The following is a 57,671-nucleotide window of genomic DNA, read 5'->3' as shown; positions in this document are numbered from 1 at the left end:
GAAGTGGCAATAGATTTCCTTGAAATGCACTTAGAGTCGCTGGAAGGGCGACAGTTCAAAGAAGGTTTTATATGACATCTATTGTCATATCCACGGAATCCAATTAATCACCAAAACAGAACAAGCCACTAAGCTATTTAGTGGTTTTTAATGGGTTAAATTAAATATTTTCATCATTCTTATAGATATAAAATAAATAGTTGATAATAGGTTATTAACTTTAAACCTATAATTGTGATTTTTATGCCTTTACTCGATTGGGTTAATCGTAACCAAGCCGAAGAAACAGCAAGCCAAGTTCCATTCCATTGTGATTTGACAACACAAACGTAAACTGGACATTAAAGTCCTAAACTTTAACAATATAGTTGTAAACAAAGAGAGATTAAAAAAAATGTCAAATTTTACATTTGATCCTGAAATTTTTGTGGTCATCCATTTTTACTTACCATAGACATATAAACTTACATGTTTTTATTGGAAAAAAATTAAACCAAATGGTATAAAAAATAAAAATCAAAAATAGGGTAATAAAATGAAAGTTAAAATTTTTCTTGGCTTAATAAGCTTTATTTCTGCCTCACCTTATGCTGCTACAGTTCCAGCAGAAGCATTCAGCCGTGCCAATTGTGAAGCATATATTCCAAGTTTTGGATATGGTTGGTATAACGAATCTATTTCTTATGATGCTTTAACAGGTGTACATAAAAATCTATATGCAAAAACAGATCAAAAAGCTACTAATGGTAACCAACGAACAGATAATTCAAGTAACCCAAGTGGGTATCGTGTTAGAGCAGGGTTTGTTGATCCTAAAAGTGATAAAAGATTTTGGAATGTATCCGGTACACACTATGAAACCCTAGATAATGGGCGAGCTGTTTCTCAATACACATCTGCAAAAGATTGCAATTTTAAATTTGGGCAGTTTTTATAAAATCTTATGAAAAAGAATAAAATTCTATTAATAGTTCTTGTGGTTGGTATTATTGTTTTAGGTATTGTAATTTTTATAAAATCTCAAGCAGTTACAGAAACAAAAAGATTGGGTAACGGTGAAAATACCAACCATAATGAAACGAGTTCATCTTCCGAACCATCTATTCAAAATACAAATCAAAATACAGAATTATCGAATACAAATCAAAGTTCGTTAGCTAAAAATCAAAATGATGAATCATTTATATTTAATTCTGATTTAAAAGCTTTAAGAGAAAAATATCCTGATGGTGTCATATATACTAAATTATCAGAAGCTAAGCTAAGCAAAGCTCAAAAAGACGATTTAGCAAAAAATTTCGACAATTTAAATCGTTATGGAAGCTTTAGTGGTGGAAAGATTACTAATGAATTTTCTAACTTAGATAAAAAAAGAGCTGCATTAAAAGAAGAAAAACCTTTAGATTTTAAACCAATAAATACAGATGGTTTAGTTCCAGATTTAAAACTATCAGGAAAGTGGTATTCTGGTGCAATAAATGAAGGAAAATACAACTCCCTTTATCGGTTATATGAAAACCAAGATGGTAGTACTAAATTTGAAATAACCGAAATGTATTTGAATCCAAATAACAGTGCTATTGTAGAAGTTTTCCAAGAAAGTTTAAATCATAATGTAAACAATGTTCCAATGACTATTGAAACATTGAGAAATGAAAATGGGCAAGACATTTATAATGTTCACTTCAATTATAATAATAGATATTATTCGTTATCTACGGAAAACATGAACCGTACACAAGTAGAAAATATCATTAATCAAATAACTAAATAAGTTAAAATCTAGGTGAAAAACTCCTATCATTTTTACGTTGTTGCCCCAGTTGCAACTCTCTACGTCTGTCCAACTCATCTAAAGCCTTGAAGATATTTGTTTGATCAAACCCTCGAATTTTTCGTGATACTGTTGCACTGAGTCTAGTTTCCTTTGAAGAAATTTTACCAATTTGGAAAGGCTAGGTTTACAACTATATTGTAAAAAACCGCTATTTTTCTAAACTGAAAAATCCATTGAGTTTAGAACTGTAATGTAGATTTATTCAATTAGATTTGATGTAAGTTGTTGATTTTACATTTTGCCAGTTTAAGACATTAATGTAAAAAGACATCCATCTCTCTGGTAAGGACTATTTTTATCCAGACTTTGTTGCTGAGTTGGATGATGGATCTATATTCGTTCTTGAGTATAAAGGTAGTCACTTAGATAGTGCCGATGATGCGAGAGTTAAAGATGCTATTGGTAGACAGTGGGCTAAAGATAGCCAGGGTAAGCGTATTTTTCTTATGGCGACAAAACTAGATAAAAACGGACGTAGTTTGGAAGATCAAATTAACCATGCTTTAGCAAGATAGATATATACCCACTAAAAAAGCCCCGATATTCGGGGCTTTTTCATATCTGCTTTTACATATCGAACGACTGTCCACGTTCGTTAGTTTTGTTTAAATTCTGCGGTTCTATACCATACAGCTTTAGACCATCACCTAGAACGAGATCATCTACACGCTTTTCAAAACGAGTAAAGAAATCGTTCAGTCTTTGGAAGACTGGTGGTTCATCTAATAGTTTGGCCATGTTGTTTAATGTTTTACTTAGACCGTTCACAAGATTGAACTTTTGTTGACGGTCCAAAGACAAGCTGTTCGATGTATCTAAAAGGGTGGTGAGGCTTTCTTGAACCTTTTGATAGTTTTGATCATTGGTTACATTACTGACAATCAAATGCACTACTTTGTTTTTGATCTTCAATGTATCCAGATTCAATTGATCAAATGCAATGGTCCTATCAGTAAGATTTTCTCTAAATGTTTTGAGATTCTGCCACTCTGGATGTGCAGCCTCTAAATCAGATAAAACTTTCATGATTGACGCACGGTATTCGCTATCAGACGCACTAATCACAAAAAGTTCAGGATACGACCGCTTCTTAGAAACTTCTTCCTGAGCTTTATTGAGCTTATCTTCAGCGACAGCAATTGAACCCTCAACATCGGCATTACTAATACCAGCTTCATGAATTAACTTTCTAGCTTTATACATTTCTGCTGAATGAAGCCAAAAAGCGGTAAAGATAGCTGACTTAGCGTAGCTTTGATGATCGATACCTTGCTGAAGGTTTTGTTCGGGAATGGTCGAACGATCCACACTCTGCAATTTAACTGTATCTTTGTTGATGTCCTTGGATACATCAATATGTACTTTGGTATTTTGCATGCTATCCATACTTGGGTTTGTGCTAGTGGTTGGTTCTTTGGCACCCATTTTCTCGAATTCAATATCACCGGCTTTAATCTTTTGATGGCCATCTGCAGTAGCGACAACTTTCAAAACATCATTTTGAACTTTGGTGACATCAATTTCAGAAAGGATCTCCATGTAAGACTTAATGCCCTCAAGAGTCATGACGGGCGAAGATACGGGTGCCGTAGCGGTTGGAGTTGATTTATCATCAAATGCTTTATCAAATGACGGCGGTTGGTACTTTGGTTTTGCATAGGATTTCGTGCTACCTGTACCAGCTGGTCCATCATAGTTAGCTTTTGATAGATCTTGTTTACGCTTTTCAATATTTGCGTTGTAATTTTCAATATTTGCTTGGTTTTTAGCTCGTATGTTCTGCAATTCCAGATATTTTTCATCTGATTGTGCAATCACAATGCCGTAATTCGGTTGGTATTCTTTATTAGGGAACTTGGCTGCATAAGCTTCGCGTTGACGGTTGTAGCGGTTAATTGCATACGCAACTTCAGGGATCTTGTTGTCTATACGTTTGACGGCGTTATTTAGTTCTTTTGCCAACTCTGCACCTAAACGTTCAACACCTAAATATTGACGAGCATCATCCCAATCAGAAACAGATAATTTATTTTGGAAAACTGGGGGCAGGGTGATACGTGTTTTTTCATGTTTGCTCACATCACCTAACACACCACTTAATGAAAAGTTGTGACAAGCTTCTTGTAAGCCAGGATTCAAACCAGACTCAAGCGTTTGGCCAGCATCGTTATCATAACCAACAAATATATTGGCTTCAGGATTGATGCTGCGGATAAGCTCAGCAACACTTGAGATATTGGATTTACTGTATGACGCTAAAACTTGTGTGTTTTCTGCAGTAAAACCCTCACCCAATAAACCAAGCTCTAAACCGGCATCCAACGCCTTACGTGCGCTGATCGCTGTTGCCCAACCCTCCTTGATCAAATAGTTCTTTGCATTCGGGTTAAAGACTTCATAGCCAACATCAGGATTTTTGCTAACAGGCAAGAATGCATCTTTCGTTTTGGCTTTATCAAAAAAGTACTTGCCCTTATGCAGTACTTCTTCAAGCTTGTTGGTTTCCTTGTTGCGCTTTTTTTGGCGATGGTGGGTGATACGCTGTAAATTGACGACTTTGTTATTAGTGTCAATTAACGGTGCAAGAATGACAGCTCTGCTTTTACGTAAATCAAAGCCTTTTTTCTTTTCGCCCTCAATCTCAGGTTCAAAGTTGATGAAATGCTTTTGATACGCTAATACATTCTCTACTGTTTCAACGAGAAGCTGTTGATTGGTAGCTGATTCAGGAAGTTCACGCTTTACTGCTTCAATGGCTTCATCACGGGTAAAGTTATCTTTACGCATGATTTTAGCGCCGTATGGCTCTAGGTTCTTTTCAACCATATACGGCATTTGTCGAATGTCGCGTTTAAAGGTCTGAATGCTTCCAGTTTTATTATTAAAAAATGAATCGTCAATAACTTTACCAGCACGTTGCCACTCAATACGGATAGCGATTTGTGCAGCTAAGAGCTCTTTTTCTTGTTGAAGTAGATGCTTCTTTTGAGCTTCTTCAAACTCACGTACACGGCGATCAACATCTTCTTTACTTGGTGGTTTGTAGTTAGGGTTTGAATCTCGTTGAGGCTTGATTACGTTCTTATAGTGGTCAGCAAAAGCAATTGAGATTTCAATGTCAGTTACACCAAAGCGGTGTCCTTTGAGCACTGGCCAGTATTCACCAGTATCACGGTTCATGTTTGGATAGATCCAATACATCCCTCGTGGTTTGACATTATTGCTACTTGATTTACTAGGGTTATCTGATTCGGTGAGGCAAGGCACTTTTTCATCAAATACGGTCACGAATTGATATTTACCAGATGACTTGAATACGAATCCGTAGTTTCGCTCCAGTTCTTCTTGGAAAAACTGAAACATCGTATTTAAATCACAATTATGTCGGGCGTTCGGTACTTTCTCAGCCATAACAATTCCAACTTCTAATATATATTCAGGTGCAATGTGCTACCCAGGTTGCATAGGACTATTAATCATATGCTTAAGAAAATTTATACTTTTAGTATATACCGATTCTAAAAACATTTCTGTTTAATCTTTAATATAAGCTATGTCTAATAAAGGTTTAAAGAAAAATTAAAAGTTTTAATTTATTATTTTAATAAAAAGGTCTAAGCCCTCAATGTTATAATTTACAGACAATAAATAGGTTATGAATGACCACTTATTTAGGGTTAAATTACTTTTATTAATTTGAGGTTTATATGTCAAAACAGTTTTTTTCGGGTTCTGTTGTAATCAATGGCAACGCCAATGTATACAGTTCAGGTTCAAACAAACAAATCGTTGGAAGTGGAAAACCAGTGACTAAGCAAGTACCTGTAAGCCCATTTAACGAAATCTGTATGAATGGTCCAATGAGTCTGAAGTTTTTTGCTTCAAGTGATTCTAAAATGGAAATTACTGCAGACGATAATATTGTGGATCTTATTAGTGCTACTTTTCAGGGTGGTGTATTGGTTTTAGCTATTCAGGACAATGTGAGTTTTAGTACTCGTTCACCGTTAGAAGTATCGATCACTTACCCAACTTTAAAAGCTATTGATTTAAAAGGTTCAGGCAATATCCAGATCTTAAATCTAAATGAAGATAAATTTACCGCAAGTATTAGTGGATCTGGAAATATGGATTTAGACGGTACCATTGAACACTGTGTCTTATCTTTGAAAGGATCAGGCAATTTTGATGCGTTACCACTGAAAAGCACCAATTTAGAAGTGGCGCTATCTGGTTCAGGCAATATCTTTTGTACAGCTATCAATTCAGCTCAAGTACAGCTTTCAGGCTCAGGCAACGTTAAAGTTTATGGAAACCCAATCCATAAGACACAAAACCGAACTGGCTCAGGACAAATTAGTTTTAAATAGGTCGATAAACCTAGTTCAATGAAAGTTTAGAGAAAAATAAACCCCAAAAGTTTGCTACCTTTGGGGGGCTATGTTTGACATTCAAATTATCGAAATAAAAATATTATTAATGAAGTTTTCGGACCATTCAGGATCGTTCGATTTACTCAAAATATCTTTGAGCCAAACCTTTAATGTTTCAATTGGATAATCTGCATTTTTGTATAAGTTAATCACGGTGATAATCTGTTGATTCAGTGCTGTTGTTGAATCATTACGTGCGATCATTTCTACAAGTTTTGTGTAGGCCTGAAGGAGTTCTGGTTCTTCAGCTCCAGTGACTTTACGGGGTTGCTTGCTAATCTGGCCAAGAATCTCAATAAATTGTTCTTTGACCAGCTCAATCGGGTGGATCTGACTAAATCCCTGTTGAGTCAGTAAGGCGTATGCGCGTAAAACCAAGCTAAACCAATTCTTTTTGGTCATGCTATCAGGATAGAGGCCTATATCATCCAACTGTTGTTTGATGCCAAAGAATAGGGCACTGATAGAGTAGTTCGGGTTAACCGTGCTTTGAATTGCAGTCGTCCACACGGCATTTTGCATTTTATGACGTATAACATCACGCGTGTAATCAACGCCGTATAAACATTTAAAATCGTTCCAGTCACTTAGATCTAACTGTTCTTCAGTAAATTCAGGTCCAATCATGGCTGCGTTTACAGCTCGGCATGCTTCTGTTGCGTAATAGATACCGGGATTGCGCTTTATTTTGCTTTCTAATGCTGTTTTATGGTCATTATCATTGAAGATATAGAAGCGTGAAAACGGGAATTCGGCACGGAAATCACGTACTACATTCATGATGTTGCCAGCCACGTACACGACAATGACTGGAATAGAGTATTGAATTGATTCTGCAATTGCTTCACCAGTGGCGTAGCCCTCACAAAAGATTATCCGATCTTGGTTCCATGCATCCAATGGATCTTTATATAAGATTTTGAAAGCGCCGTTTGCAAGTACACCACGTAATGTAAACTTATCTTCACCACGCTTGTTTTTGTGTTCAGCGATGGTCTGAAGGAAAATGATTTGATTTTTGATGTTTTGCCCCTCAACTAAAAGCTTGTTCTGACGTAGCGACTGTTGATCTAGATCTGGTTGCAGATCAATAATACGGTTCAGAATAATGGTGTTGTTCTTGTGTTGAGGGTAGTACTGGCTGACATAATCAATCAGCTCATTTTTAGTGAAGTTGCTTGGATTGTACAATCTAGCATGACTGAAGCTAATCTGCTTTTTCACATTGTAGTTGTGTGGACGGTTTGGCAAGGGTAGGCTTCTGGCCCATTCAAAACCCATATAGATTTGAGCCAATATCTCTTGGTCTTTTTTGTTTTTCTCAGCACTTTTGCATGAGTTTAAGAAGCGTTTAAGATCTTCTTCTTGCTGTTCCTTGGTATATACGGTGTCACCAGGTTGCAGATCCATTTCTTGAATGTATTCATACAAGCTGTAAGTGAAGTTTGCACCGCCAGCATGAAACCAACCATAAGACATACGTGCGTTATCTAGATCTACAAGATACCAGGCCGTTTTTTTCTTATTTTTTGTGGCGTCATTGTGGTGATTGGTTCTGAGGTAAATACGTTTAGAGCTTCGTTCAAGCTGAAAGTCACTCTCACGATCAAATACAATGCCCTCATTTTCAAGATGCGATCTAAATATTTTAGATAGCGTACCAATATCGATACCATACTTGATCATGAGGGGGTTCATAAATAAAGAAACTCACTTATAAATATTTTATAACCAGCGGTTGAGCGACTACATATTTTGATGGGTTGTTAGTTTGCAACGTGATTTCATGAGCGTAATGCCATGCCTTAGTGATACGGTTTAGGATGACACTTTCAAGGTCGTCTTCTAAGAATTCGTAAAGATTAAATCGCACGTTGTTTAAGATCAGTTTTTTATAACCTTTCACAAGGGTATTTAAAAAATTCTGGGATTGGTCCATAAAGGCGTTAACGTCAGCATCATAACTTATTGTTTTATTCACGACTGCATTATAAAAGTACTGCTCAGAATCAATTTTAATAATATGCATCTGCTCTAAGAATGACTCTAAATAAGCTGGATGCATATTTTTACTTAAAAACTTACAGATCCGCTTATTCTTGTTGTCGTTAAAATAGATGTATTTAGAGGTTAGCTCAGCATTAATCACTGTGACATATTCGCCGTCCACACGAAACTTCACGGTATTATTGTTGGTGAACTGCAGCATTAATTCTGTGAAGATATAGCTATCTAACGTTTTTTCATGCTTAAACGTCTGCTTGTCCAAGAAATTACTGTTGTACTGAAGATCTGCAACATTGGCATAGCTTTGAACGAATTGAGCGATGTCATTGTGCATGTTTTGGGTGTCTAGATCCGATACTTCAGTTGAAACCGATTGAAAGGCACTATTTTTATAAAGATGCCCCAATAATTCTGTTTGATTATAGTTTTTAGGTTTAACTTTCAAGCCAACAGTAAACTCGTCTTGCTCATAATTCCCTTTAATTAGATTGCTTAAATAACTTTCAGCTTCTTGAAAAGATACGTTTCCAAGGTTGTCTAAAAATGATTTTAAGGAAGTGCCATCTAATCGTACTGCAACATGAGATATAAATGATGGATCGAACTCGAAACGCATAATACTTCATTGATTGAAATGGGTATTAAAATTATATAACAGGTTTAAGGAAAAAAGAATGAAAACCTTTAAGTATTATTACCATAAAAGTAATTTTGAATTGATTTAATAAGTTTAGTTTCGGTTTCTTGAGTATATAAACTACCTGAAATTAGTTTTAAGCCAGTATCAGTTTTAAGCCAATGTAGTGTATTAAAATGGTCATTAGCGATATGGCTACTCTTGTGCATGCGCGACACAAAACCAGTGTTCAGACCAGTATCAAACAGGCGTGGACAACTTGGTGCGTGGACATGATAGAGGACTTCACGGCGTTGATTGCTAGAGGGTGATTTACCTACGCCACGGCGTACTGGCATACCTTTGTGCTTTCTATAACTATTGAGAAATGAATCAATCGTATCGTTATACGTGGGTTGCATCAGGTAGCCACGGTGATTGTAGATGTCAGTTTTAGGATGAATAGAGAAATTAAATAAGCTAAGCATTTTACCAAGTAAGATTAATAGCTCAGGACTACCTTTAAGGTTGGTACCAATCAAACTATCTTTAATGGTTTTAATAGTATCCGTGCGATACTCTAAAACCACATAGTCCCCCCAATTAGAGGTTAAGCTTAAAGGATCTTCATCAGATATGTTGGCTTCAGTATCTTCATAGCAAAACACGATGATCAGTACTTTAACGTTGTTTCCGTTAAACAAAACTTCGTTTTGATGCGCGAAAAAACCATATAAAGGTTTGTCGTTGTGTCCTAGACCTGGTGTATGAATAAAGTTGGTCCACTGAAAGTAGTAATTCAGCAAATGACCATCGACATAGCGACCGTTTTCATCATTCAATAGGGTGCGATATACATCATTTTCAAGCTTTAGCACGGGTTGGCTGTACCGCCAAGCGCTCAACGCTGCAGTCGTAAATGCAAAGTCATAAAAGTTAAACTCAGGGTTCATATTTTTATAGAACAATGCATAAGGCTGTAACACACTTTCCCATACCTGTAATGGGATAAAGATGTTGGAACCCCACTTAGGAATCTCCGCAAAATAACCAGTGCCATAGGTATGATTTACGTTATCCCAAAACAGGCGTTCTAGCTGTTTATAGTCTGGAATGTCTTCGCTTTTAACCAATGATGCTGTACATAATGCTAACTTTTTCTCCAGTGCCAATAATTGACTGACAGGAGGGTATAAGCGACCAGCTTTTTGCGTAAAAACTTCCGCATTCAACTTTGATATAACATCAGCAAAGATTGAATCTTTCACTATACTGGTCTTCCATAAAAGGTGTGTGAGGGTGGCTAATTAGTATAAGGCATTCTAACAAGTTGTATGTATTCTATAAGGCGTAAAACTCTAAAAAGTTGATTATATATATCAGTTTTTAAAGCATTCACATTTCATACATAATTCTAACCTTGCTCAAATATAACATCATATTGTTTGCGATTTCTAAACAACAGTTTAACTAATCTGCAATATATCAGGGTAGAGCTGAGTATAGGGCTTAATCATTACTTTTGTTCAGCATGAGATAATAGTTTGTGGAATTTCCGTGAATATGATTAAAAAAGCTTTAAAACTTATTAGAGATCGGTTATATTACGAATCAAGGGATATTACCCTATTTAATAAACTATTAGACTGAGATTGTTCTAATAGTTTTTTTTTGCCCTTTTTTTGACATTTCCTGTTTTTTCTTCTATAGCTTCTGCTATATTTCTCCATATTTTACTCTATTTTTCGTTATTTTGATTAATTTTTAATCAATGTTAAAAGCTTAAATAATCAGCAACTTAGCCATTTATACCCACTACTATCCACAAAAACCTGTGCATAAAAAAACCAAATATTAAATCCCAAAATGGAATTTCTTCAATTTTAAGCTATAATTATGCTCATAGTTTTAATCATTGTAGTGGACTTAGTTATGAGCCATGTAGACCAAATAGAAACGATTAAAATTACTAACCGCGAAATCGGAATATTGCCTAACAATGTGCCAGTAGTAGATCAGTTTTTGAATAACTACCGCACACATAAAGCATCAACGACTCATTCAGTGGCTAGTAATTCACCTTTAATGAACATTACCAATTCAATGCATGTGCATCGAGTAGAAGATTCCCCCTATACTCAACCTATTCGTAAACTTCATTAGAAATAAAAAAAGCAGCGATTTCGCTGCTTTTTTATTGCCTATTGGATTTCTTTAGTGCTGATCCATATAGCTTTGAGTGAGCTTCTTACGCACGTAATTCTCTTTGAGCTGTATGCCAATACCAATAATTATTATAGGTAAAATGGCTAGGGCAAAAAGAATGCAGATCGAATCAAAAATTGGCCTGGGCATATGAGCGCATTATTGCGGATTCGCATTGGTTAATTCCTCCAGTGTTGGTGGTTTTGTGGCGACTGGTTCATTTGCTGGTACTTCAGGTGATACTTCTGGTATTGAACTTGGTTCTTGTTGTGGATCTAACTTGTCTTCATAAGACTCTTGTGGAAGGCTATTGCTTGCAACAAAGTTATCTAGAATATCCTGAGCCTTATATGCCTTATTGCATTCGTCATTTGAGGCGTACATTTCTTTTTGTACGCTATCGTCTAAATACTTTTCTCGGCCATCACTAACATCATCGCTATAATAACCAGCTTTCTTAGCAGAATCTATGTAAATGGAATAACAAATATTTAAAACATTACTACGCTCGTAATCATGTTTGTAATACCAGTCAATACTACGTTCCTTTGCATCGGTTTTCGTATCTTCAAGGTATTGATCTAAGCGTTTTTCTTGTGGCGTAGACGAACACCCGATGATTAACAATGAGGTGCTTAAAACTATAAGTTTTTTAATCATGGTTTTAGCTTAAAACAAACGATACCTTTATAGTACAACATTAATTCGTTAAATAATATTTTTGGAATTTTAATTTGTGACGGTTAAACAGTGTATTTTCAAACAATTAAACCGTTTTTTCCCATAATTTTAGATAAATATTGTTGTCTTTTTGCGCGTAGATTATTGAAAACAGAAAGTAATCTAACCACTTGAAATGTTCATCCAACTAAAGATTAAGAAATAAGCCCTTAAAAGTGTTTGTTTATCAACCCTTAAACCTATTTAAACATTTTAAAATTGTATATACTAAAACCATTACTAGATTAACTTCAGTAATTATTACTAAAGAAAGTTAAAAATTGGATGAATTTTAATGAGTAGTTTGTTCATAGTAGAGTCACCCGGAAAGGTCGAAAAAATTCAACATATCTTGGATGACCTGTATCCGCACGAATTCGTTGTACGCGCTTCAGTTGGCCATGTATGTGATTTACCTAATCATGAGATCGGTTTTTCATATCCAGCCTTTGTTCCTAAATACGAAATATCTCAAAATAAAACACGCGTTGTTCAAGAATTAAGACAGGCTGCTAAAAATGCAGATACGGTTTTCCTCGCAACTGACTTGGACCGTGAAGGTGAAGCCATTGCATATCACTTAAAACGTATCCTGAACTTATCTGACGATCAGTATATTCGCGTCAAATATAACGCTATTGATAAAACTACGATCGCTAATGCACTTCAAAATGGTGAAGAGCTGGATCAAGGTATGGTGGCATCTCAAGAAACACGCCGTTTCCTTGACCGTATGATCGGTTTTTACTTGTATGAGCCAATTTCAAATATTTTAAAAGGCAAATTTCCTGTTGGCCGTGTTCAATCTGCCGTACTCGTTGTGCTTGGTGATTTAGAAGATCTACTGAAAAACTTCAAATCACATGAACATTACAACCTTGAAGTAACTCTAAAACAAGGTTGGGCTGCGAAATGGGATTTTTCTAAGTGGCTTAATCCTGAAATGAAGGATGTGCACAATAACCAGTGGTTAGATAAAGCTTCAATTACCCGTCTACAAAGCGAAATTGATAAAAAAGACTTAACCATTACCAGTGTTGAAACTAAGCCATCTTTCCGTAGTGCTCCAGCGCCGTTTATTACTGTTGATCTGCAAGCTGCAGCTGCAGCGCGTCTTGGTTTGGATCTAAAACAAACTATGGAAGCAGCGCAAAAGTTATATGAAGGTGGTTATATCACTTACCATCGTACTGATGCTGCCGTAATTTCGCCTGAGGGCATGCAAGCTCTAGAAGCTTTTGGTGAGAGAGAGGGCATTGCGATTATCGGCAATAAAGCCAAATCTCGCGATGGTGCTCAAGAAGCACATGAATGTATTCGTCCTAGTGACTTCTTTACCTTTGAAGCTGGTGAGGACAAAGTTCAAAAGGATCTATACCGTCTAATCTGGTTGCGTACTGTTGCATCGCAAATGGCTCCAGCTGAATACGAAGTTAAATCCGTTGTAGGTGTCTATAAAGATGTCACGCTCAATGTAGATGGTGAAAGCATTACTAAAGATGCTGAATTCAAGGCTTCTAGCCGTATCTTAAAAGAAGATGGCTGGTTGGGTTTATTGAAGACCTACAGTATTGATGAAAATGCACTTGAATACGTGGACGGTGAAGAAGATTCAGAAAAAGAACCTGAACATACGCTACCTATGGATATTGAGGTCGGTCAAAACCACAATGTTATTGCTGGTAAAGTTATCGCGACCAAAACCAAACCACGTTCACGCTACACCGTACCATCATTGGTCAAATTACTTGAGAAAAAAGGAATTGGTCGTCCTAGTACTTATCAATCAATCTTTGAGCGTTTAATCAAGCACGGCTATATCAAGGTTGTTAAAAAGAAAATTGAAGTTACACCGCATGGATTGACCTTGATTCAAAACATTAGAGGTAAGTTTAGTTTTGCAGATCCGCTTTACACCAAAGAAATTGAAGAAACACTGGATCTAATCGCTACTGGTGATGCCGATTACAAACAAGAACTCCAAAAGTTCCATTTAGGGATTGAAAGTGAATTAGGAGAGTTCTCAAAACATTGGCTTGATTCATTTCCTGTCTACAAATGTAATAACTGTGATGACGGACGCATGTTGCCGAAAATCGGTACCAATCGCGACAAAACAACATCGGTCTACTGGTCATGTAATTCATGCAAAAGTTCAGCGCCAAACAGAAATGTTGATGGTAAAGATGAACCGGGTAAGCCAACTGTACGTGAGCCAACTACTCATTTATGTTTATGTGGCAAAACACTGACTCAGGTTACAACTGATAAATCTGTATTTTTTGAGTGCTCTCAACGTGCGTTCGTAGATGGCACCTGTAAAGAAACATACCGTTCTACAAATGACGAAAGCGGTAACTTGGTTCCTGATTTTGACGAATATCGCCGTAACCATACATACAAATGTCAGCTTGAAGGGTGTGGCGGTTGGTTGCGTGAGTTAAAAGGTATTTCAACTTCTTCAGGTAAGCCGTATCACTTCTTTTCTTGTGAAAAATCCAATCCAAACCTGAAAGGCAAAAAATGTAAGTCGGGTCCATTAGAGGTGTTCCCTGATGGTAGTCCTAACTACGAGCCAAGATTCCAAGTGACCAAAACAGAGTATCCATGTATCTGTAAAAAGCCTCTTGTACATACCAAGTACCGCAAAGAACCTGGTGTTTACGAAGAGCGATACAGTTGTGAAGCTGCATCATGTAAACGTTATTTCGACATATTGCCAGATGGATCACCAGATACCCAACTTACAAAATCTCGCACTGGCAACGAAGCCAAGTGTTTTGAGTGTGGTCAGACCATGATTCAGTCTGCATTTAATTTACGTGGTGAACGTAAGTTTAAATGGGATTGCTTTAGCTGTGGTGCAAGTGGATACGACAACAACGGTGAGCCAGTTCAACGTGGCAAAAAGAAAGCCAAGTCTAAATCGACCTCTACAAAAGCTAAATCAAGTAAATAATTGAATAGGTGAATAAATGAGTAATCACGAACCAGATGATATGGACAACATCGGGAAGGAAGCTGAAGAAGCGCTCAAAACCCAACCCGATGATGAACATGTAAGTGAGCCTGAACAGCCAGCCAAAACAGCAAAGAAGGGCAAAAAAGTAGACATTGATGAAAACTTTTTTGCTAAGCATAAAAAGCTAATCTTGATTGGCGGTGGTGTTCTTTTCTTTTTGTTATTTGCTGTGGTTATTTTTGGCAATCAAAACATCGAGGTTGAACGTCCACAACAAAGCGATGTTGAACTTGAAGCTCGACTGCAGAGTGAAGTTGCAAGACGAGTAAAAGAAGAAAGTATGAAATTGGCTGCTCAGCGCAATGAAATTATCGACCGTATTAGTCGTAACTTTGACTGTAACGCACCACAAGTATTCTGTCATGCACAAGATACGTCAGAACCGTATTCAACTGTCGTTTCTAGTTTGCAGAACTTCCAATTTCAGCCAGATACGCCGTATGAAGTTTACATTGAAGTCTACCCCTTGAAAGTGGATGCCCAAAACCCACAATCAAGTCAGCGTAAAGGAAGTGTTTGTAGCCCGAACAACGTGCACCTTTTCTTATGCCAAAAAATCGTAATGAAAAATCCTGCGCTTATGGCCAATCAGATCCGCGAACTATATGCGCTGCTAACGCCGTCTATGACTTATCGCTTGCAGATCAGCAGTCGCCCAATTACGCCAAGCGACATCGATCTGACATTGATTTCTACCGAACTGGACAAAATGAATGCCGATTCTGCTACTGAACCTGAATTGGAGTGTGTACCGCCAGATCCTAAAAAAGATCCTGTTGCGTACAACTTATACGAAACAGGGGGCATGTCTTGTCAAGACATCATGAAGGACTTAGCTGCACGTAAGACAACTGCTCCAGCTGGTCAACCTGGTCAAGCTCAACAAAGCGGTGGTGAACAACCACAACTTCAACCGCAAAGTCCTGATGCATATGGTACGCCAGTAGCAACTCATTAAACATACTAATAAGAAACGGATTGATTTTGGTTAATCCGCTATTAATTGGCTTTTGGTTGAGAATACTAATTTAAGCATCTGTTTATCAAATAGATCTTAAAAAAAATGAAACAATAAAATGCAGATTTATTCTGCATTTTTTAATTTTCACATTACAATAGTTTAAATTCGCAACTTTTAAGCAACCGGGTACGCTATGAACAATCCAATCAAAATTCAAGATCTGCAAGTGGCAGATTTGCCGTCCACGTTTAAGCTGAAGAAAAAACATAAAGAAGAAGTTTTTCTGAAGTACAAAGAGTTGAATGAGGCACTATTCAAAGTAGGGTACATTCCAGTGACGTTCTCAGACTTTGTGCATGCACTTATAGAAACTGGTGTAAAGGGATTTTCTGTCGAAGAATATGTCAACGCTCAATTAAACTCTTAATTTTAGAAGTCTAATTATTTTTTTGATGTCAAAAAAAGTGGACCACATTCGTAATCCACTCCTTTATTTTTTTAACGATTAACTTTCTTTTTTGGTACCACACTGAGGGCAAAACAGCATATTGTCCTGAAGTGGTTCACCACATTTCACACAAAACATATTCTTTTTCGGTTTGATGATCACGGGTACTTGATCTGATAGATCCTGACTGTGTGTTTCAGGGTTATTCATCAATCCAAGATGTGTACCATGTGTTCTTGGTGAGCTTTTATTAATTGCGCTATTCATCTGGTTCATAGATGACATGCGGTTAATATCTGCTTCAGACGTTGGGGCAACCACAATGCTTTGGCTTTTGGCAAAGTCGGTTAAATGCTCTTTCAGTACAACAGCATCATCAGTACAAGCAGTCATGCTCAAGATCGCACGGTTTTGATATTTACCGAAGGTCGTTGTGCTAATTTCAGCGTACCAGACACGTAACGTCATGGTTTCAACATTGATGACTTCTTTTTGTGATTTCACGCTGTCGTCAAGGTAACGGCCAAAGTTAATTTGAGACAATTGATAGCTACCTTTAGCCTCAACCCATATTAGTTTTGATACAAAGTCAAAACGGCTCCATAGGTAATTACCGTGCTCAAAACAAAACTTCCCTAAGATCCACATCGATACACCAAAGAAACCATAAGTGAAGACGCTAAAATCCAGATAGCTTCCGTTATATAGACCTTTGGCAAAAATAGTCATTAAAACGACTGAAGCAATAAAACTTAACAATCCAAAACTATTGAGGATGGCTAACCAGCGATACTTTTCTTCTTTGAAGCATGAGCTCAATGTCATATCACGAAGGGTATTGATTGGCACTGGTTGAGTTTCTTCTAAGATCTCACCCTCAAAAGCACCGTTTTTACTGCTAGAGTTGATAACTGGCAACTGGCGTGAATAGATTCTGTTAGGAATAGCACTTTCCCAATTCTTTTGTAGATGGCGTTCAAGTTCATCAAACAATTGCATTGGTTGGCAATTCATACTCAAACTATCCTGAACGACTCCAGCACTGGCTTGTGGTGGCTGTTTTACCATTTGAGCAACCACGGCCAAGAAGAATATCGCAATCGCAATCAGCGCTGCAATTAACGTAAAAATGGCTTTATCCATGCTTGGCAACCAAATAGGCGCAACTGCATGTTGGGTAAGGATAGGTACCAATACAGGCCCAAGAATGGCAACTAAAACCAAACTAATGACCTTAGATAAACCAATTTCTTGTGCACCTGTGTTCGGATTAGCCATAGGACGCAATAAAACAATCAAAATAATGGCGTTGTAAACAATCCCAAGCCAAGCACCTGTATTGGGTGATGCACCCACATACGCGATTAGAGCACTCACTAAGGTAATCAGAAAAACAATCGCATTTTGAAATTGAGCTTCTGCAGCGTTACGGATGAATAATGGCGAAAAAATAAGATTAGGGAACAGTGAATATAGAATCCCGTTCACTGAGCCTTTTGGTTCTTCATAAATCAAAGCGCTTTGGCGTAGGATCTCTTTAATATCGGTTGCACCAGGATAAGCACCAGTTTCTTGAATGGATAACTCCTGTGCAAGTCCGGCTGGTTGATCACGACCAAAATAGAACTTTAGGTTTGATAAGCCTGTGGTCAGCAGTAGAGCGCCATAACTGAACATTGCTAGACCAACTATAAGCGGTGGTAGTGCAACAAATACACCGTTACTGAATAGACCTTTTGCACTGAAAATTAAGCTTAGGCCAGCCAGCATAAAAACGATGGCACCGATCACTTTAAAAATGTTTTCTATTCGGTAGGGATTGGGGAATTCAAACCGCTTATCTTGCGAGTTATATTCATATGCCATTTTTAATACTCCTTAACGCATTTATCTAATTACGTTTTAACTGGTTAATTATAACTAAGTCGTGGGGTATAATTTTTTTTTAGTTAAAATGAATCACTATTTAAGTTAAGTTTTAATAAGGGAATTTAAAAAGTATTTTAAAGGCGCATTAAAAAAGGGGATAACGAATCCCCTTTAAGATGTACCAAGCTTATGTGCTGTTATTTGTTTTGATCTGCTTGCTTTTGAGCATCTGCAGCTGCAGCGTTCAGCATAGAAGACATATCATTTTGCTCGTCCTCTTTTGGTGGATTTTGTTCTTCAGTTTTTTGATGTGCATCAAAATCGTAGCCCTCAACTTTTGAAGGTTTTTCATTATCGACATAAGCTTCACGCGCTGCTTGTAAGTCTGCAGATGGATCTACTTTGTCAATTTGTTCATCTGGTTGAATAGGTTTTGATTGAGATGTTGATTCTTCTTTTTTACTACAACCAACTAAAACCAAACCTACAGATAATAAGCCAGTTAATAATAGAGTTTTGAATGACATTTAATCGCCTCCAGCGAAACATAAGCAAAGGTATAGTCACATATACTTATAATGTATATACCAAAATTTAACTAAAACTAGTCCGTTGTATAACGTGACCTTTATAAAAACGGTTTAAGTATATACCAACTGCAAATTTTCTTGTTATCGGCTGAAAGCTAATAGAATAGGCTATCGCTTAACGACACTATGTAATGGCAAAAAAAACCACCTTTTCAGGTGGTTTCACTAGTTTAAAGATTAAATCTCTTTAAGATCTAGATTTTGTTCGCAATAACTACGTACTGCTTCTTTATCTGTAGGATCTAAACCCTTTTCAGTCATTTCTTCACGTAACCATTTGATTACTTGACCGCGACCAGCCCAACGTAAGCTGTTGTTTTCACGGTGAACCCATTCATGCGTAAGCTTACGTTTTTGACGTCTTACAGGTTCAACTTTTGTGGTTTCAATGTGGTTGTTTTTTAGATATTCGCTAAGTGTATGGATGTCCACAACACCATCGGCAGTAATTTTTTCTGAAATGATTGCATTAATGGCACTAACAGCATCGTGAAAAGCTTGGTTTTCTTTAACGACTAGTTGTTGTTGAAGCTCTTCAATATAAGTCTGAAGTTCAACAGGTGACATTTGAGCAACATTTTCTGGTTTTGATACATTTAACATGTCATTAGTTCCAGTATTGCGAGTTAAGTTGTTCATGATTAAACCTTTAGAAATATATTTGAAAATTAATTCAAAATATCTCTTACGACAAAACCATTTTTACACATTTACATTATTAAAATCAATTACAGTTAATCGTATTTATACCTAAATATACCTTGAAATGGTTTTTCTTATAACTTTTATGTCGGGAATTTCCTTAAACCTAATGACAGGAATGCCAGCACTCTTCAAAAGCAGGTCACGCCTTTTATCTTTATCCTGGGTATATTTATGATAATGCCCATCAAGCTCAATAGATAATATAGGATTGTAGTCTTCATCAACAATCAAATAGTCCACGTAAAGCCTAGAAAACTGATTTCGGGTACTTATGTTTTGCGTGGTCATAAAAGCACTCATGCTTACTTGCACCAAAATGTTGCGTGATGGAATGACCTGTTCTAGTGCATCAAGCATTATAATCTCGTCTTTTGTAAGGACTTTTTTAGATACAAGCTCCTGATTCTTTTGAGGCTTACGATAGCCTTTTTTTGAATTCTTTTTGGCTTTAGTTTTAGGTTTGCGTAATACGCCACATAAAGCAAAAACGAACTTATACACTATATAAAACAATAATGAATAAATTATGCATTTTAACAAAAAGGAATTTAAAATCGTTTCCATAAACCTAATACACAACAAATTTTAAAGGGTGCTTAAACTTCTTAAACATATTAGATAGTTTTAACGGTGATTGATACGAATTAACTAAAAATGTTTAAGGACTATTAGTGATGCAATGTTAAAAATAGTATAATCTTGTAAAGACAGCTTAGAGCCAGTTTAAGAAGTAAAACTGGTTCTCACAAATAACACCGACTATTTCACTGGAAAAGTTTAAAATGGTATTTAATAAACGTACTTTAGCTTTACTGATTGGTACAATCTCGCTATCAGCACACCTCTATGCCAATAACACAACCGTTAAAGTCTCACAAACTCCAATTGTATCATCTTCACCAATTCCATTAGTTAAAGCGAATGCAATTGAACAATACTATATCAATGTTAAACATCGCTTTAATGGTGCGGAATTTGAACAACCGCCTCGTAAAATTAAGAGCATTAAACTTAACTTGAATGTTATTAATAACGGGGAAGTGGTTTTAACGGCGCACGAAGCTGATAAATCCAAACTGGAAGACTATTTACAGCAAAACCCTAAAAACTCGGAACTATTGGCCAGTTACGTTGCTCGTATGATCAATTACAACCACGGCTATACGGTTCCTGAAAACAAGGGTAAATACAGTAAGTATGCAAGTACGACTGTATATGAAGCTCTTCTTGATGAATTGAACTATAACTTCGCAACTACGCCAGTAGTATCAGTAGATAGCTATGCAAGCCAACAACAGCTTGAAGCTGTTTATCTATACATCCTTTCTCGTTTAGATCCACAAGAAAAAGCGGTATTTTGGCAATTTGTGAACACATACAAAGTAGGGGATAAGATTGAGATCCCTGAAGGTACTGTAATAGCAGATGTCTTGAACACTTATAAAATCCAATTGAATTTTAAAGCGCCTTAATCACTAAACAGGTAAGGAATATTTACATCACTAAACAGGTATAAAAAAAGCCTACATTGTAGGCTTTAGTTCAGAATATTTTGTAATGTAGCAAAGCACCTAAGAAAGTAAGGAACGAGCCTACTATCAACAATTCATAACTTAAGTGTTTTTTTGCAAGACGTTTGCCTAATGGACCAATTTGGAATTTTGCCAGACCTATAAACAAAAAATGAGTTGCAATAAAAGGCATACCGATCAACAAAGTTTTTTTGCTCACCACAATCATATAGATTGAAAATAAGACTAGTAGAAGAAGTGCTGCACAAAAGATAAAATCCACTGATTTCTTGTTCATTACAGTATTCATTTATACTACCAACCTATTATTGGTAGTAATTTACAGATGTTATCTCTTTCTGTAAATTCCACTTTTTATTCATTCAACTCATCCTTAGATATACATAAACTTGCTCTACGAGTTTTTCTTAAAACTTAAGTTTTATTACTCATTCCGTATAGCCTTAAACTTTACTGAATTAAGTCGTCAACGGCTTCACCAAGGTAAATTGGATCGTATTGCTTATACAAATAGTTTTCCAGAATTGGTAAATCTGGTGCTAAAACCATTCGCGTAATTTTAGGACGATCTTCTTCAAGGTTAAGCTTCACATGTACGGCGAAGAAATCAATGTTGTTCGTGATGAAGTCATATTCTTTACGACCAGCACTTTTGAGTTGATCAACCATTTGCGAAAAGAAGCGGTTATTCGTAATAGAGCAATTCAAGAACTCTAACGCATCTTTTTCAGTAACATTAATTTCAATAATGTTATTGAGGAAGGCCAGCTCAGGTTTAATTAAGTTGCCGTTACGGTCTGCAGTTAGACATTTAGTAGAAAAGGTACCAATACCAGCCATACGACCATCATATTTCACAAAACCGTGCTCTTCAGATGCAACTAAGTTTGACGCATGAACGTATAGAGTAGGGTGGTGCCTTGTATTCCACTCTAAATCAATAACGTCAGTTTCATTTTCTGCATAGTGAGATTGTAAAAGGGATCTATTGAGGTTGGTATAGAGGACTTGATCAAGCTCTAATACTTTGCGGCGATATAGCTCAGCGAAGGCAATACCGTACTGAGATAAGATATTACATGTTGTATTGAAGCTATTGCAGTAAATCGCACGGTTATCGTTACCGCCGTCACGATCCTCACTGACCACAATTACATGGTTCCCTAAAACACCATTGATTTTATAAACCACAATTGAGCCTAATGCGAAGTTTTGGGTAAGTAGTTCTTCACCCTCAAATCGTACTGCCGTGCAGTTTTTAATATTTTCTGCGCTTAAAGGATAATTACCCGGTGTGATGGACCACAATGTTGAGACTGGTACAAATAGAGGCTCAATAGAACTACTTAAGTCAACTCGACCAATCGTGATGATGCTTGTGCCGTTAAAACTATCGCCCTTGTGTTCTGCAACGGCTGATGTTCCGATCGTACCTGGTATTTGTGCGTTCTCTGAAGCGCTATTATTTGGTACAACTGATTCTGTCATGAAACAACTCACTAAAAGTTTTGTCTTTGGTTAAAAATACCACATGATAAATAGTATTAAAACTTATACTAGTATTATAAGACGATCTTTAAGATTCATAAAGGTATATTTATGCTAAACCATAAAACCCAAGTTTGTTTTTTTAATAACCTGATTGGACGTTTTTATAAAAACTATTTGATCATAGGTGTTAAAACTTTAAACCTAGATTTTATTTTAGATGTTATTGAATTCCCGACATCAATTGAAGGCTTCAAAAAAGCACCTAAAGTATCAAAAATTAAAATACCTTTTACGCAACTTGCTCAGGATCTTCAACCACAAAATTACCTGGATTTAGTCCAATCTGATGCCAAAAATCTGTATCTGCAGATTGGGCAAGAAAGACGTTATATTCACGGCGAACAAACTAATTTTTCATATGCTACATCGGTGTTTCAGCAGATCGGTGATGATGAAGTGCGCCAGCTTGAGGCTTTGAACTTTGCACTGAAGCTCCAAAGCATTACTAATGGTATTCAGCAGCATACAACAGCGATTAAGACATATATCGAGCTAAAGCCTTTACGATATGCGTTTAGCTTAGATACGTTTATAAGTGCAACTGCAGATCTAGATCAACCTTTCGATACTCGTGAAGCGCTTTCTGGCCATATCGCTAACCATTGGGAAAAATGGGTTAAAGCAAATAATATCACCAGTGAAAGTTCTTATGATGCGGTGCTATTAAATGCCGATAAATTAATACTGATTCGAGTCGGTATTCACTCATTCTCAGTGAAGATTACAGACCTTGAAGTGGCTGACGGCATTATCTATGCTTCTCTTTGTGATTTAGAGCTCTTACAGGGGCTTCTACCAACGTTCTTTGATGGTATGCCTTGCCGTATTACTGCATATGCCGATATGAACATTCAATATGCTGTATCGCAATATAAGACTTGGCTATCAAGCCAAAACCTGAAGAAGATCCAGTACGTTCGCAAACAAGGTATTGAGAAGTACTTGCGTAAAAAATTAGAAGATGAAAGTGACTTAATCGGTAACGCGCAACTTGCCAAAACCCTAATGAATACCAGCTATACAGAACAAACAGTCTCATTTTTTTCTGACGCTTGGGGATTATCGTACGCAAACCATTTTGAGAAGAAAATTCGTCATGCTTTTGATCTGGTCATACAGGCTTTGGATCATGAAGGGATCTCATTAGAGCAGCTGCAGTTCATCAATAGCCTAACAAAAAGGGCAATTGAGAATGCTATTAACGAGATGCTGAGCAAGACTGGTTCGCCGTTAAACGTGGTACCAACACTCACTCAAGAATTACTGTTAATTTGCGATGAATTCAATGCCAAAAAACTCAACATATCAAGTGAGCTCTTGGATGCAATCACTCAGTTTGCAGAACAATATACAGTATCACCACTGTTGGCCATTAAGCGTGATAGCGCCGTGTATTTGCTGTATGAACCATTAGATGCCGATAATCAGTTAATTGATTATGAGTGGTTTTCTACTGCGGTATATACCAAAAATCAGTTTGTGCCTGAAGCCGATGAACAACATAAAACAAATGTAGCGGATCTTCTTAAATCGGTTGAAGTACTGCATGTATTCAAGCCGAATATCCTGTCGTGGACCAATGGCAAGGTATTTGAAACGCCAGAAGAAAAGAAAAATGCTTTTATGTTATGTCTCACACCTGAAGCATTTGAAAATCAAATAGAATTCTTACGCACTAAGAACGCAATACCAGGATATTTTAAAAACCTGATTACATCCTTAGGTGGTTTAAATACAGTGGCCACGGAACAAGATAAATACGGTGTATTTTTGATTGAGTCGATCGCTAAAAATTCGACTGGTTTTGCATATCAAGGACAACTCTTTCCTATCGATCAAAATGCCCAAATTGACTTAGATCAATGCTCAAATTTAACGCTTAATTCTAAACTACTACCAAAAAACTACCTGACCTTTAAAAGACTAATGAGATTAAGCGATAGTTTAACGAATGGCGTTAAATAGGTTTAAGGAATATTATTATTTTTACTTTAAGTTTAAATAGTGGTTTTTTAAATGCACAAAAATAAAGTATTATAGCTTCAAACTTAAAACCCTTTTTAAAGTTATACAGAGAATACTGAATGAAACTATTAAAAACTGCGATGGTGGGTATCCTTGGTACTGTATTAGCGCATACAGCTTTCGCATTTGAGGATGAAACTACCCCAACACCGAACTTTAAGGAAGCGTATGTAGGACTTTTAACGCCATCTAAAAGCTTTAATGTTGTTGCTGGTGGTCTTACACCTGAGATTAGCGAATACAAACTGTCTGATAGCTATTTTGAAAACAATTCAAATCAGCGTTATAAAGCGACAGCTCACCTTTACCAGCAAATGAATACTCAGCAACGTGCGATGTATATATTGCTTCAACATACAGCGTACTTAAACGATATTTTCTATCCTCAACGTAATCCGCTGACCAATCTGAACGTATCTGACGAACAATTAAATGTAGAGCCGGTACTTAAAAAGCTCCAGTCATTCCGTACTGATAATGGCCTGGTTGAAAAAGTTGTAGACCGTGAAACGATGCTCCAAGCATTAAAAGCACATTATGACTATTACATGCGTGACCAGTTCACCGTGCGTTTTTATGGCAAAAACCAAAATACCTTTACTTATGGCATAGATAACTTTTCAGGTTTAAAAATTCGTTCGGTAGAAGGGAATATTCGCATTGTCGATCGCAAAACAGGTACATTGTTGGGTGATTCAATGATTAAGTTAAACCACTGGATTCCATCTAACCGTGCCAGAGAGCGCCGTACTATTGATTTACCGTCTACCATGCCTGAATGGAAAGACGTAGACATTAAAGATCTTGCAATCAAATTCCAACCAACTGCAATCACAACCATGCAAGGTAAACGCATTGATATTAATAAGATCTATAAGTACAACACTGAAAAATTTAATTTCTAATGCATCAAGCGGTCTATCTCGACCGCTATTTTTTTTTGCTTCTGTACAATTATTAACCGTAGCCTAAGCAAAAGTTATAAGTTGCTTTTCCCACTAATCAAATTAAGGTTAAAACTATGAAAAAAGCTCTCCTATCAATTGCCACTGTAATCATGGTCGGGGGATGCTCAGAAGTGCCGAATGATATGTCGCATATCGATGTTTTTTCTTCCGATCGCTACCTATCAACTGCACATCAATTTAATAAGCTTGTTGATGATACGTTTAAGTATCCTTATTCAAAAATACCGTTTTTTCTAGTGACGAAAGGGTGGAGTGTTAGTGGTCCAAAAGAGCCAGTATCGCAAATTGTATATAGTTGCTTAACTTCTAATGAGGTGGAATTGGTGACAAAAATCAAGCCATTCATGCCCGAAGTGACCTACATCAAAACACCTGAAAACCAGGTGAAAAATTGCATCATTAAACATTCAAATGACTCAATTAATGCTGATGCGCTGAATGACCTTAAAGCGTTCCCTTTATTCCAAAAATATGCAGACAATCCATTTTTACGTAAGACCGTGGATGCTGCGAAAGCAGATGGCAAAATCTCAGTAAAAGAATATATGGATATTGTGCAGATTGTCATAAAATTAAGTGGAGCTGACAAACAGGTTCAGCTAGAGAAAACTATTCAAGAGCTTTAGGTATTCATATGTCGGAAAATCTATCCATGCATAGCATGTCGAATGAGGAATTGATTCAAGAATGGCTTGATAGCCTGAAGCTTGAAAATAAGTCCGACATGACGATTAATGAATACAAAAAGAGCTTACTTTTGATGTTAGAAATGCCTTTTTTTAAAGGTAAACATCTATTGGAACTAGACCGCGATTACATCACATCATTTCGGTTGCATCGAATCGATGTTGATATTGTTTCTGCAAGAACACTCAACAAAAATTTATCAGCTTTAAAAAACTTCCTGAACTATTGTCTGCGTAAGGAATATATACCTGAAAACTTCTTTTCTGACATTCGGGTTAAGTTCAAAAACCAAAGCTTACCGCGCCCGATCGCCGTGAATACGTTGAATGAGATCCTTGATAACAAGGCTCCATTAAATCCTAAATACAACAACCAAAAATTAAGAGATCTAGCAGCTGCAGAAATTGCATATTCTGGCGGTTTGCGTATTTCTGAATTACACGCCATCAAATTGAGTGACATTAGCCTCAGTACTTTGCAACTCAAAGTATTGGGTAAAGGGAACAGGGAACGTATTGTATTTTTAGGAAAGAAAGCATTAGAAGCACTTTCTACATGGCTTTTGATTCGTAATAAGTGGATCTCTAAAGCTGGAGTAGAAGACTGCGGATATTTGTTTATTGCACCATCTGGTAAGCACATTGCTAAAAACCATTTAGGCGCATGTATGACGGCGCTATTGAAAGCTCATGGCTCAGGTAATATCGGTAGTACACATGCCTTAAGACATAGCTTTGCATCGCATATGTATAACAAAACAAAAGACATTCGTTCTGTTCAGGAAATGTTAGGCCATAAGTCGCTTGCATCTACTCAAGTATATATTCTTGTCGATCACGAGACGTTGATTGAATCCTACAAAGATGCACACCCACGCGCCAGAGCGAACCAAGATTAATAATTGATTCGCTTCTTGTACTTATAAAGATATATCGTAAACTATCGAAATAATTAACTTTTGATGGTACCGGTAATGGCTAAGACTACAGATGTTAAAAAACAGAAACTTTCATATGTTGGCTTATCTGTAATTGAGTGTTTTGAAGAAGCTGGTTTAGATGATGTCTATATCAATGAAAAAATTGAAGAGTTTTCAGACCTAAAAAACTATGCTTCATTACATAAGGCATTAAGAATACTTGATGACGGCAACATGGCCCGTTTAGCAAAAAAATTAGAGGTTTCAGTCGATATGCTCAATGCGACATTGGCTGTGCTGAATAAAATATAAAAACGGATTGAACCAACCCATGAATGCAAATGAGCTTTATGAAAAGTTACAGCAAATTGGTAAGCCACTGGTCCACGTAGAAAGCCTCGTATCTACAATGCAGTTGGAAATTCCTGTTGAAGAGATTGAAAAACACATTGAACTTTTCGGGGTTAATTTTTTACTGGTAGAAGTTGTTCGATATACCTTTGACGGTTTTCTATCTCCAGAGTACCAACACTATATAGACAAATTCATTGCAGAAAATGAACTGGATGAAGATGTCATTTTGAATATCAGAAATAAAACATCATCAGATATAGGCCTGGTTAATGTTGGCTTTAATCTAAATGGTTGCATCCTTGGCTTAACCCATACGGATGAATGGATGGAACATTTATTCCACTTGGTTAAGTTCATTACTGACAGTGAAAAACGCGAGAAAAGTAGGAACTTTTGGTCTGAACAAGACAAAATCAAGGAACAAAAAGTTTTAGAAAAACAAGCCAAAGAAAAAGAAAGGGAAGTGATGATCCAACAGGTAGAGGATCTCACTAATACCGATGATTTTAAATTATGCAAAACGAAGGGTGAAATATTGTTGTTTTGGGAAAAGAACATTCCTGACCTATACAAAACTCTATCCAGAACTTTTATGGAAACAATGTCTAAGAAATATATCTCTATATTGCGTGGCTCATGAAGTGATGCTGACGATCGCTATTAAGGAAAACGCTTCACGATATGAGGAAGAACAACGAGTAGTGCATAAATCAGCGTTCTTGAACAACGCAAACAACAATAAAAATTAGTACTCAGCATTCACCAAAGTTTTGTATTGAGAATATTTCGTCAAATTTACTGTGTCACGTACTTGGCCATATTGAATACTGCCTAGATCTGAGTAGGTAAGGTTTTTCTTTTGAGATACTGCAACCAATAATTCATAGTTATTTCTTTGATTGAGTTCAATTGCTGAAGCGATATTTTTGTCATGGCTCACTTGAGAAATAATGCTTTGGATCTCCTTTCTATCTGAAGCAGATACATCCAATGTAGTTAAATAAAATCCGATCGATAGAAATATTGTGGCGGTTAAAGTGAATAGGGATGCACCAGTAAGATAAACGGCGCGTAGAGTTCTATACTTTGTATAAACCACAACTGAAGATATGCAGATTGCCAAACATAGCGCAAGAATAACGGCATGTTGGTCTAGATAATCTGAGAAAAGCATTGTAAAGCCTGAAGCACAAAAACATGTTATATCACTTAGCTACCAAGCCATTTGTAGTATTTGAGACTTATCGTATATATGAAATATAAATAGCAAACCTTTGGTATATACTGAATCGGTTTAAAGTGCTGAAACAATAGGCTTTAGAAATAAAATACTAGTCAAAATGTGAATAATCAGGGGGTACACATGGGGCAAGCTAAGCAAAGAGGTACAGCTCAAGAACGTGCTGAAAGTGCAATTCAAAGTACGATTGATGCAACCTTGGCAAAGATTAAGACCGTACTTGATGGATACTATCAAGACATGCCGAATAACTTCTCGCAAGCTGAAAATTACTTTACTGGATATGTCGCTGCATTTGATATTAAAGATGGGATGGAACTTGAAGGTAAAGAGTCTGAATGGGCTTATGATGGTTTACCTACGCCTACCGCTTTACTCAAACTCGTTGAAACTGAGTTAAACGAAGTGATACGTGAAGATAAAGAGTTTTTGGATGACTTTGATCCTGAAATGTATATTGAAGAACTAGGCGAAAACTTGATGTTCTTCCGCTATATAGGTGCTTCTAGTTTCGATACGCCAGATGATGTTTTGCATAATATTCAAACAGTGTCATTTTGGGCGCCACACTTGGTCATGATTAATGGCGTATGGCATAACACTTATGATGCTGGTGCGGTCAATGATGATGGTGAAACGGTCGGCATAAGATTCTAATTCTAGAGGGGTGCATATTGATTACTGCAGCATGCACCTTATTGGTTTAAACATTGCTGTATCGACTGAGCAATATTTTCAGATATTTTCCAGATTACTTTCTGATTAGATAAGCGATTTGCTTCTTCAGGATTGGCAATCACGCCGATCTCAATTAAAACCGCCGGCTTTTGTGATTTCTTCAGGACCACTAGATTGTCATATTGATATACGCCATTTGAGGTCAAAAGCTTTTTGTTTTCACCTGGTATATTCATGCCATGGTAAGTAGAAGGGCTTTCACCAATTGATTTTAGGTTCTGGCCAATGAGATTGGCGCATTTCAAACTTTTTCCGTATTCTGGATTTTTCTTTGATACAAAAATTGAAAAACCCTTGAGTTGATTCTTGTACTTGGTCAGCTCAGTAGGTATTGAGTCGTGGTGCACCGAAATAAAAAGATTAGCATTAGGGTATCTGGTCGCACGTTGAACCAGTGAGACTTTATCTTCATTCACTGAAGATCTGAGCACTTGGACATGACGCGATTTAAGAAAGTATTCAATAGAATTGACCATGCTTAGGTTGTAAGTGTATTCAGGATAGCCGTTAGCTGCAGTAGATCCAGCTTGTTTTGGTGAATGGCCAACATCAAGTACTACTGAATTTTCAGCAAAGATAGATTGTGTAATGATTGACATTGCTAATATCGATATACATTTTAGCTTTAGCACAATTAAAACCCTTTAAGCTATTATTAGGATTTTAAGTATATTAAATTTAAAAAAAATTAAAAGGTTTAAAGGGTTTTGTTGAAATGATTTAAGATGGTTTTAAGATGGTTTTAAGATGGTTTTAAGATGGTTTTAAAGTACTTATCATGAGGGATCTAAATACAATTTTGGATATAAAATTTATACATCGACTGTTCACTCAGTTTGTAGAACATCACCCACGACCATTGAGTATTCACTTCCTGAAAGGCACCTATATAGATGAATTAGAGGGGTATAAGTCTAAATGGCTCGTTCGGTCTATTCAGCGTCTTATTAAAAATTGGGTCCAATTAGGGATGATAGAGGATCTAGGGCGTTCTACTTGTCGTTCAGCTAAATATTATAGATTAAGTAAGTATGGTGAGCTGTTCCTTAAAATATATAGAACGAATGCTAATGTTAACTTTTATGACAATCCTAAGTTTAAGACATTAAAAAAAGATATTTCATATCGTTATTTTACATTTACATATTTTGCAATTTGCCAAAACAAATCCTTTAAATTGTCAGATCTGCAAAAACTTGGTGACTGCCTGAATTACCACATTCACGGACGTTCTTGGCAGCGTAATATTAATTTGTTCATTGAAGCTGGAATTATTTCATGTGAACGTCAATGTTCATCAGAAAGTTATAATTATCATGTAATCAAAGCATCCATCCATGCATTTGTGAAATCAGAACCCATTGAACGCATTGAGTTTGAAAAAAACTTGCTGAACTTAGGTATCGTGAACAATTATGAAAAATATATAGACTACAATAATTTGTTGTTTCACGTTTTGTTTAGCAAATGGGTTAACAGTCCACTTGAGTTTGGATATTTTGTCGATCAAAACTTTTACGGTGCCAGCTAAGCTCACTCAAAACATCTACGGTGTAATACACCGTAAAAAAGAATTGCACCTGGTACTTGCCACTAAAAAAATGACAGTGAATGACATTTTGAGAGAAAAAAATTGTGGGGTAGTGCCTTTTCTACTCCTTTGAGAATTTTAATTATGACAATTTTCGATACAAAATAAACAGGGTAGTCTCATTTTCATTAAACGACACATGAGTTGTCATTTCCGATTAAATAATATCAACGAGTTATAGCGTTTAGTGATAATCAGTGACATTAGTTAGAGACACATAAGTTGTCATTTTCACTACAGTTATAAATTTGCAAACTACGGTGTAATACACCGTAATATATAGACTTATTGTGCATGAACATTAAAGTTCCAAGTTTTCATATTACTAACTACTTTAAAGCTAATGTTTTAACTTGTTGTGAAGTTATCGTCTTATAGTCAGCAAATAAGGCATTCATTGACTTATAGGCTTTGTTGTGACCTCTATGAGTGATGATTGTTTTCTCACCTGTCTGTGCCATACAAACAACCAGGTATAAATCCCCTAAAAGGTAATCTGCTCTTAAAGCTTTAACATTCCCATTTTCAAATGTATTTTTAGCTTCGGCTACGGTTATACCCTGTTTGTTTTGCATCACTAAAACCCTTTCTATTTTAAAAACAAAACATCATTGTTTTAGTATAAGTACAAATATTGAAATTTGCACTACGCTTTTGGTGATTTGCACGAAGCATTTATTGTTATACTTCAACCATTCAAAGGCGTCTTAAAACAGGTTTTAAGTGTGCTTAATGATGGGGTTTAAAACCAAAAAAATAGCCCTTTTATTGGCCTATATTTTGATTGATTTGTTTTAGGAATGCCCTTGTTGCTTTCTTAATATTGTCGCTTGGTACTTTATTGCGGTATCCGTAATTTTGAAAAACTATATATTTTTGACCGACCATCTCTAAACCAAGTGTCGCCTGTTCTTCTAGATCGTTGTTTTGTTGAACATGGAATACGAGCACTGAACCCTCTTCTACTGAGTGTTTAAAGTTGTGATATACACAATGGCTCATTTTACTTCCCTCGATGTAGAGGTCATAAAAATTCAGGATCTCAGTAAAACGGTACCCGTTGTGCTCAACTGGTTCGGGTAAGACTCTTGCTGGCCAGTTGCGATCGATTAATTTTTGCTTTTTGTTTTCCATCTGCAGTCTATTTTTTTCATCTATCCAGTGTTGAATGCGGATCTTCATGCCTTGGATGCTTGACCGCTTATCAAACTGGTGAGCTCTAACCTGTTGCATGTAATCAAAGATCATATCTATATCTGATGAAAGCTGGTTTGTTTCTGACTGCTTCCCGATATAGGCGTTACGTGCCTTTGTGTCTTTATTGATATACATCAGCTTATAGAAAGCATGGTAAATGGTCTTAATGTTATTTTTGCACAACTGCCAGTTATTGCCACGCAACACATGGCGAACAGTCTTGTTCAGCAACCGATTTATAAAACGACTATTCGGTTTTTTTACACCTAGCTCCAGATGTAGTCCACTCAAATAAAGTAGGATCTCAACGCTTTGTTGTTCTCTGAAACGGTTTACATGTTCATCGTAGGTGCGATTTACCTTACCATACATCATGGCATTTTCTCTGCCGTACTCAAGATCAGTTCTGATTATTCCAAAAAAATGAGCCGTGATTGAGGTACCAATGTTTTTAAACCGGTTAAATGATTTTCTCGGTATTTTGAACAGATAATTCATACAACCATCAATATTCAAAAATACGCCGTCATTTAAAAGTTCGGCTGTGATTCTTTTCTCGCGGTCCAGCGGATCTAGGTAGACATATAGCGCGGTAAAATCTGGATTGTTTATGATGTACCTTTCAGCTGCAGCACAATCTAGACTTCTCTTTGCCAAGAAATCTACGATTTTGAGTGTTTGCAGATGCCGTGCTGTATAGTAGCCAACCTTAAAACCTGTTTTTACAATATGTGTGAAGTCGATCCCACTGGTTCTTTTAAACCATTCAACTATGACGTAATTTGAGTATGAGTGGTTTTTGTATAAGCCTCTTATGTAAGACATATACAGTATTTCCACAAGCGTAAGCTCTTTGCTCGTGAAGTTAGAACCTTTCTCGATTCTCTTTACATGAAGAAAGTCGGTTGCTACCTTGATAAAGATTTCTCCAAATGAGGTGTAATGACCGTAGCTGAAATACTTAATTCGGTAGATTGGGTTGTAGCGACCGCTTGAGGTCTTAACACGTACCCATTCTTTTTCGCTTCGGTCGTAACACCAAAACTCGTACCCTAAACGACAACGTTTATTCACGACATAGCGGTAGGTGTTGCAGATCGTGAGCATATTCTCAGTGGCGTTAACTTCCCAAGGTTTAAACGCAATAAGCTCTGTTATAGCTTCCCTGTAGAGCTGTGTTGCTTTGGGATTATTGAATAAGATCCGTTCTTTTTTTGAGGTCTTAGTGATTGCATTCATTTCGTCCACGACCTCACTAATGCTTTTAGCCAATCATCCATCAAATCAACTAAAATTGCCCGTTCTCTGCCTGTTGGATATGCGCTTAACTTCATATTCCAACTATTTGCCGACTCTTCTGTGCCGTGCACCAAAAACCCATTGTGTTGATCATTTTCAGCCAGCTTATCCGTCACCCAACATTCAAACAGTCTGGCAAAGATTTCTGTTGGCTGTGACCAATACATTGACCGTGATTGATCTAGGTGCATGGCGTTATTCATAAAGCCCGTACCGCCTTGTCTTTCTTCGTAATCAAGGTATTTGGTTGACTTAAAAGTAAGATAATTAACCAGCTTGATAAACTTATCTGCAGTCTGGCCATCTTTAAGATGTTTGTATGCTGACTCTTGATGATTCTGTACTGAGTAACGCCCTTTACTGGTGTAAAGAAAGTATTCGCTAAAAAAGTTATTATTGAGTCCGTTTCGTTTTGCCAAAACACAATCAAATCCGTGCGCGAACTCATGGGCTAGTGCTCCAACGCCTTGCGTCTTGGTCAAATGAATAAGCATATTACCTGGTTCAAAGTGAGCAGCTGCGCTATCAACGCCTGTGCCACGCGAACCGAATGCTATTCCTAGCTTACCGCCTAAAGATGCGAACGTAACGGGTAGACCTAGAAGTTCGACAAGATCCATTAGTGAGTCATACGTGCAATTCAGAAACCATGCACGTTCCTTTTGATTTACCCAATTGCCGAACTCGACTCCAGAAAATTTGAAATAGTCCATAAGCAACTGGCTATCGATGTTTTCACCCTTTCGATGGTCCTTACCCTCGCGCACTTCAACTCTGTCGTAGCGCGGTCTTTTGGGTGGTTTTGCGCGTCCTTTTTTGGGTTCTATGACTCGTTCATCTAAAATTGGCTGAAAAAATGTTTTTACTTTTTCTAGTGCTGCATTGAATGTGTCGTATTCCGTCCAATCATCTAGTGTTTGAAACCGCTTTGCTGAAATGGATTTAACGGCATACCACTTATGTTGACCAGTCTCAGTGTTTAATAATTTTTTGGCACCATAATTATCCGTATCAAGTACACGATCGTCTGGCCATCCTAAAGGGATTAAGTTTTTTAAGCGTAAACGTGTGTCTGAACTAAATGATAGTGGGTGTTTAACTCTGCGATTGGTATGTCGTCCAGCTGAGTAGCGTTCTAAAATATCTTTTTCACTTCGTCCAGCACCAAACTTAACGGTCATGTACGCATTAAAGTCGTCTGTCAGTTGTTCTAAACGTTCGTAGTGTGAGCTTTCATATTTGTTTTTTAAGAAGTGTAGCGTAGCAATGTAGGCATCATCCCATTGCTTTTGACCTATGCTAAACCAACCGCCCCCTAAAGGCTTGTTGGTTAAGTTTGCATAGACCAAAGAAAATAATAGTGCATGTTTTACAGGTTTATGGCCAGATTGGGCATCAGCTCTAAAATCAGGCTTTTGCCAATATTCCTTTTTAGTCACTAGGCTGTCAGACTTAATTCCATTCATGTTGCCTGAGAAGTCTGGTGATGGGTTGTCTTTACGTGCACCAGCAAACTTTTTACCTACATCCGTAATAGGACCATCTTTTTTTTCATTACTATTTATTTCTTCAGTCATAGCTAAACCACATAATTGTTAGTTGCGTATATCGTCCAAGATTTCTGACAGATCAAACAGATTAATATCTTTGAGTTTTGCTTCAGCATTGATGCACTCAAGTAAATTCATAAAACCAACAAAAATAATGTGTGGTATTGGTCTATTGTTGATATGCACGGGTGTTGACCAAGTGCGTACACGCGTTTCGCATATTTCAAGCCCTTGTTCTTCAAAAAGCTTGATCAATGTCGGGATGTCTTTGTCTAGTTGAGTAAGGGCTAATAACGACCGAAATACATCATTTAAGCTAATAGAGTGGTGACGATGGTTCGGATTGTGCTGTTTTCTATTGTCGCCCTGTTGTTGATTAAAGTAATGATGTTTTTCGCGATCTTGAGATGTTCTGTTTAAATATTTCATTTGGTATTAAGCTCCAAAGAGATAGCTGTAAATCAGGTACAAAATAAAAGTTATTGTTAATCCCGACACCAATAGAGAATTGATCGGGTAATTTTCTAAGTTAAAAGGTTTTCTGTGATAGCTCACTCCCCAATCTGAAACAGATCCTCGCTCTACGGCACTATAAAAGTTAGTTTGTGAGGCGTTTAAACGGTTGTTGTCTACTGATATGAATTCCAGTTTGCACAGCAATTCGTCACTCAGGTAGTTAAAGAAAGTCGTTGGTGTACCATTTGATAGGATGTGTATATAACCGACCTGTTTTTGGGTATAACCCATTCGCTCATACGCTTTTTGAAATTCGTGCGTTAAAGTCGCACTAAACTTATCCCCCTTATTTTTGGCAATCAGTTCAATTGGTGGCTCAGCTCCAGCCTGAATAAGCTTGGTGAATTTAGGACTACCACAACCCCAATTTTGAGAGATCCAAACACCGCGTTTTGTGTCGTGAATCAAACCATCAACAATGACCACGGCTGCATCACCGATGTCGCCGTTTTCTTTTTCTGTAAATTCGGTGTTATCAACGTCTTTTCTGAATTCTTCAGGCATTGGCCTTAAAACTTCTAAAAGATTGGTACTGTCACTTTGTACATGACCAGTAGCCAAAATCATCGACTCAATTTTTTTTAGGGCATGTTCAGGTACTATCAATACTGAATGTACACGCTGGTCATACGCATCAGATTGAATGTCTTGAGCTTCGGTATTCTTTTCAATAGTGCTTAATTCCATATTATTTCTCTGCCTGGGCTTTCTGGTATTCAACTGCAGTCTTCATTGAATATTCGGTATCATCTTCGTGCTCTGTACCAACCATGCTTTGCTGACCTTGGTATATACCTTTAACAGCATTGACGAATGCGTTATGCGCCGTAGCGTTGTAATACGTTAAGTTTCCAGCACTGGTCGAATCATTGAATGTCAAAGTATTAGGAACATGCCAAACTGCTGAATAAGCCTTGCCATCGATAACAACAATAGGTTCAAACTCGACCGCTTCACGGTGCTTGGTTTCATTCCATGGTGTATAGAAAACAGTATTGTTTTTGAGGTTGTAGACCTTGAATACGATCTGGCCAAGATTCCGTATTTTGGCCTCTTTGTTGTATGCCTCTAAAACCTTGTCTTTTTGGAAGTCTGTAATTTCAAGCTCAGGGTTCTTCGTAATCACCAGTGTTTCATCAGTCGTTTTAATCTCAGATGGAACGTAGATTTTTGAACCTTTAGGGAAACGTCCTGATTTCTCCAATGCGGATCTAAACTTGTTATTTGCATCCAAGAAGTTGCCAAACTCACTACTGAAGTAGCTGTAAAAATTTGATGCACTGGTGAACATGCCAAACTGATTCACCCGAACAATTTGCTCAGATACAGTGGATGCTAAACTTGCATATGGTTTGCCCGACACATCAATTTCGCGCCATTTGTAGTTACGTACACCTACTTCTTTGTCGCATGCATCATTAAACATAGATGTAGAAACAATATCGCCGTCCAAGCGCTTCACATAAGCAACCGGGTAACTGCGGATAGGTGCCATACGAACAGCTTTGTTTGAATTGGTGTAAAAGCCAGATGACGAAATGATATTTTGTTCAGATGATTTAATTTGATAACTTCGTAATGTATTTAACTGTCGATCAAAGCTATCAATTTCAGATTCATATAAAACATCACCCTCAACAGATGTCGCGATTGAATAAGGGGCATACATCACATCGCCCTGAACTTTATCCATGATCTGCTCAGCTTCAATACGATATAACGGCTGTGAGAACATGCCATTTGATGCCAAAGCTGGTAGATCTCCCCCTACACCAAAATTACACGCTACTTTGTGGCTGGTGGTAGAAAGGCTTGATTGAGGTAATTTGTAGTTAGATGGATTGTAAGTGGTAACACGTTCATCATATTTGCGAACTTGTTCCTCAACTTTCTTTTCAATGGGATCTATTTGTTCTTCTTGAGATGCAGTATCAGTATTTGAAGGCTTTAACTTATCACAACCAAATAGCAAAACTGACAATATCGCTATGGTAAGGGTTTTCTTATTCACTAATTAATGACCTAACTTAAAACTACTAATACCCCACATTATAATTAAAAATAAGTATTAATGAAGTGGTATTTAATAGTTTAAGGACTTTTAAGCGAAAAACCCAATATCATTAATTAGTTTTAACGAACATTCTTTTAATGCAACTTCATAACCGCCGTTATTATTAAATGTAAAAGCAAATGGTAGCATTTTATCAATCGCAAATATCTTCTCTAATAAGTCGTTGTTTTCTGCAGATGGCTTATCCTTTAAGGCATATTGCATGGAAAACTTAGCATTTATACCCGTGCTTTTATATAAAGCATTTATTTGTTCTTTAAGGCTTTTTTCCACTTCTTGCACAGTATTAAAAATAAAATTCTGATTAACAGTGAATTTATCAGTTTTCAAAGATCCAAAGGTCCACGCCAGACTCTCCGAAACCACATACCCTAGAACAGTCTGCAATTCTTCATCTTCAAATTTGTGATAATGAACGTATGATTTAGTTTTACCGTTAAAATATAAAATAGAAATGGAGAACAACACCTCTTTGTGAGCATATTTAAAAGGTACTTTAACAAGACTATAAAAGTTTAAGAGCTCAACGTTGGAGGCTTTAGACATATTTTTTAAAAAAATTTTAAAGACATTAAAGTGATTATACTAAAAATATCAAAGAAATGTTAAAGGGTTTTAAAGTGGATACAGTTGTTCTAAAAAATAGTTTAATTGCTAGTTTAGTTTTTGTATGTGTGTTCCTGGTGTTCCAAAACATCGACCATAGAGTTTCTGAACGTATACAGCTTGAGTCAACCAGTGCAGCATTCGAGTCGCTTGATAAAGACTTTTCTGCGATCAAAAGAAATGTGGATACTGAATTCAATAAGCTCCCGAAGTACGTGAAGCCAAGCAAAGAGCAATCGATCAATGATGCATTGGAATTCATTAAATTCTCGAAACAGACCTTTACTGACACAATGGCCCAAAATGAAGAACTTTTAGCAGAAGTTAAGGGTTTTGAGAAAAAGGCAAATGATGTTTTAGAAAAATAATAGTTATTTTAAAAAGAAAAATGGGAAGCTATAAGCCTCCCATTCTTTTAATGTCGTAAGAAACATTTAAATTTTGTTCTTAAAAGTATTATAGTAAAACTAATAATTTATGCAAATACTTTTAACAGAAATATCTAAAAGGTCTTTAACACTCAACGAATCCGAATAACTTAGACAGTGTGAATAAATTGTTAAAGTAGTCGAGTGTATATGTAAAACATTGGTATACCCATTAGAGATATGCGAATTATTATATATGTAAAACCTAACATACTTTTTAGTCGTATCTTGCGTAAAACTTACCAGATAATCTTTTGTGTTTTCATTTATGTTATCTTCGTATTGCTCTGTTATGCTCAGGATCTCTTTGCTGTTCAGCCAATAACTGCCTGTTTTATCTTGTTTAATCTGTTCCAAAATCAAATTATTTAATGACTGGTACTCTTTCGTTATTGCTTTGGCATATCGTTTTGATGACTGATGTTCTTTCCAGTCAATTTTTGCTTTCTTAAACAGTTTGAAAGCTGTAACCGCGCACAATATAGCTGAGATGGTACATAATATTATTCTACTACTATCACCTATAATGCCAATCATTCCTAAATGCACATCTTTTGAGAATAAACCGTTCAAAGATAGGTATACGCCAAAGATACAAAAACTTAACGCAAAAACCACAACTAAAATTAAAGTTGCTCTAATTAAAAGCTCATTAAAAGTAATTTTTCTTAAACTTTTGGTATAAAGCTTAATCTTATCTTTTTCAGATTTTAACATTTTAGCCAAGAACTTATGTTCTCTTTTTCCTCTGCTAAAAGGTGGTGTTACAGCATCTTTAAAAGTCATGTATAATCTAAAGTATTTTAACGTTCCATTAAATATACACTACACCTGGGCCTATTTAAAATGAAACATTATAGAATTATCGCTATTTTCATACCTTTAATATTTTCAGGTTGTGCAGCAAGCCACTCAGACAAAGAGCTTGTTGACTCTTATTACAATGACCAACAAAAAACAATAGAAAGCGATGTAGATCAACTCGTTAATTCCTACTCCGCTAAAGTCGTTACTCAGTACTACCCTGAACCATACTTCAATCCAACCAAGCCAATACCGCATTATTACGCTTTAAAGCTTGATGAAATGGGTATCCCTTACCCAAAAGAGCTTGTATACGACAATGCCGACTATAATTTTTATAAAGAGCAGGCTAAGTTTAATGCAAACAATAATGACGTAATTGATACAGATCACCACGATCACTAAAACTTTTTTATCGTAGGTGTTTTGTTGAGGGGCGTTTCTTGCCGAAACCTTTCTTAACCCCTTAGTGTATGAGGGTAAAAGATTCATACTATATTTTAGAAAATACACTTGATGGAGATAAAGACCAAAAAATCAAAGTGTTGAGAGTAAGCCAGTATGATACTTTTTATTACCCTCATACATTATCTTCTGAACTATCTTCACTCCTTTTTTGATTGGCTTCTTTGATAACATTTTCAATAAAACTGATAACTAAATTTAAAGCGATAAAAAATAATACGATATAGCCAATAGTTTTTAGAGTTAGTACAAAGTTATTGAATACATAAGTTTATGCTTTTCCTATTCCTATATAAACCACATAACATGCAAATATAACCAATGCTATTGCACTAATTGAAATTATTGCAAGTCCAGTATTTTTTAAAAATGAGCGCAATAAGTATTTATCGAATTTAGAATTATTCATAGCCATATACTATCCTTCATAAAAATTTCATTTTCTAACATTGAACGAAGCGCAACTATTGCTGCACCACCGCCAACAATAATTATGATAAAGCCGAATAAAAAATTGAGATTCATGTTTGCAGCTATGTTTAATTATTTAGATTTAAGCAACTTAATTAGTAGCATTACAATAGTTATTGTACGAGAGTACTTTACTCTCGTACACTTAGAAGATAAGCATCTGGATTCGTTTTTAATTCTTTATCTAACATTATTAGCTTATTCAACATATCTTGGTTTGTCGTCTTGGGAATGATCCAACCGCCAAAACTAATATTGTTTAATTTGATGTTAGGTAGTGGATCTTGTCTATTTTGTTCCAGTAACCAAAGATAGTTTTCACTACAAACAAATAAGACTTTTAATTCCTGATCAATGCGCCGTAAATCACAATATCTGAATAGGTTTACGTTACCTGGTGCTTCAGCATTGATAATTGGTTTTTTTCTTGTTTTTTCACCATGTAACTTAAAGTATTTAACACAACTTTCAATGTCACTTTTTAAATTGATTGGTGCAGTTTCTATTGGTGCCTCTGATAATTGTTCTTCAGCATATTCAAAATAGATCCAACATACATCTTGGTCTTTTAGCTTTTCAAAAAGCCAATCTGGAACGTCATGCAATTTTTGTTTTAGTACAAATGGTTTTCCTACATTCGTAATCTTGACGCTTCTTTTCTTGTACGTGTCCAGCTCCCCTATCTTCTTCACGCCACTTTTATATAAATAACGGTTTTTGAGAACTACTTTACTCTTTTTTACCTCTTTTTCAGGTTTAGGATCAGTACTGGATTTTTCAGGCTCAACATTCAAACAAAAGTAATCTATTCCTTTGGTAAACAATTGAAACTTCCCCTCCTTTTCAATTAAGGCAAAATTCCCTCTGATTTCAGCACCTACTATATCTTTAGATATTAGAAATCGATCATCAACGGTTTGTTCATTTAAGAGCAGTAAAGCCGATTTAAAATCTACTTTGTGTTCTGGTATTACAACATAACCGTGGTCAAACAACTTTTTGCTCACTCGGATAACTGTGTAAATATCCATAACCAGCTCCTTATATTATTTCCTGTAATTTTGGTTGATGTATTCTTGGATCGCTACAATTCTTTTTTCTGAAGTAGGATGCGTTGATAAGAAATCAATTTTAGTGCCCTGTTTTTCTTGGGCTACTACTTTATTCCAAAAGCTGACTGCGCCCTGTGGGTTGTAACCAGCACGAACCATAATATCAACACCTAGAAGATCCGCTTCACTTTCAAGTTTGCGCGAACCAGGTAAGTTAACCCCATAATCGCCTAGTAAACTTGTGCCAGATACAACCATGTCACCAAGACCAGCCGAACTAGCTGCAAGCACACCTAAACCAGTTAAAAGCTTTTTACTTACCTTTTCACGCCCATGATCACGTAAAGCATGTGCAATTTCGTGGCCGATCAGTGCAGCCAATTCATCATCAGTTGCATTAATTTTTGTGATAGAACCAGTCAACACACCGATCTTGCCTCCAGATAGACAAAACGCGTTGATTTCATTATCTCGGATTGTATTAACTTCCCAATTCCAATTTGCTGCGTCAGCTCGATAATGTGGAACTTGTGCGATAAGACGTTTTGCTACTCTATTTACTTGAGCGTTATTCACAATCAATCCACGCTGTTTAGCAGTCGTGATGATGTTGTTGTAAGACTGAGTACTTTGCTGAAGATATTCTTTTTCAGAATACAACATGATTTGTTTGCGTTTAGAACCCATTCCATCAATAGTACTAGATACGCAACCAGTTAAAAGAGATCCGGCAACAGCCAAAACACACAAAGATTTCATCTTAAAATCAAACATTTTGTTTTCCTTTATGTTTAAAAACATTTAACAAGTTAAAACTGCGCTTATTAAGCTTGTTTTTATCTTCCAAATCAGTAATACATTTAAACTCTTTTAAGATGTTTTTGTAATGCTCTTTTTGTTCATTTTCTGACTTATTAAAACCTTTCAAAGCTAACTGTTCAATAGTTTTAGGGCTGAATAATTTCAGAAGAACTATATTTAATATTAAAGTACCAGCCAGTAAGCCCAACGCATAAAGCTGAACAACTGAAGTACTGTATTTAGGTTCCATCGGACCAAGTGAACCAAAGCATATAAAGCTAAATACAGATAAAGTAACTGCAGCTATAAAACTAGATACCGTAACTTTAATCTTGAACTTATATCGTGCAATTAAAGCGACAATTAAAAAACCAAAAAGTATGGTACCAATTGCCGTAGCCATTATGACTAAAAAGAGCCCAGGGTTTGTGTTTGATGGATCTAACATTTCCATAGAATATCCTTAAATAAAACCCTTGCTTTCTAATAGGGTGAAACGATCTTTAAACAGTACAAAGAATGTTTTTTTAACGCTTTCGTACTGGTGTTTGATAATGTCTAAAGCACTATCATATGCACCTAGTTTCACGTAATTAACAAAATTGGCATGATCAAAACCTTTAAGTTTGTGACGTTTAATAAAGCCCTTAAAGTCTTGCTCTTTTTCTTTAAATTGATTCTCAAATTCAAAGAAAAGTTTGCCTAATTTCATGCTGTATAGTTTTAAATTGACAATAAATTCGACTAAAGGTGTTTCATTTCCTCTAATCGTAACCAGCATGTCTTTATCTTTTGTGATTTCGAGCGATGGTAAAAAATTAGAAAAATTAACCAGTAGATCACTTAATAAAACTTGTTTATTAAAGTATGTGACCAAAACAGGTGCGCTATCTGGCACATACGCTTTGATACGTTCAAATTTACTTAAAGCTTCTGGAGAAGCATGACCACTAAGGGCTAATTTCACTAACATATAATTCACTCGACATCTAATTCATTTTTTAAAACCAATTTGTATTTTGGATGAACCCCAAGTCTAAGTTGAAGTAATGTCCACGCTTGCTTTGTTATTAACTTTTCGCCACTTTCAAACTTTGACCACTGTATATTGTTGTACAATCCTGTGTGACTAGACATTTTGGTTTTACTTAAACCACTCCAGACTCTTAGTTGTTTTCCTAAGACTGGTATTGGAACCAGCATTAAACCATTGTCCTCTTGTTCCTTTAAAATCTTTAAAGCTGCCTTTTTACCTACTAATTGACCGCCATCTTCACAAATATAAGTAATACGAGCTGTATATTGTTCAGAGTTTAAGCACTCTTCTAACAATGCTAGAACTTCATCCTGAGGATTCGTTAAACCCCCTCCAACCGTATCGCCTGTATCAGTTTTAATCACGAGTTATACCTTTTAAGATAGATATTCTTATAGTATATACGAAAAACATTTAAAAGATTTTTTTAAAAAAACAAAATGTTCATTTTTTGTATTTTAGCTAAAACCACTTATAATATGATTATTGGTATTAACCAAAGTTTAAAACATATTGAAAGGTGTTTAAAATGACTAACTCTAAAACTAACGCTAAAACCAAAGAGAACCGCTTAAACCAAAATGGCTGTTTAAGCAAAACCAACCAACGCAAGCTTAAACCTATTTCTTTTTGCTTATTAGATACAGAACAAGTGACAATGCTGGAGAAAATTGAAAAGTTTCAATATGGCAATTTCTTTAAAAACATTATAGCTTCTATGACTGATGAAGAAGTTGAACAGATCGCGAATAGCAACAAGAAAAGCGATCCAATCATTCCTCAAAAATTACTAGATCTAAACATCACAAAAGGTTTCTTATCTTGTCGTTCAATTGCAAAGGTGCTTTTTAAACACAATAAAGTTGAATCTATGCTGCATGAGCTACGTAACTTTATCTCTGACGAATTCATTTTAAAGTTAGCTGAAGACCGCAACTTAACACTATCTATAAGCGACTCAGAAGTCGATTCTAATACCTCTTCAGGTATGTTTGATGATCGCTATGCGATGGCTGATACTGGCTATAAGAGCCGTACAACACCTGTTTTCAATAAGCAAAATATTGAATCTATAAAATCCATTGTTCGTGAACATGAGAAGCTTCCAAAACATGTCGAATTAGACAATGATTTCATTGAACAGTTTATGAATGACAATCCTGAAGTATTCGCAAAATTATAAAAACACAAACAAAAAAAACCATCTAATTTTTAGATGGTTTTTTTATGTCTTAATTATTTCTAGAATCAGCTATAAAGCTTCGCTGGCTCGTCTGCAACTGGTATCACTGGCTGTACTTCTTGCATAAGAATTTTAGTCACTTCATCCAGTGGTGCAATGTTGGAAGGTAAAAACTCTATTGCTTCAGGAAATTGTGATTTAAGGTAAGCATCTATGGCTTTGTGAATAGCTCGGTACCATTCTCGCGATTCGCTCTCTAAATTAAACATGCTTGAAATTGAAGCTTCTAGATCCGCAATATATTTACTTGGTAGTAAAGCTTTACGCTCCATATAAGCTTGATGTGCCATAGCAAGCCAGATAAAGCGATTTAATTCCTTACTACTTCCCTCTACGCTATTATCTTTAAAGTTCAACGTTCTAAATTTGCAAATGTGAAAATGTTGCTCACTAAAATATTTAAAGAAATCTTCATACTCAATTACAGAAATGGATTTTTGTAGCACCAATGGTATATCTAATGCGAGATCCACTTCGACTTTACGTGTACCAATGCCATTTTTAATAACAAATTTCATATTCACCTCAAAATAAATTAAATTGTTTAAAGGTGTCTTTATCATTAAAAGTAACCAGGTGATGCGATTCAATTAACGATTTAAGGTCCTTAGCCTGAGCAACTGGCTGTATTTCAATGCTGGCGATTTGTGCAGCTTCATGAATTAACCCTATGATTTGAGCACGGCTTTCTAAATATGCAGATAGATCGCGAGTTTCTTTGAATGAAGAAATGACAAAGTTAATATTCTTTTCTAAATTCTCACTCAAACTGCTTAGTGTTTGGTTAATTGGTGCATACTTTTCTATATGCTCTAAGACTGTTGCATGATCTAGAAAAAAACTAACTTCCAGCAATAATGAATTATAAAAATCAATAAAGTTCGTTTCTTTTTCAAAGATGAAAATTTCTTGGCCATCTTCGTCATTAGGTATCTCAATTGAACCTTTTGAGATCTCAAAACTTTCATCCCCCAACAATGTATGCAGAATTCGGCCTAAGTGTTCTGCATGTGGTTTGCTGTTAGTAAAGTTGATTTTCAAGTTTTCATTTGAATCAGCAATACGGACTAAAATATAGTTTGTTGTGTGAAATAATTCATCTGCATTGTCAGTAAAATTTAACATTGAAATCTGATTATCTGTTCCAGCATCAGAATCAAGTTGCTTATCTAAAAATTCATGGTTATCAATAAAAAGCTTAGCTACACCGTTTGTAATAATGCTTTCGTATTCACCAAAGTTTTGTGCAAGGTATTCGCTCATTAAATTTGGCAGAACTTCTAATAAACTTTTTTTAAGATCCGATAATTCAATAGCAGAATTGAATAACGAATCTGGCACAAGGTTCTCTACCTCTTCATCAAGTGCTTCATCGTTTGGTGACAACCCTTTTTGCTGTGCAATTGCATTACGGAAGGAAGCCATAATTGAGATTGTCAAAATTGAAAGTGTTACCGTTTTAACCCATTCACTTTTCACATCGTTAGGCACGTAAAAAGCGCAATTACTAACCCACTGGTGGTTATGATTAAGAATCCGCTTTAAAGGGGTTTTAGTGGCTGGAAAAATTTCAAAGACAGTATTTAAGATTGGGTTTTTACCCAATTTGATGCTTTTATTATTACCGTAAAAATAGATGCTGCGAATATCAGACATAATATACTTTCTTAAACTTAACGTTGGTTACATATTATCACTGATTTAGTTTTAAAAAATATTTTTTAAAACTATTAATTTTATTTTTTTGTGTTTTAATTCTGCCCTTGCTCACTGCTTTTAAAACCCAAAAAAACAGGTAACTTTTGCTTAGGCTACGGTGGGAACTTGGAATTACAGTGTTATTTGGTAGCTAAAAAAATAAACATTGATAAACTATTGATAGTAAAAGAGATAAGGAATAGATAGATTTCTTTGCGTGTAGGGATATACTTTTCATCAAACATTTTGTTTATCGCATACAGAAGTGAAGAAAAACATAAAATGAATATGATGATTTGCAATATATATGATGGAGTATTGAGGGTTTCTGGTAGATATTTAATCTTGTATATCGTTGTATTTAAAAACATTTCAAACACAAAGAATACAACTACAAAGATGTAGCAAATATTGAAAATGGCAACTAAGTTGTATGCCGATTTGAGTACCAGGCCTGTCATCGATTGTTCACTTGAATCAATCTCACCCGTTTTTGGAATTTTAAAAAGCACAACGCATTCCAGTTTTAAGAGTGTATCTATTATACTTTTAGAATACCTTTTATCAACTATAAAACTTTGTTATTAAAATAAAAAAATGGCCTTTTAAGACCATTTTAAAACACCCTACCCTCCTTTTAAGACTAGCCGTTGTGCTTATCTTTAGAATCACGGTAAGTAGAGATATGGTAGAAGAAAAAGCACGATAAAAGTGAGAAAAGCACCACCCCGAACGTGTTCCAAAATCTGCTATTTGATAGTTCAGAAATACGTTTATTGATTTCTGAGATAACACATGGATTCGCTTTTGCAACTTCAACATTTACATTGCAGACTTCAGCATATTGGAATAGGAATGTTTTATGGCCAATATCATACATTTCTTGGATCTGGTTAATATTGGTCGTATTCAGAAGAACCATAACAAGAGAGATCAGTGCTACAAATATAGAGATAACAAGAAAGCACTTCACAATGATTTCACGAGCCACATCATCAACACCACTTAAATATCTTTCGAGCAATATATTTAGCTTAGTTCGACCATCAAGGATAATGTTATAGTCATGTTTTACTTCATTATTTCCTGTATGGTTTTGATTTGTTGGTTCAACAGGAATGTCAGATAATTCGGCTGGTAAAGTGACTGCAATTACATCTTTTTGTTCTTCAGGTGCTAAACTTTTATTGCTGCTGTTTGATACAAAATCTTTTAATAAGGGTACTGGCTCACTTTTAAGGTGTTCTGTTTTTACAACCTCGTGAGCCGACTCATTTGCATCGAATAAGATCTTGTCTGTTCTTTCTGGATGCTTGAGATGTATATATTGATAAATAAAATAATTGATCTTTTGCTGTAAGACCGGGCTTTTATCAACTTCACTTTCCACATCTGCACCAAAAGTCTCAGTTATAGATGATTTTAATTCTTGTACTTCGGATTGATTCAGCAATTGATATAGTTCATATATTGTTTTAGAACTGATCATGATAAAACCCACATTAATATTCATTAAACTGTTAGTAGTATATAGAATGTGGTTTTAAAATAAATAGGTATGTTTTAAGAATAAAAAAAACCGCCTTTTAAGGACGGTTTTAAAAGGGGGTTTAATTAGTATAAACAGTTGCCGTTTGCACCAATAGAGCGTCCATTCTGGCTTAAATACCGTTGTACGGTGTTAGCAACATCTCTTGGGAGTTGATTATTCACTTTTTGTATAACATCGACTTTGTATTTATTCTGACAACTCACAATACCAGCCAACATGTTATTGATCAGTGATGTATTGTCTTTACCATCCAATTTACGTGTTTCTTCGTTTATCACTATGAATTGAACAATATTTAGATAGTTATTCGTGAGGTTGTCACCACTTTTTGATGACTTGTTTAGATTCTCAATGGTCGTATTCAAGTTATTCATTCGTGCTTCAAGGCCAGAATCACCAGTGACATTTGCATTATTGTTTTGGTAACGCGTAGCTGTGGTGTTCCGATTAGAATTATATTGTCTTTGCTGTATCGGCTGTTGCTGAACCTGAACTGGTGCTTGCTGTTGAATTTGACCAGGTGCTTGCTGTTGTTGAGCTGGCACTTGCTGAGTTGAATCTTCATTTGAAGTTGCTTTTTTATACCAATCACTAAAATCGGCATTTGCACTACTACTCAATATAGTAGCCGTAAAAATTGCACATAAATAAAGTTTATTATTCATTGTCTGAACTCTCTTTACCGTTGTAGTTCGCTGGACTAATAGCTTTTAAACTGAACTCATTTGCAAGTTTCCACAACCGCATAAATGTCTTTTGCTTTTCTTGTACCCAATAGTCCTTATCTTTTTTTAGAAGATTCTTTAATACATCTGAGTTCAAGTGGAAATTATCATCAAAAAAATGTTCAAACAGGAGTTCTGTTAAATAGTTTTGAGTTAACGTTTTTTTATTTTCATTACCCGTACCAAAGAATATTTGGCAAAGCTTTGTGCTTTCACACACGAGATCTATGTATTTTTTCTCGTCTGCATTTCGCTGGTGGCGCAAATGAGGATGTGTAATAAAAATAGAATTACGTATGAAAGCATAATCAATAATTACAGTAGCTTCCGTTTTCTTTGAAATGTACTCAGCGTTTGTAAGAATTTCACAAGTGGTAACATCAACTTTGTCGCGAATATTAATGAATTCGCTTGAGAAAGTAGATGCACTTTTGTTTTCGATCTCAACTTTCTTATCACGATTTCTCAGATAAAGTAAATTATCTGCTTGCTTCATATCGTTTAGGAATCTTTCAAAGAAGTGATTACTTTTATATAGATCTTCTAGAGCTCGCGTAACATAAGACGCAACCAAATTAAGATTTTTAGCTAAATATGATGGTCCATTCTTAGTTGTATAAGCAGCTAAACGATCCTTAACAAGTTCTATTACTTTTTCAGGTTCACCATTATTCAATCGAATTGCTGAAGTGAAGAGCGCATTACTGATTTTAAGCTCATTGCCCTGTTCATCCTGAACCTTTGCACACATTTCATTTAATGTATTAAGCGCTTTACGATAGTTGGACTTTAACTGAATCTGAAAACGATAATTGCAAAAATTGTCACGATCTGGTGTACGCTTATTGCATGGTTCATACTTAACAGAAATAAATAATTCAATAGATGGATTGTTATTCAGTCTTTCTAATGAAACAAGAAGTCGTTTACGGTAAAAATCACTTGCTTTGTATTTAAATTCTACTGAAAACTCGGTTAATGCTTTGAAGTCAATGTAAGGAATAACCACTTCGCCACGAAACTCATTGATCTTCATCAAGTTATACATATAAAGATCAAAACGGTCCTTAAATCCAAGAACCGTTAAAGTGTCGAGAACTGTGTAGCGCCCCTTTTTATCAAAATCTAATTCAGATAGATTGGCAATCAACGTTTCTTCAAGCTGATAGCAAATAAACGCATTGTTATCTAATTCAAAATAGCCCGTACTGGCAAACATTCTTTTATGAGTTACGCTGTCTACGTCATTTCTTGAAAATGGTTCGCTGTCCATTTGGCGTAAAGAGCTCATTGGTAGCATCACTTTACCAACACTATTTAGCGTATTCCATGCCAAAGATTTGATACGGCCATTGCTAAGGTAATTAGCTTTATTTTTGAATAAAAGAATTTGACGGATGTATTCAAAATTCAGAACAAAGTTGTTCGCTAGTTGTAATGCTTCAATTTGGGATAATTCAGGTTTTTCAGCGATAACGCGCTGCAGCTGATGTGCATACTTATTTTTGGCATTCACCAACATTAAGTAAAAAATGAATTGATCAACAACTGGAATATCTAGATAACATTCGACTATGAAATTACTGATTTTGTTGCCGTAACCCAAGAGATCCATGGTTTTTGTTTCGGCATTAATAATTGAGTCTTTGATTGACTGCGATAGTCCAAAAATTTCATCTTCTGAAATTCCTTTACTTATGCAGACTTGTGAAGAATCTTGCATAACTGCTCCACTTTAGACAACGTACAACGTACATTGCCTGAGATTGAATTAAAAAATAAAAATAAAAATATATTTGCAACCCAACTAACGTTGTAGTCTTTTCGCTTTAAAGCTGTGTATATACTAACTAAATTTTAGACAATAAAAAAGCCTCGTCAGAGGCTTAATTACGCAATTAACATTATTTGTTGACCGATCTGCGGTAACTCTAGTTTAGAAGTAGTGAACCTGTATGGTAGCTTCTCATATATGCTTTTAAAACTAAGAGAATTTCTAAAAAAATCAAAGCTTTTAGTGAGTTTAAAAGTAATATCGCCACTTGATAAGATTTGAATTTCGTCAATCATAGGTGCTGCAGCTTGCTTCGCATCTGTATCAATCATAAATGATAAATCACAAGCTTCACGCATGATCTGGTTGATAGTTTTCTTATTAAAATCTAGACCTGTAACGTGGTTAACTTTTTCAGCTGATACAACGTATCTACCGTCTTCTGCAGAATAAAATGCATTTAAATTATCAACTAGAATAAGCAATTCGGCAGATAAAACACCTTTTAGCAAAATATCAGACGAGCCAGAGCTAAACACATTGAAGTCAATGAGTATTTTTTGATGTCTAAGACTAAATGATTGATATTGCATATCTCGAATTCCCATAGGCATTCTGAGTAGACATTATAGCATCAATTCGTTAATTAGACTACGATTAAAAGCATTTTTAACAGTAATTTCTTAATAAATAAGACTATGAAAAACAGTGCCTTATATGAGTAATATTCACAATTACAATGTAAGTTAACCAATGTAATACTTGATCAAATAAATATGTGCTCAAGATAGGCACCCAGCGAAACTTTTTTATAAATGGGTTGTAAACTTTCTTCCGTCCTAATGATGTAAGTTGTTGATTTATAGTGCTGGCAAATTTCGAGCGAAAGTTTTTTATAAATGGGTTGTAAACTTTCTTCCGTCCTAATGATGTAAGTTGTTGATTTATAGTGCTGGCAAATTTCGAGCGAAAGTTTTTTATAAATGGGTTGTAAACTTTCTTCCGTCCTAATGATGTAAGTTGTTGATTTATATTGCTGGCAAATTTCGAGCGAAAGTTTTTTATAAGTGGGTGTAAACTTTCTTCCGTCCTAATGACGTAAGTTATTGTTTTATAGTGGTGCCAAAATACGAGCGAAACTTTTTTATAAATGGGTTGTAAACTTTCTTCCGTCCTAATAGCGTAAGTTATTGATTTTACTTTTTTGTCCAGATCCAATAGCTCAACTATCATAGATAGTATGTTTAGTATGTTTTAAGGTTAGGTTATAACTTTTTGGCTGTACCTAACTTCCAGCGAAAGTTTTTTATAAATGGGTTGTAAACTTTCTTCCGTCCTAATGACGTAAGTTATTGATTTATAGTTGTGTCAAAATACGAGCGAAAGTTTTTTATAAGTGGATGTAAACTTTCTTCCGTCCTAATGGCATAACTCATTGATTTTCTGTTATAGTCTGAACTCAGCGAAAGTTTTTTATAAATGGGTTGTAAACTTTCTTCCGTCCTAATGGCGTAAGTTATTGATTTGTCGTAAAACAAGCTAAATAGCGATCATTGGGTCATATATAAGGGCTATTCCTCATAAAATCTGAAAGTCTTTATTATCAAGGCTCTCAGGAAATTGGAGAAGTTATCCGCAACGTTTTGAATTTAATTTGCGCTCAAATGAATTTAATTTGCGCTGGAAGTATTTTTTATTCTATTTAATTTTATTATAAACAGCGACTTACAACACTTGCTAGTTTGCAAATTTCCAATATTTCAAAAAGCTAAAAAATGAACAATATTTTACTCATATTTTTAAATTCATTCTAATATACAAGAACTTAATTTGTGGATAGAATTTAATAGGAAAGTGGATAAAAACATCAAAAACCAGCTAAAAACGCCTTATTTTCTAAAAATTCAAATTCAATTTGCGCTCAAATGAATTTGATTTTCGCTCGTACCATTTGTGTTTTTCCGTACTAATCCTGTAATATCATGAAAAATAAGCATAAAAAATGTCCCTAATTAACTTCCCTTAATTAGAAAGATAATAAACAAAAAATTTCTTTTTAAAAATTTACTCTTAAACTTTTTAATATATTTTTTAATTTTTTATTTGCCTCCTTAGTATATACCAATGAGGTTTTGTAGTATTTTATAAATAGCTTGAGTCAATGACCAGCAATCAAAAATATAAAGCGTGGAATTTAAGAAATGAGTAAAAGTGATAATACGATTAAACGTATCGTCATGACTGTAGATCAATTTTACAAACATGATGAACAAGACGAGCTGTATGCATACGGCTTTGATATGTCTACCAATGAACCAGTTCGCATACGAATGAGTTCATCTGAAGAATTCACGAAGATCATTAATAAACTCAACAAGCATCATACTGAGAATGTTTCAGTAGATGAAGTCCACGCAAAATTTGATTCTGGACGTAACCAACGTACTTCATTAGACACACATAATCGCGGTGCTAACCGTGGTCGAATTATCTGTTTTGACAAATGTGTTGACTCACCCTACGAATCTCTTGACGGTTATAAAACTTATGTTGCTCAGTGGTGCAACGTAATGAGTAACAACCCGAATTCACAATTAATCAAAGCAGTCACTTCTATCAATGTGCATCAACAAAAAAACGGCGATTTCTTTGTTAAAGCTCAAATCATTGAAGATGCAGCACATATGCAAGTGCCCAATGTAAAAATTAATTCTCCAGCACTTCATAACGCTATTATTAAAAATAATTTACAGCTTCTTGTTAAATCTTTATCGAATAGTACTGACAACCAACCTGAGCGCATTCCATTTTCAAAAATTGTTGTGCGCTATGAGTCTGGTTCTGTATTAACTACAATCCCATTGATTCCAACCTATGACAGTGCTGATCGTGAAAGTGTTAAGCAATTCGCTAAGCCAGATCCGTTGATGCAACGTGGCGGTATTGATAAAACTAAAAAGTCTTATCGGGTTGCTAAAGATCCGATTGAAAGTATCAAAGATATTTTGAACGGCAATGACTTTCACACCGCAACTTTTGATCCAAATTTTGTACCATCCAACCAGTATGAAAAAGACCAGTTCGATAAACAGGCTCAGAACGTTTATGTTATGGACCAGGCCCGTATTGCCCTGTTTGCATTACTTGGCGATCGACAAATTAAAGTGTTCTACAATGAAGATGTAGACAAAGAAAAAAATCAAAATTTAAAACGTCTTTACGCTGGCTTGGTGAGTCAAAAATTACTGCCTGAGGTTTATCATGGCCAACAACTACAACTAGGTGCGCTTTACAAAGACACGTTCTTAAAGAAATTTTTCAACAATAAAACGCCTCACGCTGGTTTTCGCAAGGTAGATCCAGAAATAGATTTACGTACTGGTGAGGGTGTTCGTGGTGTTGGTGCACCTCCCCTAGTGAATCAATTTACCGATGACTACGGCAATCCAAAACCGCACGACTTAAATCCTCAATTTTTAAGTCAAGTTGATCGTCAGACCATGAATAAATTGACGCATGCAAAACAGCAATTTGCTGAAGCGTTTATTGTTATTCAACCACACCAACGGAACTCGAATAATTGTTTTGTCTCGTTTATCGAGCCTGTTGAACTTACTCAAACCCGTATGAATGCGTTGAACTTTTCAGAAATTACGGTAGAGCATGTACAGCAACATAAAGCTTCAATCGATAGTCCGTTATCTAAGAACTTCAACCACGATCTTTTACCTGATCCACAAGAGTTAATGATGAAAGTCAGACAGCCAGAAATGGATGTTAAGAAAAGCCAAGAAAAGGCTGCGACTTCTGATGTCTATAACGACATGACTTTTTAATCAAATTTAATAATTCTTCTTCAGGTTCGCTATGACTACTCATGATTTAAACGAAAAAATTAAATGGATCGACTTATCACAAGCTGGTGTATATCTCGATGTACGGCGTGTTGGCCAGACGGATAGCCAATTACTCTTATTGGACGTTCAAAAAAAACTATCTAAAGAAAATTTGAATAACATTGGTTTTACACCGATGAAGTTTGAGGCTTATCCTCACTTTGACGGTCACTTGTATCAATACAATTTGAATGAAACGATCAAACCAAGACTGTTTCATGAAGTTTTGGGTATTCCAAAAGAATTTATCCGTAGTGTGCTTGCGACTCGCCAAGAATTGCATGATTTGTTCAATGCCCAAGCAAAAACATTGGTGCCACAACGATTGAACGTTGCGTTGAATAGTGCAACTCCACTCGGTTATAACTCTGATGGCAACAAAATCTATGCTTCAGCTCATAACCGTTTTTACGTGAATGCCCAAGGTACGCAAATACCTGAAGGTCCTAATGATCAGCCGTCTAGTCTGTACTTACGTGCGACCAAGCAAAAAGATTTAAAAGAATGCTTAAGAGGCTATATCTATCAATTAGAACATGAAACAAAGAGCCATAATCACCAGGACTTTTTAAAGTTTTTAGCTCTAATCACGCAAGCCAAAAATGCTGACGTTGATGTATCCAAGGTAACAGATAAACAGATCCATACTGCAGAAGAAGCGCTTGAAACAGTGATGGTCGAAAAGTTAGGTGAGCTTGATTTTACTGAGAGCTCATTTAAAACGAGTTTAGCGTTATACAATCGCATGCCGACTAAGACCATGCGAAACAATACGATTCGTATGTTACAGCAATATTCGACTCCAATCCCGATGTCACTTGTGGCTCAGCGCTTATTGATTGAGGGTGATAACCGAACAAAACAAAACTTTTCCGTGCTCGAGCCAACTGTGGGTAATGGATCTTTAATCGGTTTATTAACCCAAGAGCGTAATGCTTCTGTCTATGCGGTTGAGTTAGATCCCAAACGTGCTGAACGTACAAAAGCACTGACTCAAAATTATGAATGCACGGTTGTTACTGCAGATGCTACACAAATTGATTTTGAGCAAACGTTTAAGCAAAAAGTTGACTATGTGATTGCCAACCCTCCTTTTGGTGCTATGGATAAATTAGAACGTGTTGCACCAATTTTGGTTCAACAGCGTAACGGCGTAGATCCAAACCCATTATTGGTAGATCCATCAGAAAACGTCTGGTTCAGTACGGATAAATTGGACCATGCCATTCTGGTTAAATCACTAAACGCACGAAACGATCAAGGGCGTTCAGTTTTCATTATTGGCTCAGATAAACAGATTTCAGATGGTACGGTTGAGCGTAAATCAAAGAATTTACTCAATTATCTCTATAAGCATTATGAAGTTGAGGCGGTTGTAGAAATCCACGGCAATGCATATGCACGAAACGGCGCTAATCAAAATGTTCGTATGTTGGTGGTAGGCAATCGTAAAAATGAACAAGCGTTACTACAAACTTACCAATCTTCTGTGGTACCAGATAAGTTGAAAGTCATAACGGACTATGACGAACTTTGGGGATGGGCTAATAACGTAATCTATAAACGTTTGAATCCGAATAAGGATCTATACTTCAAGCCAACTACTCCGACTCCAGTTGAGCAACAAGCACAACAAGCACCAGTGGTTGAACCTGTTGTTGAGGTTAAGCCTGTTGAAAAAGAAAATGACGATTTGTTTGCTAGTCTAGGTGATGAACAGCCTGTTTCGCCACTTGAAGATATTGCATCAAGTGTAACGCCTACGTCTGCAGTCACTATGTTTGATGAAGTCGTGGTCGCTAAAGAAGAAGAGATTAAGCAAGAGGAAGCTGTCAAACCAAAACCGATGTTTGGTCGTAAACCTAAATCAAAACCGAATAAAGTTTCTTTTGACTTCGGAACCGTTGAAGTTAGTACGCAAACAACCAGTTCAGATGATGATGTACCTACACCAACTGAAGCTACACCAACGTTTGAAAATGAAAATGACAATGATTTCGTGCCTGAGGTAAAGAATCCGCACGAGAACCAAAATCAGGATGAAGACCTTGACGATGACGTTAATCTTCAAGTAGGTGATACCACGGCGACCAATGAGGGTGAAACACCTGAACAAACACCAGCTGAAGAACCAGCGGTAGAGCAAGTAAAACAGGAACCGGGTTTAACTGCTGAAGAGATTGCTAAGTTAAATTCTGAATTAGCGATCGGTACTGAGCAAAAAGAAGAAGAACCGACTGTTGAATCTGACCAATCAAATTTACAGCCGATTGTTCCTGTTCCTAATGCTGAAAACACAACAGAACCAACTCCGGAAAATATATACCAAGTTAAGTATATACCGATGTCCATGGCATCTGAGCCAATTGCTTTAGTGGCTAAAAACCAGATTAAAGCGATTAATCAGGCAAATGCTCAATTGACTAAACACATCCAAAATGTATTAGGTTTTGGGGGTATCAATTTCCAAGCTGAAGTCGATAATGGTAACTACCCTACTCTTGTTGATGCCTATGTCGCTAAGAAATTGCAATATGACAATTTTGATGCACTAAAGTCCGCTTTTGCATGTGAACAGGTCGATGCGGTTGCCCATATCATTTTACGTTTTGACCAAAACTTACCTGTGCTTATTGGCGACCAGACGGGTTTAGGTAAAGGTCGTATTGCAGCTGCGTGTTTACGATATAGTGCGTTAAGAGGAAAGCCCCCTGTTTTCCTTACAGATACAACGCAACTCTTGAACGACATTTGGCGTGATATTGTTGCTACAGACAGTGACAAGTTCTTTAAAGATCCGTTTATCTTTAACTCGGATGCTGTGATTAACCGCTTTGGTACTGAAGAGGTTTTATTCACTGGCCAAGATCTGCCTAAGGAAATTGAAGATATTCCAGCGCAACATGACTTGGTATTGGCAACGTATAGCCAATTTAACCGACCAAACCGTAAACGTGCGTTATTGACTCGTTTTATTAATCAAGACACTGTTTTGGTGATGGATGAAACGCACCGTGCAGCATCCTTGAAATCAGCTACAAGTCAATTTTTCTTAGATGTTATTGATCAGACCAACCTAATTAATTTCCAGTCTGCATCGGCAATTAAGAAACCTGAAAATCTTGAATTCTTCCATAAATTGTTCCCTCGATCCGTATCTCGTAATGACTTACAAAAGGTTATCGATAATGCAGATGGTCCAATTTTGGAGTTTATTTCTGAAGGTTTGGTAGATAGCTCTGCAATGATTCGTAGAGAGCAAGATCTCTCGCACATTACCATTCAAACCTTTGTGCCAACTGAAGAGGAAATTAAGAAATTTCACAATTACTCAGATGTTCTTTCTGACATCTTGACGGACATGGTGAAATTTTCTAAAGACATTCGCCTCGATGCGCTAGAAAACATTGCCAATGATGATGATGCTGTTGCCAATTTAGACTTTCATCAGGATTCAGACGATCCG

Annotated in this window: 54 protein-coding genes and 1 pseudogene (2 of these 55 cut by a window edge); 22 read left to right on the top strand and 33 right to left on the bottom strand. The window is 36.1% G+C overall.

Annotated elements, in window-relative coordinates:
* The 4 genes and pseudogenes from KCV09_RS15795 to KCV09_RS15780 form a co-directional block, all read left to right on the top strand.
* On the top strand, positions 1–75 hold the 3' end of the coding sequence (locus KCV09_RS15795) for a hypothetical protein (protein WP_024160728.1). The gene continues 234 nt to the left of window position 1, outside the view; the window shows 75 of its 309 coding nt (coding positions 235–309); its start codon lies beyond the left edge, outside the window; it ends in the stop codon at positions 73–75.
* A 460-nt stretch (positions 76–535) separates the two neighbouring features.
* A complete protein-coding gene (locus tag KCV09_RS15790; RefSeq protein ID WP_005174444.1) occupies positions 536–937 on the top strand; it encodes a hypothetical protein in 402 nt (133 codons plus the stop codon).
* A gap of 6 nt (positions 938–943) precedes the next feature.
* Positions 944–1,774, top strand: a complete 831-nt coding sequence (locus KCV09_RS15785; protein ID WP_038337734.1) for a hypothetical protein — start codon at positions 944–946, stop codon at positions 1,772–1,774.
* Positions 1,775–2,121: 347 nt separating this feature from the next.
* Positions 2,122–2,352, top strand: a pseudogene (locus KCV09_RS15780) (hypothetical protein); the annotation flags it as partial.
* Between the two features lie 52 nt (positions 2,353–2,404).
* On the opposite strand, the gene KCV09_RS15775 reads toward KCV09_RS15780, so the two are convergent.
* Positions 2,405–5,248 (bottom strand): hypothetical protein, encoded by a 2,844-nt coding sequence (locus KCV09_RS15775; RefSeq protein ID WP_212515783.1) that lies wholly within the window; start codon positions 5,246–5,248, stop codon positions 2,405–2,407.
* 296 nt (positions 5,249–5,544) lie between these two features.
* On the opposite strand from KCV09_RS15775, the gene KCV09_RS15770 reads away from it, so the two are divergent.
* On the top strand, positions 5,545–6,207 hold the full coding sequence (locus KCV09_RS15770) for a head GIN domain-containing protein (protein ID WP_151834998.1): 663 nt from the start codon (positions 5,545–5,547) through the stop codon (positions 6,205–6,207).
* Between the two features lie 81 nt (positions 6,208–6,288).
* Here the strand turns inward: KCV09_RS15770 and KCV09_RS15765 are convergent, their stop codons facing one another.
* The 4 genes from KCV09_RS15765 to KCV09_RS15750 all read right to left on the bottom strand — a co-directional run bounded on the left by KCV09_RS15765 (position 6,289) and on the right by KCV09_RS15750 (position 11,758).
* Entirely contained in the window at positions 6,289–7,956 is a 1,668-nt protein-coding gene (locus KCV09_RS15765) for a virulence-associated e family protein (protein WP_228301597.1), read from the bottom strand.
* A gap of 28 nt (positions 7,957–7,984) precedes the next feature.
* Positions 7,985–8,893, bottom strand: coding sequence for a hypothetical protein (locus tag KCV09_RS15760; protein WP_024160722.1), 909 nt, complete (start codon positions 8,891–8,893; stop codon positions 7,985–7,987).
* Positions 8,894–8,961: 68 nt separating this feature from the next.
* Positions 8,962–10,161 (bottom strand): hypothetical protein, encoded by a 1,200-nt coding sequence (locus KCV09_RS15755; RefSeq protein WP_005028487.1) that lies wholly within the window; start codon positions 10,159–10,161, stop codon positions 8,962–8,964.
* 1,096 nt (positions 10,162–11,257) lie between these two features.
* Positions 11,258–11,758: a hypothetical protein gene (locus KCV09_RS15750; RefSeq protein WP_121532437.1), complete on the bottom strand. Its 501-nt coding sequence runs from the start codon at positions 11,756–11,758 to the stop codon at positions 11,258–11,260.
* Positions 11,759–12,113: 355 nt separating this feature from the next.
* Here KCV09_RS15750 and KCV09_RS15745 point away from each other — a divergent pair, with 355 nt between their 5' ends.
* From KCV09_RS15745 to KCV09_RS15735, 3 genes are all read left to right on the top strand, one after another.
* Complete coding sequence (locus tag KCV09_RS15745; RefSeq protein WP_121532435.1) at positions 12,114–14,777, top strand: type IA DNA topoisomerase; 2,664 nt, start codon at positions 12,114–12,116, stop codon at positions 14,775–14,777.
* A 16-nt stretch (positions 14,778–14,793) separates the two neighbouring features.
* On the top strand, positions 14,794–15,798 hold the full coding sequence (locus KCV09_RS15740) for a hypothetical protein (RefSeq protein WP_212515830.1): 1,005 nt from the start codon (positions 14,794–14,796) through the stop codon (positions 15,796–15,798).
* 196 nt (positions 15,799–15,994) lie between these two features.
* The gene (locus KCV09_RS15735; protein ID WP_024160719.1) at positions 15,995–16,228 is read left to right on the top strand and encodes a hypothetical protein; all 234 of its coding nucleotides are present in this window, start codon (positions 15,995–15,997) and stop codon (positions 16,226–16,228) included.
* Between the two features lie 78 nt (positions 16,229–16,306).
* On the opposite strand, the gene KCV09_RS15730 is transcribed toward KCV09_RS15735, so the two are convergent.
* The 4 genes from KCV09_RS15730 to KCV09_RS15715 all read right to left on the bottom strand — a co-directional run bounded on the left by KCV09_RS15730 (position 16,307) and on the right by KCV09_RS15715 (position 19,977).
* Positions 16,307–18,115 carry a zinc ribbon domain-containing protein gene (locus KCV09_RS15730; protein WP_212515829.1) on the bottom strand — a complete coding sequence of 603 codons (1,809 nt, stop codon included), beginning with the start codon at positions 18,113–18,115 and terminating at the stop codon, positions 16,307–16,309.
* Between the two features lie 200 nt (positions 18,116–18,315).
* A complete protein-coding gene (locus tag KCV09_RS15725; RefSeq protein WP_212515828.1) occupies positions 18,316–18,645 on the bottom strand; it encodes a hypothetical protein in 330 nt (109 codons plus the stop codon).
* 240 nt (positions 18,646–18,885) lie between these two features.
* A complete protein-coding gene (locus KCV09_RS15720; protein ID WP_044103342.1) occupies positions 18,886–19,347 on the bottom strand; it encodes an H-NS family nucleoid-associated regulatory protein in 462 nt (153 codons plus the stop codon).
* Between the two features lie 111 nt (positions 19,348–19,458).
* The gene (locus KCV09_RS15715; protein ID WP_212515827.1) at positions 19,459–19,977 is read right to left on the bottom strand and encodes a DUF2726 domain-containing protein; all 519 of its coding nucleotides are present in this window, start codon (positions 19,975–19,977) and stop codon (positions 19,459–19,461) included.
* 218 nt (positions 19,978–20,195) lie between these two features.
* Here KCV09_RS15715 and KCV09_RS15710 point away from each other — a divergent pair, with 218 nt between their 5' ends.
* Positions 20,196–20,885: a hypothetical protein gene (locus KCV09_RS15710; protein ID WP_212515826.1), complete on the top strand. Its 690-nt coding sequence runs from the start codon at positions 20,196–20,198 to the stop codon at positions 20,883–20,885.
* Between the two features lie 70 nt (positions 20,886–20,955).
* Here KCV09_RS15710 and KCV09_RS15705 read toward each other — a convergent pair whose 3' ends face one another.
* A complete protein-coding gene (locus KCV09_RS15705) occupies positions 20,956–21,234 on the bottom strand; it encodes a hypothetical protein (protein WP_212515825.1) in 279 nt (92 codons plus the stop codon).
* A 161-nt stretch (positions 21,235–21,395) separates the two neighbouring features.
* On the bottom strand, positions 21,396–22,433 hold the full coding sequence (locus KCV09_RS15700; RefSeq protein ID WP_212515824.1) for a hypothetical protein: 1,038 nt from the start codon (positions 22,431–22,433) through the stop codon (positions 21,396–21,398).
* Positions 22,434–22,544: 111 nt separating this feature from the next.
* Here KCV09_RS15700 and KCV09_RS16385 point away from each other — a divergent pair, with 111 nt between their 5' ends.
* The 6 genes from KCV09_RS16385 (at position 22,545) to KCV09_RS16380 (ending at position 28,089) form a co-directional block, all read left to right on the top strand.
* Positions 22,545–24,461, top strand: a complete 1,917-nt coding sequence (locus KCV09_RS16385; RefSeq protein WP_228301603.1) for a hypothetical protein — start codon at positions 22,545–22,547, stop codon at positions 24,459–24,461.
* 119 nt (positions 24,462–24,580) lie between these two features.
* On the top strand, positions 24,581–25,426 hold the full coding sequence (locus tag KCV09_RS15690) for a hypothetical protein (RefSeq protein WP_121532429.1): 846 nt from the start codon (positions 24,581–24,583) through the stop codon (positions 25,424–25,426).
* A gap of 116 nt (positions 25,427–25,542) precedes the next feature.
* Positions 25,543–26,115 (top strand): hypothetical protein, encoded by a 573-nt coding sequence (locus KCV09_RS15685; protein ID WP_046127922.1) that lies wholly within the window; start codon positions 25,543–25,545, stop codon positions 26,113–26,115.
* 8 nt (positions 26,116–26,123) lie between these two features.
* Complete coding sequence (locus KCV09_RS15680) at positions 26,124–27,074, top strand: tyrosine-type recombinase/integrase (RefSeq protein ID WP_228286913.1); 951 nt, start codon at positions 26,124–26,126, stop codon at positions 27,072–27,074.
* Positions 27,075–27,149: 75 nt separating this feature from the next.
* A complete protein-coding gene (locus KCV09_RS15675) occupies positions 27,150–27,407 on the top strand; it encodes a hypothetical protein (protein WP_121532423.1) in 258 nt (85 codons plus the stop codon).
* Between the two features lie 19 nt (positions 27,408–27,426).
* Complete coding sequence (locus KCV09_RS16380; protein ID WP_228286912.1) at positions 27,427–28,089, top strand: hypothetical protein; 663 nt, start codon at positions 27,427–27,429, stop codon at positions 28,087–28,089.
* Positions 28,090–28,194: 105 nt separating this feature from the next.
* Here KCV09_RS16380 and KCV09_RS15665 read toward each other — a convergent pair whose 3' ends face one another.
* The gene (locus KCV09_RS15665; RefSeq protein ID WP_125280692.1) at positions 28,195–28,623 is read right to left on the bottom strand and encodes a hypothetical protein; all 429 of its coding nucleotides are present in this window, start codon (positions 28,621–28,623) and stop codon (positions 28,195–28,197) included.
* A 189-nt stretch (positions 28,624–28,812) separates the two neighbouring features.
* Here KCV09_RS15665 and KCV09_RS15660 point away from each other — a divergent pair, with 189 nt between their 5' ends.
* Positions 28,813–29,346, top strand: coding sequence for a hypothetical protein (locus KCV09_RS15660; RefSeq protein ID WP_043041555.1), 534 nt, complete (start codon positions 28,813–28,815; stop codon positions 29,344–29,346).
* A 38-nt stretch (positions 29,347–29,384) separates the two neighbouring features.
* Here KCV09_RS15660 and KCV09_RS15655 read toward each other — a convergent pair whose 3' ends face one another.
* Positions 29,385–30,026, bottom strand: a complete 642-nt coding sequence (locus KCV09_RS15655) for an N-acetylmuramoyl-L-alanine amidase family protein (protein ID WP_024160906.1) — start codon at positions 30,024–30,026, stop codon at positions 29,385–29,387.
* 371 nt (positions 30,027–30,397) lie between these two features.
* On the opposite strand from KCV09_RS15655, the gene KCV09_RS15650 reads away from it, so the two are divergent.
* Positions 30,398–30,958, top strand: coding sequence for a hypothetical protein (locus KCV09_RS15650; RefSeq protein WP_225554397.1), 561 nt, complete (start codon positions 30,398–30,400; stop codon positions 30,956–30,958).
* Between the two features lie 389 nt (positions 30,959–31,347).
* Here KCV09_RS15650 and KCV09_RS15645 read toward each other — a convergent pair whose 3' ends face one another.
* The 7 genes from KCV09_RS15645 to KCV09_RS15615 form a co-directional block, all read right to left on the bottom strand.
* Positions 31,348–31,593 (bottom strand): hypothetical protein, encoded by a 246-nt coding sequence (locus tag KCV09_RS15645; protein WP_063454494.1) that lies wholly within the window; start codon positions 31,591–31,593, stop codon positions 31,348–31,350.
* A 190-nt stretch (positions 31,594–31,783) separates the two neighbouring features.
* A complete protein-coding gene (locus tag KCV09_RS15640; RefSeq protein WP_212515823.1) occupies positions 31,784–33,454 on the bottom strand; it encodes a PcfJ domain-containing protein in 1,671 nt (556 codons plus the stop codon).
* Complete coding sequence (locus KCV09_RS15635) at positions 33,451–35,091, bottom strand: LPD1 domain-containing protein (RefSeq protein WP_212515822.1); 1,641 nt, start codon at positions 35,089–35,091, stop codon at positions 33,451–33,453. Before KCV09_RS15635 ends, KCV09_RS15640 begins: the two co-directional genes overlap by 4 nt.
* Positions 35,092–35,109: 18 nt before the next feature.
* On the bottom strand, positions 35,110–35,493 hold the full coding sequence (locus tag KCV09_RS15630; protein ID WP_005005744.1) for a hypothetical protein: 384 nt from the start codon (positions 35,491–35,493) through the stop codon (positions 35,110–35,112).
* A 6-nt stretch (positions 35,494–35,499) separates the two neighbouring features.
* Complete coding sequence (locus tag KCV09_RS15625) at positions 35,500–36,267, bottom strand: hypothetical protein (RefSeq protein ID WP_005005745.1); 768 nt, start codon at positions 36,265–36,267, stop codon at positions 35,500–35,502.
* 1 nt (position 36,268) lies between these two features.
* Complete coding sequence (locus KCV09_RS15620) at positions 36,269–37,591, bottom strand: hypothetical protein (protein WP_005005746.1); 1,323 nt, start codon at positions 37,589–37,591, stop codon at positions 36,269–36,271.
* 90 nt (positions 37,592–37,681) lie between these two features.
* Complete coding sequence (locus KCV09_RS15615) at positions 37,682–38,200, bottom strand: hypothetical protein (RefSeq protein WP_005005747.1); 519 nt, start codon at positions 38,198–38,200, stop codon at positions 37,682–37,684.
* A gap of 74 nt (positions 38,201–38,274) precedes the next feature.
* On the opposite strand from KCV09_RS15615, the gene KCV09_RS15610 reads away from it, so the two are divergent.
* Complete coding sequence (locus KCV09_RS15610; protein WP_005005748.1) at positions 38,275–38,628, top strand: hypothetical protein; 354 nt, start codon at positions 38,275–38,277, stop codon at positions 38,626–38,628.
* 99 nt (positions 38,629–38,727) lie between these two features.
* Here the strand turns inward: KCV09_RS15610 and KCV09_RS15605 are convergent, their stop codons facing one another.
* Positions 38,728–39,474, bottom strand: coding sequence for a hypothetical protein (locus KCV09_RS15605; RefSeq protein ID WP_005005749.1), 747 nt, complete (start codon positions 39,472–39,474; stop codon positions 38,728–38,730).
* A 60-nt stretch (positions 39,475–39,534) separates the two neighbouring features.
* On the opposite strand from KCV09_RS15605, the gene KCV09_RS15600 reads away from it, so the two are divergent.
* Positions 39,535–39,897: a hypothetical protein gene (locus KCV09_RS15600; protein ID WP_212515821.1), complete on the top strand. Its 363-nt coding sequence runs from the start codon at positions 39,535–39,537 to the stop codon at positions 39,895–39,897.
* 331 nt (positions 39,898–40,228) lie between these two features.
* Here the strand turns inward: KCV09_RS15600 and KCV09_RS16375 are convergent, their stop codons facing one another.
* The 6 genes from KCV09_RS16375 to KCV09_RS15570 form a co-directional block, all read right to left on the bottom strand.
* Positions 40,229–40,372 (bottom strand): hypothetical protein, encoded by a 144-nt coding sequence (locus tag KCV09_RS16375; RefSeq protein ID WP_228301602.1) that lies wholly within the window; start codon positions 40,370–40,372, stop codon positions 40,229–40,231.
* A 187-nt stretch (positions 40,373–40,559) separates the two neighbouring features.
* Positions 40,560–41,459, bottom strand: coding sequence for a hypothetical protein (locus KCV09_RS15590; protein ID WP_005005753.1), 900 nt, complete (start codon positions 41,457–41,459; stop codon positions 40,560–40,562).
* A gap of 15 nt (positions 41,460–41,474) precedes the next feature.
* A complete protein-coding gene (locus tag KCV09_RS15585) occupies positions 41,475–42,254 on the bottom strand; it encodes a M48 family metallopeptidase (protein ID WP_005005756.1) in 780 nt (259 codons plus the stop codon).
* Positions 42,247–42,735: a hypothetical protein gene (locus tag KCV09_RS15580; RefSeq protein WP_068523909.1), complete on the bottom strand. Its 489-nt coding sequence runs from the start codon at positions 42,733–42,735 to the stop codon at positions 42,247–42,249. The genes KCV09_RS15585 and KCV09_RS15580 overlap by 8 nt, the downstream gene beginning before the upstream one ends.
* 9 nt (positions 42,736–42,744) lie before the next feature.
* Complete coding sequence (locus tag KCV09_RS15575) at positions 42,745–43,254, bottom strand: hypothetical protein (RefSeq protein ID WP_005005759.1); 510 nt, start codon at positions 43,252–43,254, stop codon at positions 42,745–42,747.
* A 5-nt stretch (positions 43,255–43,259) separates the two neighbouring features.
* Entirely contained in the window at positions 43,260–43,682 is a 423-nt protein-coding gene (locus KCV09_RS15570) for a hypothetical protein (protein WP_005005760.1), read from the bottom strand.
* A gap of 164 nt (positions 43,683–43,846) precedes the next feature.
* On the opposite strand from KCV09_RS15570, the gene KCV09_RS15565 reads away from it, so the two are divergent.
* Complete coding sequence (locus KCV09_RS15565; RefSeq protein ID WP_212515820.1) at positions 43,847–44,500, top strand: hypothetical protein; 654 nt, start codon at positions 43,847–43,849, stop codon at positions 44,498–44,500.
* A gap of 65 nt (positions 44,501–44,565) precedes the next feature.
* Here KCV09_RS15565 and KCV09_RS15560 read toward each other — a convergent pair whose 3' ends face one another.
* From KCV09_RS15560 to KCV09_RS15535, 6 genes are all read right to left on the bottom strand, one after another.
* Positions 44,566–45,078 carry a hypothetical protein gene (locus KCV09_RS15560; protein WP_005005767.1) on the bottom strand — a complete coding sequence of 171 codons (513 nt, stop codon included), beginning with the start codon at positions 45,076–45,078 and terminating at the stop codon, positions 44,566–44,568.
* 7 nt (positions 45,079–45,085) lie between these two features.
* On the bottom strand, positions 45,086–46,216 hold the full coding sequence (locus KCV09_RS15555; protein WP_005005771.1) for a hypothetical protein: 1,131 nt from the start codon (positions 46,214–46,216) through the stop codon (positions 45,086–45,088).
* Between the two features lie 685 nt (positions 46,217–46,901).
* A complete protein-coding gene (locus KCV09_RS15550; protein WP_024160863.1) occupies positions 46,902–47,747 on the bottom strand; it encodes a hypothetical protein in 846 nt (281 codons plus the stop codon).
* Positions 47,748–47,872: 125 nt separating this feature from the next.
* Positions 47,873–48,475, bottom strand: a complete 603-nt coding sequence (locus KCV09_RS15545; RefSeq protein ID WP_212515819.1) for a transporter — start codon at positions 48,473–48,475, stop codon at positions 47,873–47,875.
* Positions 48,468–50,258 (bottom strand): hypothetical protein, encoded by a 1,791-nt coding sequence (locus KCV09_RS15540; RefSeq protein ID WP_005005779.1) that lies wholly within the window; start codon positions 50,256–50,258, stop codon positions 48,468–48,470. The genes KCV09_RS15545 and KCV09_RS15540 overlap by 8 nt, the downstream gene beginning before the upstream one ends.
* 167 nt (positions 50,259–50,425) lie before the next feature.
* Complete coding sequence (locus KCV09_RS15535; protein ID WP_005005780.1) at positions 50,426–50,902, bottom strand: hypothetical protein; 477 nt, start codon at positions 50,900–50,902, stop codon at positions 50,426–50,428.
* A gap of 1,608 nt (positions 50,903–52,510) precedes the next feature.
* On the opposite strand from KCV09_RS15535, the gene KCV09_RS15530 reads away from it, so the two are divergent.
* Together KCV09_RS15530 and KCV09_RS15525 are read left to right on the top strand one after the other, a co-directional pair.
* Positions 52,511–54,145 (top strand): hypothetical protein, encoded by a 1,635-nt coding sequence (locus KCV09_RS15530; protein ID WP_068524132.1) that lies wholly within the window; start codon positions 52,511–52,513, stop codon positions 54,143–54,145.
* Between the two features lie 31 nt (positions 54,146–54,176).
* On the top strand, positions 54,177–57,671 hold the 5' portion of the coding sequence (locus KCV09_RS15525) for a strawberry notch C-terminal domain-containing protein (RefSeq protein ID WP_099143553.1). Its footprint extends 3,141 nt past the window's final position; 3,495 of the gene's 6,636 nt are visible here — the first part of the coding sequence; it begins with the start codon at positions 54,177–54,179; its stop codon lies off the right edge, out of view.

The sequence above is a fragment of the Acinetobacter soli genome, assembly GCF_018139125.1.
In the GTDB taxonomy this organism is placed as follows: Bacteria; Pseudomonadota; Gammaproteobacteria; order Pseudomonadales; family Moraxellaceae; genus Acinetobacter; species Acinetobacter soli.
Note: the sequence above shows the minus strand (reverse complement) of the source record. Positions and strands in the feature narration are given on the sequence as shown.

Excerpts from the sequence above, each read along its gene's own strand:
- KCV09_RS15790 (WP_005174444.1), top strand. The coding sequence starts at position 536 with ATGAAAGTTAAAATTTTTCTTGGCTTAATAAGCTTTATTTCTGCCTCA.
- KCV09_RS15785 (WP_038337734.1), top strand. The coding sequence starts at position 944 with ATGAAAAAGAATAAAATTCTATTAATAGTTCTTGTGGTTGGTATTATT.
- KCV09_RS15775 (WP_212515783.1), bottom strand. The coding sequence starts at position 5,248 with ATGGCTGAGAAAGTACCGAACGCCCGACATAATTGTGATTTAAATACG.
- KCV09_RS15770 (WP_151834998.1), top strand. The coding sequence starts at position 5,545 with ATGTCAAAACAGTTTTTTTCGGGTTCTGTTGTAATCAATGGCAACGCC.
- KCV09_RS15765 (WP_228301597.1), bottom strand. The coding sequence starts at position 7,956 with ATGATCAAGTATGGTATCGATATTGGTACGCTATCTAAAATATTTAGA.
- KCV09_RS15760 (WP_024160722.1), bottom strand. The coding sequence starts at position 8,893 with ATGCGTTTCGAGTTCGATCCATCATTTATATCTCATGTTGCAGTACGA.
- KCV09_RS15750 (WP_121532437.1), bottom strand. The coding sequence starts at position 11,758 with ATGATTAAAAAACTTATAGTTTTAAGCACCTCATTGTTAATCATCGGG.
- KCV09_RS15745 (WP_121532435.1), top strand. The coding sequence starts at position 12,114 with ATGAGTAGTTTGTTCATAGTAGAGTCACCCGGAAAGGTCGAAAAAATT.
- KCV09_RS15740 (WP_212515830.1), top strand. The coding sequence starts at position 14,794 with ATGAGTAATCACGAACCAGATGATATGGACAACATCGGGAAGGAAGCT.
- KCV09_RS15735 (WP_024160719.1), top strand. The coding sequence starts at position 15,995 with ATGAACAATCCAATCAAAATTCAAGATCTGCAAGTGGCAGATTTGCCG.
- KCV09_RS15730 (WP_212515829.1), bottom strand. The coding sequence starts at position 18,115 with ATGGCATATGAATATAACTCGCAAGATAAGCGGTTTGAATTCCCCAAT.
- KCV09_RS15725 (WP_212515828.1), bottom strand. The coding sequence starts at position 18,645 with ATGTCATTCAAAACTCTATTATTAACTGGCTTATTATCTGTAGGTTTG.
- KCV09_RS15720 (WP_044103342.1), bottom strand. The coding sequence starts at position 19,347 with ATGAACAACTTAACTCGCAATACTGGAACTAATGACATGTTAAATGTA.
- KCV09_RS15715 (WP_212515827.1), bottom strand. The coding sequence starts at position 19,977 with ATGGAAACGATTTTAAATTCCTTTTTGTTAAAATGCATAATTTATTCA.
- KCV09_RS15710 (WP_212515826.1), top strand. The coding sequence starts at position 20,196 with ATGGTATTTAATAAACGTACTTTAGCTTTACTGATTGGTACAATCTCG.
- KCV09_RS15705 (WP_212515825.1), bottom strand. The coding sequence starts at position 21,234 with ATGAATACTGTAATGAACAAGAAATCAGTGGATTTTATCTTTTGTGCA.
- KCV09_RS15700 (WP_212515824.1), bottom strand. The coding sequence starts at position 22,433 with ATGACAGAATCAGTTGTACCAAATAATAGCGCTTCAGAGAACGCACAA.
- KCV09_RS16385 (WP_228301603.1), top strand. The coding sequence starts at position 22,545 with ATGCTAAACCATAAAACCCAAGTTTGTTTTTTTAATAACCTGATTGGA.
- KCV09_RS15690 (WP_121532429.1), top strand. The coding sequence starts at position 24,581 with ATGAAACTATTAAAAACTGCGATGGTGGGTATCCTTGGTACTGTATTA.
- KCV09_RS15685 (WP_046127922.1), top strand. The coding sequence starts at position 25,543 with ATGAAAAAAGCTCTCCTATCAATTGCCACTGTAATCATGGTCGGGGGA.
- KCV09_RS15680 (WP_228286913.1), top strand. The coding sequence starts at position 26,124 with ATGTCGGAAAATCTATCCATGCATAGCATGTCGAATGAGGAATTGATT.
- KCV09_RS15675 (WP_121532423.1), top strand. The coding sequence starts at position 27,150 with ATGGCTAAGACTACAGATGTTAAAAAACAGAAACTTTCATATGTTGGC.
- KCV09_RS16380 (WP_228286912.1), top strand. The coding sequence starts at position 27,427 with ATGAATGCAAATGAGCTTTATGAAAAGTTACAGCAAATTGGTAAGCCA.
- KCV09_RS15665 (WP_125280692.1), bottom strand. The coding sequence starts at position 28,623 with ATGCTTTTCTCAGATTATCTAGACCAACATGCCGTTATTCTTGCGCTA.
- KCV09_RS15660 (WP_043041555.1), top strand. The coding sequence starts at position 28,813 with ATGGGGCAAGCTAAGCAAAGAGGTACAGCTCAAGAACGTGCTGAAAGT.
- KCV09_RS15655 (WP_024160906.1), bottom strand. The coding sequence starts at position 30,026 with ATGTCAATCATTACACAATCTATCTTTGCTGAAAATTCAGTAGTACTT.
- KCV09_RS15650 (WP_225554397.1), top strand. The coding sequence starts at position 30,398 with ATGATAGAGGATCTAGGGCGTTCTACTTGTCGTTCAGCTAAATATTAT.
- KCV09_RS15645 (WP_063454494.1), bottom strand. The coding sequence starts at position 31,593 with ATGCAAAACAAACAGGGTATAACCGTAGCCGAAGCTAAAAATACATTT.
- KCV09_RS15640 (WP_212515823.1), bottom strand. The coding sequence starts at position 33,454 with ATGAATGCAATCACTAAGACCTCAAAAAAAGAACGGATCTTATTCAAT.
- KCV09_RS15635 (WP_212515822.1), bottom strand. The coding sequence starts at position 35,091 with ATGACTGAAGAAATAAATAGTAATGAAAAAAAAGATGGTCCTATTACG.
- KCV09_RS15630 (WP_005005744.1), bottom strand. The coding sequence starts at position 35,493 with ATGAAATATTTAAACAGAACATCTCAAGATCGCGAAAAACATCATTAC.
- KCV09_RS15625 (WP_005005745.1), bottom strand. The coding sequence starts at position 36,267 with ATGGAATTAAGCACTATTGAAAAGAATACCGAAGCTCAAGACATTCAA.
- KCV09_RS15615 (WP_005005747.1), bottom strand. The coding sequence starts at position 38,200 with ATGTCTAAAGCCTCCAACGTTGAGCTCTTAAACTTTTATAGTCTTGTT.
- KCV09_RS15605 (WP_005005749.1), bottom strand. The coding sequence starts at position 39,474 with ATGACTTTTAAAGATGCTGTAACACCACCTTTTAGCAGAGGAAAAAGA.
- KCV09_RS15600 (WP_212515821.1), top strand. The coding sequence starts at position 39,535 with ATGAAACATTATAGAATTATCGCTATTTTCATACCTTTAATATTTTCA.
- KCV09_RS16375 (WP_228301602.1), bottom strand. The coding sequence starts at position 40,372 with ATGGCTATGAATAATTCTAAATTCGATAAATACTTATTGCGCTCATTT.
- KCV09_RS15590 (WP_005005753.1), bottom strand. The coding sequence starts at position 41,459 with ATGGATATTTACACAGTTATCCGAGTGAGCAAAAAGTTGTTTGACCAC.
- KCV09_RS15585 (WP_005005756.1), bottom strand. The coding sequence starts at position 42,254 with ATGTTTGATTTTAAGATGAAATCTTTGTGTGTTTTGGCTGTTGCCGGA.
- KCV09_RS15580 (WP_068523909.1), bottom strand. The coding sequence starts at position 42,735 with ATGGAAATGTTAGATCCATCAAACACAAACCCTGGGCTCTTTTTAGTC.
- KCV09_RS15575 (WP_005005759.1), bottom strand. The coding sequence starts at position 43,254 with ATGTTAGTGAAATTAGCCCTTAGTGGTCATGCTTCTCCAGAAGCTTTA.
- KCV09_RS15565 (WP_212515820.1), top strand. The coding sequence starts at position 43,847 with ATGACTAACTCTAAAACTAACGCTAAAACCAAAGAGAACCGCTTAAAC.
- KCV09_RS15560 (WP_005005767.1), bottom strand. The coding sequence starts at position 45,078 with ATGAAATTTGTTATTAAAAATGGCATTGGTACACGTAAAGTCGAAGTG.
- KCV09_RS15555 (WP_005005771.1), bottom strand. The coding sequence starts at position 46,216 with ATGTCTGATATTCGCAGCATCTATTTTTACGGTAATAATAAAAGCATC.
- KCV09_RS15550 (WP_024160863.1), bottom strand. The coding sequence starts at position 47,747 with ATGATCAGTTCTAAAACAATATATGAACTATATCAATTGCTGAATCAA.
- KCV09_RS15545 (WP_212515819.1), bottom strand. The coding sequence starts at position 48,475 with ATGAATAATAAACTTTATTTATGTGCAATTTTTACGGCTACTATATTG.
- KCV09_RS15540 (WP_005005779.1), bottom strand. The coding sequence starts at position 50,258 with ATGCAAGATTCTTCACAAGTCTGCATAAGTAAAGGAATTTCAGAAGAT.
- KCV09_RS15535 (WP_005005780.1), bottom strand. The coding sequence starts at position 50,902 with ATGCAATATCAATCATTTAGTCTTAGACATCAAAAAATACTCATTGAC.
- KCV09_RS15530 (WP_068524132.1), top strand. The coding sequence starts at position 52,511 with ATGAGTAAAAGTGATAATACGATTAAACGTATCGTCATGACTGTAGAT.